We start from the raw sequence: 47,510 nt of genomic DNA on the forward strand, positions 1-47,510 counted from the left end.
CCGCCGCCGCGCGGCCTTGCTCGCGAACCTCGCCCACCGTCATGTGCCATTTGCCGCCATAGCCCGGCTCGCGCCGGACATCGAAACCCGATTCCTGCAAGGCTTGCCGCAGCGCGCCGGTGCAGGCCCAAGTCGCCACTGTCGCCCCCGGCGCCGCAAGACCGGCCAACGTACGCAACAGCGGTTCAGCCCAGATATCCGGATTGCGGTCAGGGGCAAACCCGTCCAGGAAAAAGGCATCGACCCGTGCGCTCAAGCGCGGCGCCAGCACCTGTGCCCGCCCAAAACAAAGCGTCAACGTGACGGCGCCGTTCTCGAATTCCAGACGATGCAGCCCCGGCAGCAACACGGGCCACTGTGCGGCCAGGCGCTGCGCCAGCATCGCAAACGGCTCCGGTGCGTAGCGCACCAACAAGGCGGACAGATCTTCTTGCGTGAATGGATGGGCTTCCATCGAGATCACGTGCAGCGTGGCGGACCGTTGCGGATCATCGCGCCACGCCTTCCAGAGCGCCAGGAAATTCAGCCCCAGGCCGAAACCCGTCTCGCATACGGTGAACCCCTTGCGGCCCCGCCAGCGGCCGGGCAGCCCGTTGCCGCGCAAAAACACGTGCTCCGCCTGCCCCAACGCACCCGATGGCGAGTGATAGACATCGCCATACACGGGGCTATACAGCTTGCCGTCAGCGTCGATATCGACCACTGCGGGCGTCAAGGGAACATAGGGCGCAGACATGGGATCCCGGGAAAACAATCAAGGTTGAGACAACGGCGAATTATCGAGCGTCTGGCGCGCAGGCGTTGGATGGACACCACGCCGACGCCCGTGTTTCAGGCCTTTGCCTCAGATTTGACGCATACATGGGCTTACACTGGTTTACATGGATACCTATGATCAGCCCCGTTCGCAGGCTTCGCCCATAGACCTGTGCGCCGCCATCGACGCGGCCGTCACTGCGGCTCATGGCGGTGCGGCCATCCTGCAATCCTACGCGCATCACCGCGCCGATCTCGTGATCGACCGCAAGGCGCGCAATGATCTCGTCTCCCAGGCGGACCGCGAGGCAGAGGCCGTCATTATCCAGGAGCTGCAGACCCGCACGCCCAAGTTCGGCATCGTGGCCGAAGAGACCGGCGGCAAGCCCAAGGGCATCGCCACGTGGTACATCGATCCGCTCGACGGCACCACCAATTTCCTGCATGACATCCCGCACTACGCCGTGTCGATCGCGTTGATCGCCCACGCAGGCACCGCGGTATCAGCCACCGAAACCCTGGCGGAAGACACGCCCGTGATCGGCGTGGTGTACGACCCCAACCGCGAAGAGCTGTTCACCGCGGTGTATGGCATCGGCGCCTGGCTCAACGGCCGCCGCATCAAATGTTCGCGCACGCAGACGATCGAAGACTCCGTGCTGGCCACGGGCTTCCCGTTCCGGGACTTCTCTTTCGCCGGGCAATACATGCCCATGCTGGACGACGCCATCAAGCGCGCTCGCGGCGTGCGCCGCATGGGCGCAGCGGCGCTGGACCTGGCATGGACGGCTTGCGGCCGCTACGACGGCTATTGGGAAATGGGCCTGGCGCCCTGGGACGTGGCCGCCGGCACGCTGATCCTGCGCGAAGCGGGCGGCACCTGCACAGACATGCACAAGCTGGACCCCTGGCCGATCGGCGGACGCGTCGTGGCGGGCAACCCCGCCATCGAACGCGCCCTGCATGACATGATCGCGCCCCACCTCGCCAAGCCCGGCTGAAGCCGGGCTTCAGGCCGTCGCTTTGCCCGCGGGCGCGGCGGCCGGCGCATCGGGCCGCAGCTCGCGGCGCAGAATCTTGCCCACATTGCTCTTGGGCAGTTCATCGCGGAATTCCACGAAGCGCGGGCGCTTGTAGCCCGTCAGCTTTTCGCGGCACCAGTCCTGCACCTGGGCCTCGGTCAACGACGGATCGCTCTTGACCACGAACACCTTCACGGCTTCGCCCGAGTGCTCGTCCGGCACGCCGATCGCCGCGCATTCCAGCACGCCCGGCAGTTGCGCCACCACGGCCTCGACCTCGTTCGGATAGACCTTGAAGCCGGACACCGCGATCATGTCCTTCTTGCGGTCCACGATGCGCGTGTAGCCCTGCTCGTCCATGATGCCGATATCACCCGTGCGGAAGAATCCGTCGGCCGTCATGGACTGCCGCGTTTCCTCGGGCTTCTGCCAGTACCCCAGCATGACTTGCGGCCCGCGAATGCCCACTTCCCCGCGTTCGCCCAGCGGCACTTCGTGGCCGGCGTCATCGAGGATGGCCACGTCGGTGGACGGCAACGGCAAGCCGATGGAACCCGAATAGGCCGTGGCGTTGGTCGGGTTCACCGTCGCCACCGGCGAGGTCTCGGACAAGCCATAACCTTCGATCAGCGGCCTGCCGGTGATCTTCAGCCAGCGTTCGGCCACCGATTGCTGCACGGCCATGCCACCACCCAGCGTCAAGCGCAACGCCGAAAAATCCAGCTTCGCGAAATCCGGGTTGTGCGCCAACGCGTTGAACAGCGTATTGACGCCGGGGAACAGATTCACCGGCACCTTGCGCCACGCATTGATCAGCGACGGCTGGTCGCGCGGATTGATGATGAGCACGTTGCGCATGCCCGCGTGCAGGCCATACAGGCCGCACACCGTCATGGCGAACACGTGATAGAGCGGCAGCGCGCTGATGATGGTCAGCTGGCTATTCGCCAGGTCATGCACGACGGGCTGCGCCACGGCTTCCGTCTGCAGCACGTTGGCCGTCAGGTTGCGATGCGACAGCATGGCGCCCTTGGGCACGCCGGTGGTGCCACCGGTGTATTGCAGCACCGCCACGTCGTCCATCGTCAGCACGGGCGGCGTGAACGGCAGGCCCGCGCCGTCGTCCAGCACCTTGGGCAGCATGCGCGCGCCGTCGATCCGCCAGGCCGGCACGATCTTCTTGATATGGCGCGCGGCGAAGTTGACGATCGGCGCCTTCAGGCCGCCCAGCAGGTCGCCCGGCCCGGTCACGACCACGTGCTTGAGCTGCGCACGGTTCTTCACGGCCTGCAACGTGTGCGCGAAGTTTTCCAGGATCAGGATGACGGACGCGCCGCTGTCCTGCAACTGGCGTTCAAGTTCGTCGGCCGTGTAGAGCGGGTTGACGTTCACCACGACGAGCCCGGCGCGCAGCGTGCCCAGCATGCCGACCAGATATGCCGGCACGTTCGGCATCATCAGCGCAACGCGGGCGCCCTTGGGCAGCCCCAGGCTTTGCAGCCAACCGGAGAACGCGCGCGCATGCCGGTCCAGTTGCGCATAGGTGATGTCGCTGCCCATCGCCGTGCAGGCGATGCGCGAAGCGTATTGCTTGCAGGCCCGGTCCAGCAGGTCGGCCAGTGAGGAATAACCCTCAGTGGAGATCTCTGCCGGAACCCCCTGCGGGTAATGGGCAAGCCACGGACGCGTCATGGTAGTTGTCTCCATTAAATAGATTTTTGATTGATGATAACCTTGTTGCGTTCCCTTATTCCGCCTGACTTCCCCCATGAAACTGCTCGAACCTATCGTCGCCTGGCATCACGATATCTCCAAGATCCGCCGCGACATCCACGCGCATCCTGAATTGGCCTTCGAAGAATTCCGCACCGCCGACGTGGTGGCGGCCAAGCTCGAAGAATGGGGCATCGAAGTCGACCGCGGCCTGGGTGGCACGGGCGTCGTCGGCATCATCCGCGGCAACCAGCCCGGCGACCGCGCCGTGGGCCTGCGCGCCGACATGGATGCGCTGCCCATGCAAGAGGTCAACACCTTTGCCCACGCCAGCAAGAACGAAGGCAAGATGCACGCGTGCGGCCATGACGGCCACACCGCCATGCTGCTGGCCGCGGCGCAATACCTGTCGCAGCACCGCGATTACGCGGGCATCGTGTACGTGATCTTCCAGCCCGCCGAAGAAGGCGGCGGCGGCGCCAAGCGCATGATCGACGACGGCCTGTTCAAGCGTTTCCCGATGGAAGCGGTGTTCGGCATGCACAACTGGCCCGGCATGAAGCCCGGCCAGTTCGGCCTGACGCCCGGCCCCATCATGGCCTCCAGCAACGAATTCTCGATCGTGGTCAAGGGCAAGGGCACGCACGCCGGCATGCCCAACCTGGGCATCGATCCGGTCATGGCCGCGGTGCAACTGGCGCAGTCGCTGCAGACCATCATCACGCGCAACCGCAACCCGCTGGACGCGGCGGTGCTCAGCATCACGCAGATCCATGCCGGCAGCGCCGACAACGTCGTGCCGAACCACGCCGAATTGCGCGGCACGGTGCGCACCTTCACGCTGGACGTGCTGGACCTGATCGAACGCCGTATGGAAGAGATCACGCGCCACACCTGCGCGGCCATGGACTGCGAAGTGGAATTCACGTTCCAGCGCAACTACCCGCCCACGATCAACCACGCCGAAGAAGCTGCGTTCTGTGCCGACGTGCTGCGCGACATCGTCGGCGAGGCCAACGTCAACGACCACGTGCAACCCACGATGGGCGCGGAAGACTTCGCCTTCATGCTGCAGGAACTGCCGGGCTGCTACGTCTGGATCGGCAACGGCACGGGCGACCACCGCGACAGCGGCCACGGCCTGGGCCCCTGCATGCTGCACAACGGCAGCTATGACTTCAACGACGAACTGCTGCCCCTGGGCGGCACGTACTGGGTTCAACTGGCCCTGAAGCGTCTGGCCAAGGCCTGACCCTACCCGCCGTCCGCCGCCCCGACCGCCAGGCACATTGCCAAAAAGCGGCCGGTGGCGCGGGCGGCGGCGTCCGCATGCGGCACCAGGATGCTGAGCGTGCGGGTCAGCGGCTTGGGCAACAGGCGCAATGCCGCCAATGCCCCGTCCTCATGCCGCATCGACATGACGGACACGAACCCCACCCCCAGCCCCGCGCGCACCGCCTGCTTCACGCCTTCGACGCCGGCCAGCTCCAACCCCACCGACGGCGCCAGCCCCGCATCCGCGAACGCGCGCTCGACCAGCCGCCGTACGCCCGAGCCGGGTTCGCGCATCACAAGCGGCGACGCGGCCAGATCGCGCAACGTCACCGCGCCCTTGCCCGCCAGCGCGTGATCGGCCCGCACGATCGCCACGACTTCGTCCTGCCGCCAGGCATGCACCGCAGTATCCGCCGGCAAGCCGGTGGGCACATCGCCTTCAATAAAAGCCAGGTCCAGCGCGGGCAAGCGTTCGACGATTTCCCGCGTGTTGCCGTCGGACAGGTGCAGGCTGACCGCGGGAAAGGCGTGGCGGAAATCCGCCACCAGGCGCGGCAATAGATAGCTGGCGGGGGTGGTGCTGGCGCCCAGGCGCAGCGCGCCGGTTTCCAGCCCGCGCCACGTTTCGCGCACGGCCTGCGCCTGGCGATACACCTGGCGCAACTGCCGGGCCTGCTCGGCCAGGCGTTCGCCGGCTTCCGTCAGCGCGATGCCGTGCCCGCTGCGGCGGTACAGCGGTTCGCCGAACCATTCCTGCAGCATGCGCAGCTGGCCCGAGACCGCGGGTTGGGACAAATGCAGCACCTGGGCGGCGCGGCTGATGTTGCCGGTATCGGCCACACAAGCGAAGGTCAGCAACTGGTCCGGAGTCATGGCAGCCTAATTATCAGAATTTCTGATATTACATATTCAAAATAAAGATTTTTCAAATAGTAGGCCGGGATCTAATATTTCGTGAAGTTATTTAGATATGCCCAAAGGGCCAGTCATGAGCACCTCTTCCAGCACCACCGCCCCCCTTCCGGCCACTGCGGCCGCGACCGCAGCCGCAGCGGCTGCCGCAGCACCGGCTGCCGCAGCCACCACCACGCCGTGGCGGGACAAGCTCAACGGGGTGCTGTTCGTCGGCCTGATGGCGGGTGCAGTGATGCAGCTGGCCGACCTGCCCGCCATTCGCCAACTGGGTTTTTCCCCGCTGGTCGTGGGCATCGTCTGCGGCATGCTGTACGGCAACTTCCTGCGCGGCACGATGCCGGCCGATTGGGGCGTGGGCGTGAACTTCACCGCGCGGCGCCTCTTGCGCATCGCCGTGGCCTTTTATGGCTTGAACATCAGCATCCAGCAAATCGCGGCGGTGGGCCTGCCGGGGCTGGCCGTCTCGGTCGCCGTCGTGCTGGGCACCTTGCTGATCGGCACCGTCGTGGGGCAGCGCATGCTGGGCCTGGACCGCGACACGGCCATGCTGACGGCCGCCGGCAGCGCAATCTGCGGCGCTGCCGCCGTGCTGGCCTTCGAACCCACGCTGCGGGCCGCCCCGCACAAGAGCGCCGTCGCGGTCGCCACCGTGGTGCTGTTCGGCACCCTGTCCATGTTCCTGTACCCCATCCTGTACCACGCGGGCTGGCTTGATTTCGACACCCAGGCGCTTGGCATCTACATCGGCGGCACCATCCATGAGGTGGCGCAGGTCGTCGGCGCCGCCAGCAATATCGACCCCGCCACCACCGAAGTCGCCACCATCGTCAAGATGACCCGCGTGGCGCTCCTGGTGCCGGTGCTGCTGGTCCTGGGCATGTACTTGCGCAGTGCCGCCAGCCAGGCCGGCGGCCAGGCCAAGGGCGCCAAGCTGCCGATTCCCTGGTTCGCGGTCGGCTTCCTGGTGCTGGCCATCATCAACTCGCTCAATATCATCCCCCCCGACGCCATCGCCGCCGTCCGCCGCCTGGACGTCTTCGCCCTGACCATGGCCATGACGGCGCTCGGCATCGAAACCCGCTTCGCCCAGATCAAGAAAGCCGGCCCCCGCGTGATGGCGCTGGGTCTGATCCTGTACGCCTGGCTGTTGGTTGGCGGCTACGGTATCGTGAAGTTGGCGACCTGATCGCCGGGCCGCCGCGGCAAAGCGCCGCGGCGGCCCTTGCCGCACACGCCGCGGTCTCGTTTTTCCTGCATAATCGGCTGGTTCCCTTGCTTTGGAGTCGGCCGCATGACCTCCAGCACCAAAACCCCGTTTACGACTCTGCCTGCCAATCGCGACCCGGTATTGCGCGTCATGCCGATGCCCGCTGACGCGAATATCCACGGGGACGTCTTCGGCGGCTGGATCATGGCCCAGGTCGACATCGCCGGGTCGATCCCCGCCGCGCGCCGCGCCGCCGGCCGCGTGGCCACCGTCGCGGTCAATGCCTTCCAGTTCAAAGAGCCCGTGTTCGTGGGCGACCTCCTCAGCTTTTACGCATCCATCGCCAAGACCGGCACGACGTCGGTCACGGTGTCGGTCGAGGTCTATGCCGAACGCCAGCGCCTGGACGCCGAAGTCGTCAAGGTCACCGAGGCCACGCTCACCTACGTCGCCACCGACGAAGCGCGGCGCAGCCGCCCCCTACCCACTCTTTGAGCCGTAACGCATGACGCAGTCCGCCGCCGCGCAGAAACCGCCCGCGACGCCCCGCCGCCTCGACCCGGAAGACGCCCAGACCGCCTTGGCCGAAGTGCAGGAACGCCTGCGCCGCCAGCAATTGGTTGCCGACCTGGTGCATCGCCAGGAAGAAGGCGACGCCAAGGCCACGCTGGTCGAAGATCTGGTGCACCGCCAGCACGAGGCTGAACTCAAGACGCTGCTGGACGGCCTGCACCCGGCAGACATCGCCTTCATCCTGGAATCGCTGCCCAAGGACGAACGCCAGGCCATCTGGAAGCTGGTCAGCCCCGAGCACGACGCGGACGTGCTGCTGGAAGTCGAAGACTGGGTGCGGGAATCGCTGATCGAAGCGATGGACCGCCAGGACCTGGTTGCCGCCACCGGCAACATGGACGCCGACGAACTGGCCGACCTGGCGCCCGACCTGCCGCCCGACGTGGTGGCCGAAGTGCAGAAGGGCCTGACCGAAGAAGAACGCGCGCAGTTGCTGGAAGCCATGGGCTATCCGGAAGACAGCGTGGGCGCGATCATGGACTTCGAAATGGTCCGGGTGCGCGAGGACGTCACGCTGGAAGTGGTGTTGCGCTACCTGCGCCGCCTGCACGAGCTGCCCGACCACACCGACCAGATCTTCGTAGTGGACCGCCAGGACAAGCTGCAGGGCATCCTGCCCTTGTCGCGCCTGTTGGTCAGCGAGCCCGAAACCGAAGTGCGCGCCGTCATGAATGCGGATTTCCTGGCGCTGAACCCGCTGGATTCCGACGCCGACGCCGCCGGCGCATTCGAACGCTATGACCTCGTGTCCGCCCCCGTGATGGACGACCAGGGCCGCCTGATCGGCCGCGTCACCATCGCCGACGTCGTGGACGTGATGCGCGAAGACTCGCAGGAACAGGCGCTGTCACGCGCCGGTCTGCAAGAAGAAGACATCTTCGCGCCCGTCAGCACCGCCTTGCGCAACCGCGCGCCCTGGCTGCTGCTCAACCTCTGTACCGCGGCCACTGCCTCATTCGTGGCCTCCCAGTTCGAAGGCACCGTCAGCCAGATCGTCATCCTGGCGTTCCTGATGTCCATCGTGGCCGGCATCGGCGGCAATTCGGGCAACCAGACCATGACGCTCATCATCCGGGCGCTGGCCATGGGCCGGATCACCGGGCGCAACCTGTGGCAACTGGTCAAGCGCGAGCTGTTCGTGACCCTGCTGGTCGGGCTATGCGGCAGCCTGGTGGCCGCCCTCTTCGCTTGGGTGATCTCGCATTCGCTCTCGATTGCCGTGGTCATGATGGCCGCGATGGTCTGCAACATGCTGGTCGGCGCCTCGGTCGGCGTGCTGGTGCCGATGGTGCGTGCCCGCTTCGGCAAAGACCCCGCGATGGGGTCGTCGGTGCTGCTCACCTTCGCCACCGACTCGCTGGGCTTCTTCATCTTCCTGGGCCTGGCCACCTTCTTCCTGCTGTAGCCCCACTGCAACAACCACGCTTCGCCTGGTTTGCCTGCCCCGCTTGTGGGCGTGGGCAGGCCGGCGAACGTCGCCTCGTGACAGCGAAGTGACAGGGAAAACACCGCAGCTCCATGTAAAGTCATGAAACTGTCATCTTTTCCCTCGAATACCTGCAATGATCGCCAAACTCCGGGCGGCCCTCTTTTTCGTGCTGCTCTCGACTTTCGCCGCCACCGCCCAAGCCTGTGAAAACCTGCCCTCCTGGGCGCAGTCGGCCTGCAACCGCCTGGACCAGATCTGGACCGAGGGCGGCAACGACCTCTACGTGAGCGGCTACGCGTGGCACAACCGCGCGATGTACAGCCGCGAAAAGATCAACAGCTTCAACGAACTGGCCTGGGGCGGCGGCTACGGCCGCAGCATCTACGATGAAGACGGGGATTGGCAGGGCCTGTACGCCATGGCGTTCCTGGATTCGCACAGCAAGGTCGAACCCATCGCGGGCTACGGCTTTCTGAAGATCGGGCAGGTCAGCGAGAACTTCCGCCTGGGCGCGGGCTACACCGTCTTCCTGACCGCGCGCCACGACATCATGAGCTACGTGCCATTCCCGGGGATCCTGCCGCTGGTGGGCGCCGGCTACAAGGACGCCATGCTGTATGCGACCTACATTCCTGGGGCATCCGGCGCGGGCAACGTGTTGTTCGTCTTCGGCCGCTGGCACTTCTGACGCGCGCGGCCGCTGCCTAGAAGGCCTGGCCCAATTTCCGGACCAGGTCCCCCAGCCGCCAATCATCGATGCCGTGGGCGCGCAGCGCGCGCTCGGTTTCCACCACATAGTCCAGGCAAGGGCCGGATTGCCCCACGGCATTGCGCACGGAGGCCAGCAGGCGGTCATCGCTGATATCGGCCGCATACTCGTCGCAGGCGCGGTTCAGCAGGAAGACCAGACCCGGCACGGGAGCGGCGTCGGTATGGCAGGTCAGCCAGCGCGGGGTATAGGCGCCGGTCACCATCTCGCGGCGCCACAGCGCCTGGAACACCGTGGGCACATCGCTGGCCGCGATCTGGTAGGCCACGCCGCGGCAGCATCCGCCGCGATTCAGCCCGAACACCAGGCCGGGGTTGTCCGGCGACCCGCGGTGGTCGTGCGACCACAGGCAGAGCGACCGGTGATAACCGCGCACGGTCGCCAGGCGGCGTTCGCGCCACGCGAAACCGGGATGCCAGATCAGGGATCCATAGGCGAACACCCACAGATCGTCCACGCCGTTCCATCCGGCCAGCAGATCGTCCACCGACAGTGCTTGCCGCGTTTTTGCCAGACCGGCACAGCCGGCGGGTACTGCCAACGACATAGGGTCCTCTGATATCCCGATTCATTCCCTAGCAGGAATGAGCGATATCCTACGCCGAGGGCCGCGCAAAAGAATTGCGAGATGGGGCCTTCGCAACACGCCGAAAGAAATTTGCATCCGCCACGACCCGCGTGCGCGGAAAAAAATTGCGCGTCCGCTGCTAGACCGCGTCCAGGGGCAATTCCGTGGTGCTTTTGATGATTTCCATCGAGAAGCTGGCGCTGACGTCCAGCAGGTCGACCGCGCCGATCAGCCGGCGGTAGAAGCGGTCATAGGCGGCCATGTCCTCGACCACGACTTTCAGCAGGTAATCGATGTCGCCCGCCATGCGGTGGAACTCCACCACATTGGGCAGCGCCATGACGGCGTTGATCAGGCTCTGGGTCCATTTCTCGTTGTGCTGGCTGGTCTTGATCGACACGAAGACCGTCAGGTTCAGGCCCAGGGCGCGGGGGTCCAGCAGGATGGCATTGCGGGCGATGACGCCGTCATCCTTCAGCTTCTGGATACGGCGCCAGCACGGCGTGACCGACAGGTTCACCTGCTCGGCGATTTCGGCGACCGAACAGGTGGCGTCCTTCTGCAGCAACGCCAGTATCTTGATGTCGGTCTGGTCCATGGTTTCCTCAGCGCGGTGGGTGCCAATCTTGCCTGTTACGGCTGCCCGCGTCCAGCCACGCGCAGCACGCTGCCGGCCAAACCGCGCCTAGTAGGTGCCCGGGTAGCCGCCACCGTCGATCAGGATGCTTTGCGCGGTCATGTAGCCGGAATGCGCGGAACACAGATAGGCGCACAGCGCCCCGACCTCTTCCGGCTGCCCGTAACGGCCGGCCGGGTTCGCGCGCCCGCGCTCTTCCCAGAGCTGGTCGAACGTCTTGCCGGACTGCTCCAGCATGCCCTGGATATGCCTGACCTGCGCGTCGGTGGCGAACGCGCCCGGCAGCAGGTTGTTGATGGTGACGTTGTGCCGCACGGTCTGGCGCGCCAGGCCGCCCACAAAGCCGATCAGGCCCGACCGGGCGCCGTTGGACAAGCCCAGTTCGGCATGCGGGGCCTTCACGCTGCGCGACACGATGTTCACGATGCGGCCGAAGCGCCGCTCGATCATGCCGTCGACCACGCGCCGGATCATGTCGATCGGACCCAGCATCATGGCGTCCAGCGATGCGATCCAGTCCTCGCGCGTCCAGTCCCGGAAGTCGCCGGGCAAGGGGCCGTCGGCGTTGTTGATGAGGATGTCGGGGTGCGGGCAGGCGGCGATCGCCGCGTCCCGACCGTGCGGCTGGGTCAGGTCAGCCGACACCCAGCCCACGCCGTTGCCGGTTTCTCGGGAGATCTCGGCGGCGGCCTGCTCCAGCGTCTGCGGGTTGCGGGCCGCGATGGTCACCGCCACCCCCTCGCGCGCCAATTGCAGCGCGCAAGCCCGGCCCATGCCGCGGCTGCCGCCAAAGACCAATGCCGTTTTGCCGCTGATGCCCAGATCCATGCTGTCGCTCCCGTTGCGTGTCGCGCCACCGACCTGGGCCGCTGCGCCGAAGCGCACCAGTATAGGAGCGCCCGCCGCGCTTCGGAATGGAATTTTTTGCGGCGCTGCCGCTCAACCCCTCCTACGACACGGCAGCAGCGCCCCCTGGCGGGATCACCCCATCCACTGGCTGACCGGTGCCGCCGCGTCCTGCAAGGGCTGCGCGACCACATCGATCAACGCCGGGCCGTCATGCTCCATGGCGGCTTTGATCGCGGCATCCAGCTTGGACGGATCCTCCACGCGCCAGGCCTTCACGCCGTAGGCTTCGGCGATGCGGGCATGGTCGGTGCGGTTGAAGTCCACGCTGTAGTAGCGCTGGTCGTAGCCCGCTTTCTGGCTGGCCTTGATCCAGCCGTAGACCGAATTCGAAAACACGATCATCAGCAGCGGCGCCTTGTGGCGCACGATGGTTTCCAGTTCGCCCACCGTGAAGCCGAAGCTGCCGTCGCCCATCACCGACACGCACTTCGATTGCGGGCGGCCGACCCACGCCCCGAGCGCCGCCGACATCGAAAAGCCCAATGCGCCGTGCGCGCGGTTGGTAATGAAATGCCGGCCGGGGCGCGACACGTCGTAGTAGGCCGAGAAGTACGGGCAAGGCGTGCCGGGGTCCGCGCACACGACCGCGTCATCCGGCAGCAGGCGGTTCAGCGACTGCACGACGCGCTCGGGGCGAATCGGTGCATCCAGGCTGTTGGCCAACGGTTCCAGCTGCGCCAGGCGGGCGGCCTTGGCGCGGCCGGCCAGCACCGCGCCGTCCACGGCGTCGGAATTCCGGTGCGCCAGGCGGGCCTGCACCTCGGCGCCCAGCGCTTCCAGCGCCAGCTTGGCGTCGCCCACCAGGCCGACTTCGGTCAGGTAGTTGGCCCCGATCACCATAGGATCGATATCGATGTGCAGGATGGGCACGTCGCGGTTCGGAAAGCGCCAGTGCTCGGTCGACGTCGACCCGGCGCGGCAGCCCACGAACAGCACCACGTCGGCCGCGGCCACCACATCACGCGTGGCCATCACGCCACCATTGGAGCCCACCACGCCAGCGTTCAGCGGATGCGTGTCGGCCAGGCTGCCCTGCCCGCTGACCGTCACGCAAACCGCCGCCTTCAGCGTTTCGGCCAGCGTCTGCAAGGCATCGCTGGCGCCGGCGATGACCACACCGCCGCCGCAGATGATCACTGGGGCGCGGGCGCCAACCAGGCGCTGCGCGGCGCGTGCCACGTCCGCGGGGTCCGGCGCGAAGCGCATCGACGGGAACTGGCCGTGCTCGGGCTGCGCCCAGACATCGGACGCGTCCACTTGCTGCTTCATCACGTCATACGGAAAGCACAGGTGCGCCGCGCCGGGCTTGCCGGTAGTCATGGCGCGGAATGCCGCGCGCACCATGCCGGGAATCTGGTCGGCCCGATCGATCGTGCGGTTCCATTTCGTCAGCGGACGGTACAGCGCTTCCTGGTCCAGCTCCGTCAGCGGATACTTGCCGCGCGAGCCCACCGCCACGTCGGAGGTGATGCCCAGGACGGGAATCGACGACTCGTTGGCTTCAACGAGACCCGGCAGCAAATAGGTCGCGCCGCCGCCGCTAGGGCCTTCGCAAACGCCGACCTTACCGGTCACGCGGGCGTAGGCGTCGGCCATGTAGCCAGCGCTGCGCTCATCGCGCGTCAGGATGTGCTGCATGCCGTGGTCCAGGCGGTACAGCGCATCGTAGAACGGCAAGCTGGTGTCGCCGCACAGGCCAAATATATGTTTGACGCCGTTGTGCTGCAGCATCCGCACCATGGCTTCGGCGCCGGTCAGGTTTTCCATGTCATCTCCACGTGTTTCGTGGACGGAACCGGGCGGCGCACCGCCCGGCGGTCCGCCACTCAGTTATCCAGATTGATGTTGCTGCTCTTGATGAACGCGCTCCAGCGGTCGTATTCCGACTTCACGTAGGCATCCAGCGCAGGGCCGTCGGATGCCACGATCTCGAAGCCCGCTTCCGTGACCTTCTTCTTGATTTCCGGGTCGGCCAGCACCGCCTTGAAGTCCGCAGTCAGCTTCTTCACCGTGGCCTCGGGCGTGCCCTTAGGCGCGAACATGCCGCTCCACGAATAGGCGACAAAACCCGGGAACCCGGACTCGGCCACCGTCGGCACATTCGGCAGTTCTGGCAGGCGCTTTTCGCCCGCCACGGCCAGCGGCTTGATCTTGCCGGCCTGGATCTGGCCGCGCAGCGCCGCAAAGCTCAGCCACGTCATGTTGGCCTGCCCGCCCACCACCGCCTGGATGGCCGGCCCGCCGCCGCCATACGGTACGTGCAGCAGCTCCACTTTCGACAGCCGCTTGAGTTCTTCGGGTGCCAGGTGGTTCAGCGAACCGACGCCTGTCGACGCATAGTTGAATTTGTTCGGCGACTCTTTGGCGGCGGCCGCCAGGAAGGCTTTCAGGTTATCCCCAGGCACGCCTGGGTTCGCGCCGATCACCAGCGGAAAGCGCACGGTCTGCGAGATCGCCACGAAATCCTTGAACGTGTCGTACGGCAGCTTGGACTTCACGGCAGGATTGATGCCGTGGTTGTCGAAGCTGACCAGCAGCGTATTGCCATCCGGTTCGGCGCGGGCCACAAAGGCCGTCGCGATCTGGCTGGCCGCGCCCGGGCGGTTTTCCACCACTACCGCGCGTCCGCCCAATTGCTGCGACAGGCGCGGCTGCAGGATGCGCGCCAGGATGTCCGTGCTGCCGCCCGGCGGATACGGCACCACCAGGATCAGTGGCCGTTCTTCGGCTGCGGCCGGCGCGGCGATCATGGCGCCCCCGGCCGCGGCTGTCGCGCATAGCGCCGCGAGTACCCGCTTCATCGTGTGAGTCATTTTTTTTCCCCTGCTGTCATGGTGTTGGCCGGCGCTGCCGTGGCGGGTTCGGCCTGGTCCCGCATGTAAATCGTTGAAAAACCCGTGCGTATCACGTCCGTGATCTGATCCAGCCGGCGTCCGATATGCGTGTTCATCAAGCCCGGCAAGGCGTCCATGTCGCGTTGCTCCAGCGCCTGCACGATGCGCAGGTGCTCGCCCTGGGTATGGCTGCGCCGGCCCTGCTGCATGTCGATCCAGCGCACAAAATGGATGCGGGCATTGACGCTTTCCAGCGCGCGCACAAATTCTTCGTTGCGCGACAGGCGGGCCAGTTGCAGGTGGAAGGCTTCATCCAGTTCCAGCAGGCGCGTCGCGTCGCTGTCTTCCGGCACGTCCCGGGAACGCTCGACGAATTGCCGCAACCCGGCCAGTTCTTCGTCGCTGGCGCGCTCGCAGGCGGCGCGCACGATGCCGGCCTCCAGTACCGCGCGGTATTCGTACAGGCTGTGGATCTGCTTGGCGTCCAGCAAGCGGGCGATAAAGCCCCGGTTGACCGAGCGAGTCAGAAAGCCCTCGACCATCAACTGGTTCAGCACCTCGCGCAGCGGCGTGCGACTGACATTCAGGCGCCGCGCCAGCTCGACTTCATTGATGCGTTCGCCCGGCTTGAAATCAAAGCGCACCGCCATCGCCTTGACGGCGCCATACAGCTCGGCCTGGCCGGCGGAAGTGCGGGCGGCGGGTCGGATGGCGGAAGGGGTTTGCGGCATACCGGGTCGAAAACGGGAAGGTTTCCAGGGGAATGAAGTGCATACTAAAGTGCATACACTTTGGCCGACAACCCGGGTTTGCCCGGACGCGGGCAGGCGAACGCCCGCCGCCAACGCGGCGAACGTCAAGCAGAACCGGAAATGAAAACGGGCCCGACGGGCCCGTACGAATGCTGGCGAAACGAAGGAATTACAGGCCGGTATCCAGCGTGTAGTGCGCGCCGTCGCGGTTTTCCAGCGTCAGCGTGGTCAGCGTGGGGGTCGCGGCTGCGGCATCCTGCTGCACGTGGATACGCAGATTGGCCAACGGCACATCCCAGCCGCCGGTAGCGGCTTCGGCGCTGACGTCCGCCACCAGCGCCAGCCGTTCGGCCACCGCCCGTGCATCCGCCGCGCGGGCGTCGATGCGCAGCAGGCTACGCGCGCCGTTGGGGTGCGCCATCAATTCAGGCGACCAGACGCACTCGGGCGTCAGATGGCGGCAAAAATACATGCGGATGCCGGGCAAGGGCTGCTCGGCAAAACGCACGGTGTGAAAACGCGCCTGCACTTCCTGGCCGTCCAGCATCGCGGGACGGGTCAGCTCCTGCACGGGATTCACGGCAAAACCCGCCGCCTTCAGCCGCTCGTACGTGGCCTCGGCATCATAGGTGCGGAACACCAGCGCCTCCAGCCCGAACGGCGAATCGGCGATTTCACGGCGCACCGGCGGCGCCCCCGCCGGCCAGCCCAGCAGTTCGACATACGTGCTTTCCAGCACGATCAACCGATTGCACGACCCCAGGTTATGCACCGCCTTGTCGCTCAGGTGAAAGCCCTGACGCTCGAAGTGCGGCGCCAGCGCATCCAGCCGGTCGCGCACCATGACGACGGCATGGTCGAATTCGGTACGGCCGACGGAATGCAGCATGGCGTGTTATCCCTGGATCAGACGAGCTTGCCGTGGCACTGCTTGTACTTCTTGCCGCTGCCGCACGGGCACGGGTCATTGCGGCCGACCTTCGGCAACGCGTTGCGCACCGGCTGTGCACCATCGTCCGATTCCGACTGGGCCAGGGCTTCGTCGTAGTCCGAGTGATGGTATTGCACGTTCTGCACATGCGGCTGGGCGGCTTCGGCTTCGGCCTGTTCGACCTGTTCCGACGACTGCACGCGCACCGTCATCAGCACGCGGACGACGTCGTCGCGGATGCGGTCCAGCATGCCCGAGAACAGTTCGAAGGCTTCGCGCTTGTATTCCTGCTTGGGATTCTTCTGCGCATAGCCGCGCAGATGGATGCCCTGACGCAGGTAATCCAGCGCCGACAGGTGTTCGCGCCAGTGCGTGTCGATCGCTTGCAGCATGATCGAACGCTCGAACTGCGACCACGATTCCGTCCCCACCTGATCGACCTTGGCTTGGTAGGCGTCGCGGGCAGCAGCCAGCACGCGCTCGCGCAGGTCTTCGTCGGTCAGGCTGGTTTCTTTCTCCAGCATCTCGGTCAGCGGCAGATGCAGCTGCCAGTCGGCTTCCAGCGCCTTCTGCAGCGCCGGCACGTCCCACTGCTCTTCCACCGATTCCGGCGGCACGTACGTGTTGAACAGATCGGTCACGGCGGCGTCACGCAGGTTCTGCACGGTGGCGCCCACGCTGGCGGCTTCCAGCACGTCATTGCGCTGGGAATACAGCACCTTGCGCTGGTCGTTGGCCACGTCGTCGTATTCCAGCAATTGCTTGCGGATGTCGAAGTTGCGGCCTTCCACCTTGCGCTGCGCGGTTTCGATCGAACGCGTCACCATGCCCGCCTCGATGGGCTCGCCTTCCGGCAGCTTCAGGCGTTCCATGATGGCGCGCACGCGGTCGCCCGCGAAAATGCGCATCAGCGAATCTTCCAGCGACAGGTAGAAACGGGACGAGCCCGGATCGCCCTGGCGGCCGGCACGGCCACGCAGCTGGTTGTCGATACGGCGCGATTCGTGGCGCTCGGTGCCGATGATGCGCAGGCCGCCGGCGGCCTTGACCTGCTCGTTCAGCGGCTTCCACTCGGCACGCACCTTTTCGATGCGCGCGGCCTTTTCGGCTTCCGACAGCGATTCGTCGGCGCGGATCAGGTCGACCTGCTTGTCGACGCTGCCGCCCAGCACGATGTCGGTGCCGCGGCCCGCCATGTTGGTGGCGATGGTGATGTGGCCCGGCTTGCCGGCTTCGGCAACGATCTCGGCTTCGCGGGCGTGCTGCTTGGCGTTCAGCACTTCGTGCGGCAGCTTGGCCTTCTTCAGGAGGCCCGAAAGCAGCTCGGAGTTTTCGATGCTGGTGGTGCCCACCAGCACGGGCTGGCCGCGCTCGTGGCAATCACGGATGTCTTCAAGGATCGCGTTGTACTTTTCCGGATCGGTCTTGAAGACCTGATCGTTCTGGTCCTTGCGGATCATGGGCTTGTTGGTCGGGATGATGACCGTTTCAAGCCCGTAGATTTCCTGGAATTCGTACGCTTCCGTATCGGCCGTACCGGTCATGCCGGACAGCTTTTCGTACATGCGGAAGTAGTTCTGGAACGTGATGGACGCCAGCGTCTGGTTCTCGTGCTGGATCTTCACGCCTTCCTTGGCCTCGACGGCCTGGTGCAGGCCATCGGACCAGCGGCGGCCCACCATCAGGCGGCCCGTGAATTCGTCGACGATCACCACCTCGCCGTCCTGCACGACGTACTGCTGGTCGCGGAAGAACAGGTTGTTGGCGCGCAGAGCCACCATCAGGTGGTGCATCAGCGCGATGTGGCGGGGGTCGTACAGCGACTCGCCTTCCGGCAGGATGCCCAGGCGGGCCAGGATGGCTTCGGCGTTTTCATGCCCGGCTTCGGACAGGTAGACCTGCTGGCTCTTTTCGTCGACCCAGTAGTCGCCTTCGGGTTCCGGCTCCTGCGGCTTGGGCTCGCTGGCCATGCGCTTGAGCAGCGGCGGCACCGCGTTCATGCGGATGTAGAGCTCGGTATGGTCTTCAGCCTGGCCGGAGATGATCAGCGGCGTGCGGGCTTCGTCGATCAGGATCGAGTCCACTTCGTCGACGATGGCGTAGAACAGCACGCGTTGGCGGCGGTCCTCAACACGGTATTCCATGTTGTCGCGCAGGTAATCGAAGCCGAATTCGTTATTGGTGCCGTACGTGATGTCGGCGGCGTAGGCGGCCTTCTTCTCGTCGTTGGGCTGCTGCGGCACCACCACACCCGTGGTCATGCCCAGGAAGTGGTACAGGCGCCCCATCCATTCAGCGTCGCGGCGGGCCAGGTAATCGTTCACCGTCACCACGTGCACGCCCTTGCCGGCGACCGCGTTCAGGTAGACGGGCAACGTGGCCATCAGCGTTTTGCCTTCCCCCGTGCGCATTTCGGCGATCTTGCCGCTGTGCAGCGCGATGCCGCCCAACAGCTGGGAGTCGAAGTGGCGCATACCGAACACCCGCTTGCCGGCTTCGCGCACAACGGCGAACGCTTCGGGCAGCAGGTCGTCCAGCGTGGTGCCCTGGGCGTATCGGGATCGGAATTCGTCAGTCTTGGCCGCCAGCTCCGCATCGGAAAGCGCGGAAATCTTGGGCTCCTGCCCATTGATCTGGGTTACCAGCTTGCGATACTGCTTAAGCAGCCGGTCGTTGCGGCTACCTATGAGTTTTTTGAGCAGAGAAACCATGCGTATGTCGGCCGCACGTGCCACGCCGCGCCTGCAAAGGGCCAGGGCAGCGTCACCCGTGACTTTGATGTTATTGGTTGAGCGGGGGTCCGCTGGGAAACGAACCAGTTTAACGCACCTGGAGCGTAATAGCCTGGATCTATGGCCAGGGTGCTGTCATTGTCCTGTTGGACCGGTCAGCGCGCCGCAGGTTCAGTCGCCGTCGCCTGCGCCACGGCAGGCGGGGCATGCTGCTGCGATCCCAGGAACAATCTGGGGTCCAGCGGCTGTCCGGCAAGGCGGACTTCAAAGTGCAGATGGGGGCCGGTCGATCGGCCCGAGCTGCCTACGCGCGCCACTTGCTGGCCGCGGTCAACCAATTGCCCCTGCTTGACCATCAAGGACGAAGCATGGGCGTAGCGGGTGATCAGGCCATCGCCGTGATCGATCTCAACCATATTGCCGAAACCCGGTTGAAACTTGGCTTCCAGCACCACCCCGCCCGAGGCCGCCAGGATAGGCGTGCCCGACGGCGCGGCGAAATCCAGCCCTTCGTGCATGGCCGTGCGCCCCGTAACCGGGTTACGGCGCCAGCCGTACGAAGAACTCAGATAGGGATAATCGGTGATCGGCATGGCGGTCGGCATGCGCGCCTGGTCCGCCGAGCGCTTGGTCAACGCCGCGTCCAGCAGTTTCAGGTTGTCCGACTGCTGCGCCAGCCGCGCCTGGATTTCATCCAGTTGGCGGCCCAGCGCTTCGGCCGAGGCCGCGCTGGGCGGCGGATGATCGGTGAACAGGTCGTCCATGACCTGGGTGGCTTCCGGCTGGGTCAGCGCTTCGGGCTGCGCCACGGCCAACTGCTTGGCCAGTTCCGGGTCGGTGTAGGCCACGCCTGCCACCTTGGCCACGCGCTGGCCCAATCCGTCGATGCTGACCAGCTTGGCCTGCAGCGCACCCACCTTGGCGGCCAGCAAGTTCATGTTTCCACGCAGGAAATCGGTGTCGCGCCCCGGCTGCCCGCCCAATGGCCAGCCCACGGTCTGGACGGTGGGCAGTATCGGAGTAAGGTATCGTTGTAGTGCGGCGCCGAAGATGGCTGCCGTGACGAGCGCGGCCCCGAGAAACAACGCCAACCGCGCGCCTCCCAGGGTGAAATGCCCGTCCCGCCCGTCGCGGGCGTGCATAATCACGATTTTCAAGGTTGCTTCCTAATTCTTTAAAGCCGGGATGAATAGACCTACTTCAACCCGTCAACGTTCCGGTTCCAGCCGGCGGAAAGAAAATACCGCACTGGGATGGCTGGGTCATGACATGCGGGGCGCCGGGGTACTGGCGACTGCCCGCAAGCACTTGCAAATTCAGTATGCGGTGGCGGCGGTTCTGCCCACCCCGCTGGGTGCTGTCTGCCAGGTGGGCAAACTGGAAAACCAGTGCCTGCACCTGGTGGTGCCCAGTGCTGCCCATGCCGCCAAGATGCGTCAATTGGCGCCGCGCATCGCGCGTACCTTGGCAGACCAAGGCTGGAACCTTAACGAAATTGCCGTGAAGGTACAAGCGGGGTTACCGAAGCCCGGTGCCCGTCAGCCGCGCCCTCCCAAAGAGGCGCAACCGCTTGGGGACAAGGCCCTGGGCGCGTTCGAGTCGCTGCACGACAGCCTGCGGCCCGGCCCGTTGGCCGACGCGGTCGCCAAGCTTTTAAGGCATCACAAGCGTAGCTGAATCAATACGGCCCTGTCCGGCGCCAGAGGCGCCCGGAAACGAAGCGAAACCAAGTTTTCGAGCGATTAGCCCGATGGTTTGCGACCGGATGGCGACTTTTGCTCAGGAGGATGGCAACCTGCGCCATCCTTAAGCGGGAACCTGATGGGATCCGGGGACAGGCCCCGGCATTCAGGTCCAGATGGGAAGCCTGGCGTCAGGCCAGCTTCCACTCGTGGCGAAACGCCTGCGGCGCCGCTGCCTGCGATTCATAGGTGACCAGTTCCCAGGCATCTTGCTGGGCCAGCAACGCACGGGCCAACTGGTTGTTCAGGCCGTGGCCCGATTTGCACGCCACATAGCGCGCCACCAGGGGCTTGCCCAACAGATACAGGTCGCCGATGGCGTCCAGGATCTTGTGCTTCACGAATTCGTCGTCGTAACGCAGTCCGTCGCTGTTCAGCACGCGGTATTCGTCCATGACGATGGCGTTGTCCAGGCTGCCGCCGCGCGCCAGACCCATCGAGCGCAGGGCTTCCACTTCGTTCACGAAACCGAAGGTGCGCGCACGGGCGATCTCGCGCACATACGAGTGCGTCGCGAAATCGATCTCGGCGAAATTGGCCGTGGAGTCGATGGCGGGGTGGCGGAAGTCGATCGAGAACGCCAGTGCGTAGCCTTCATGGGGCTCCAGCCGGGCCCATTTCTCGTTGCGGCCGTCGCCTTCGCGCACTTCCACCGTCTTTTTGACGCGGATGAACTGCTTGGGCGCGTTCTGCTCGACGATGCCCGCCGAGCGCAACAGATAAACAAACGTTGCCGCACTGCCGTCCATGATGGGGACTTCTTCGGCAGTGAGGTCGATATGCAGGTTGTCGATTCCCAGGCCGGCCAGCGCCGACATGAGGTGTTCCACCGTGGAGACGCGGACATTGCCCTGTTGCAGGACGGACGCCATGCGCGTATCGCCCACGCCAGTGGCTTGCGCGGGCAGGTCAACGACCTGCGGCAGGTCCACGCGGTGAAAGACAATGCCAGTATTGGGTTGCGCCGGACGCAGGGTGAGTTCTACCCGCCGCCCGGAGTGGACGCCGACGCCTGTCGTGCGGACTAGATTCTGAATGCTGCGTTGTCGGAACATGAGACTTGGGGTGTTAGAGCCAGAAAGCCGGCACGAAGAGGACAGATTGCCGGCGTAACTGACGTATTGTAACGCTGTCCGACCCTTGACGCCATCAGCGCGCGGGATCGACCGATACCTCCGTCCCTTATTAGAACCGTGCAAGGGAAACACGGACCGCTCCGCCTCCGGCTTGCCCGCGGGGACAGGCAAGCCGGAGATGAGGGAGTGCGTTTAGAGCCTGTGGCCGGCTCTTTGGTTCAATCCGCCTGCTTGCGCAGGAACGCCGGGATGTCGAAGTGATCCATGCCCGAGCTTTCCAGCGCGCGGACCTGGGCAGACGCCTGGCTGCGCGGATTGCGCATGACCGACGGCATGTCCAGATTGCGGTAATCGCCACCTTGGCCGGCCGGCATCGTGCCCATGGGCATGTTGTCGGTACCGGTGCGGAGCACTTCAGCGGTGTTCTGAACCAGTTGCGGACGCGCTTGCGCACGGCCCAGGCCGGTTGCAACCACGGTCACACGCAGGTTTTCACCCATCGTTTCGTCGTAGGCGGTGCCGAAGATCACGGTCGCGTCGTCCGAAGCGTAGCTGCGGATCGTTTCCATGATTTCGCGCGTTTCGCGCATCTTCAGCGAGCGGCTGGCGGTGATGTTGACCAGCACGCCGCGAGCGCCGTTCAGGTCCACGCCTTCCAGCAGCGGGCAAGCGATGGCGTGCTCGGCGGCGACGCGAGCGCGGTCAGCGCCCGATGCCGATGCCGTGCCCATCATGGCCTGGCCTTGCTCACCCATGATCGTCTTGACGTCTTCAAAGTCGACGTTGACGTTGCCTTCGACGTTGATGATTTCGGCGATGCCCGCGCACGCGTTGTGCAGGATATCGTCGGCCGAACGGAAGCAGTCTTCCTGCGTCGCGTCCTCGTCCATCAGTTCATACAGGTTCTCGTTGAGCACCACGATGAGCGAATGCACGTGCTTGGCCAATTCCGAGATACCGTCCTCGGCCATCTTCAGGCGCTTGTTGCCTTCAAAGGTGAAGGGCTTGGTGACCACGCCTACGGTCAGAATGCCCAGTTCCTTCGCCACCTCGGCCACGACCGGACCTGCGCCGGTGCCGGTGCCACCGCCCATGCCGGCGGTGATGAAGACCATGTGCGCGCCATTCAGCGCGGCACGGATCTCCTCGCGCGCGGTTTCAGCCGACGCACGTCCCTGCTCGGGCTTGGCGCCCGCACCCAGGCCGGTACGGCCCAGACGAATCTGCACCGGGGCATTGGTTGCCGCCAGCGCTTGCGCATCGGTGTTTGCGCAGATGAAATCCACGCCATGCACGCCGTTGCGAATCATGTGCGCGACGGCATTGCCGCCCGCACCACCCACACCAACGACCTTGATTACGGTCCCTTTGGTGTTGTTCTCAAGCATCTCAAAGTTCATCATGATGACTCCCTCACAAGTCCGATTTTGCAAATCACAAAAATTCCCCAACAGCCTATCTTTTGTGAATCGCCTCAAAGCCGATGCCGACTACATAGGTCCGCCACGGGTTTGAGACGCCTCCTCTTTCTGGCGCACCCCGCAATACCGCCGCGAGTCACGCCAAGGAGCAGGCCCCAACCTGCACCCTTTAATTCATAAACCATTCCTTCATGCGCGCCAGCAGGCTCTTGAAATTGCCTGTCTGCGCCGCGACCTTGCGGCCACGCACGCGCTGCATGCGCGCTTCCTGCAACAAGCCCATCACCGTCGAGAAGCGCGGATTGCGCATCACGTCGGCCAGGCTGCCTTCGTATTCGGGAACCGCCACGCGCACCGGCTTGAGGAACACGTCCTCGGCCAGTTCGATCATGCCGGGCAACTGCGCCGACCCGCCGGTCAGGACCACGCCCGAGGCCAGCAGATCTTCGTAGCCGGAATCGCGCACGACCTGCTGCACCAGCGTGAACAGTTCTTCCACGCGCGGCTCGATCACGGCGCCGAGCGCCTGGCGCTTGACCTGACGCGGGCCGCGATCGCCCAGGCCCGGCACTTCCACGGACTCGTCCGGGCTGGCCAGCACCTGCTTGGCCACGCCGTAGCGCAGCTTGATTTCTTCGGCATCCGGCGTCGGCGTGCGCAGCATGGCTGCGATGTCGTTGGTGATCTGGTCGCCGGCGATCGGCAGCACCGCCGTGTGGCGGATCGCGCCCCCGGTGAAGATGGCGACATCGGTCGTGCCACCGCCGATGTCGACCAGCACGACGCCGAGTTCTTTCTCGTCGGCAGTCAGCACGGCCAGACTGGAGGCCAGCGGCTGCAGGATCAGGTCCTGCACTTCCAGGCCGCAGCGGCGTACGCACTTGACGATGTTCTGCGCGGCGCTGACCGCGCCCGTCACGATGTGCACGCGCACTTCCAGGCGCAGGCCGCTCATGCCGATGGGTTCGCGGATGTCTTCCTGACCGTCGACGATGAATTCCTGGGTCAGCACATGCAGCACTTGCTGATCCGTCGGGATGTTCACCGCCTTGGCGGTCTCGATGACGCGGGCAACGTCGGTGGCGGTGACTTCCTTGTCCTTCACAGCGACCATGCCGCTGGAGTTGAAGCTGCGGATATGGCTGCCGGCAATGCCGGTATAGACGTCGCGAATCTTGCAATCTGCCATCAGCTCGGCTTCTTCAAGCGCGCGCTGAATCGAATTCACAGTGGTCTCGATGTTGACGACCACGCCCTTGCGCATGCCGCGCGATTCATGCTGGCCAAGGCCAAGCACTTCGAATCGCCCTTCGGGCAAAATTTCAGCCACCACAGCCACCACCTTGCTGGTGCCGATATCGAGGGCGACGATAAGGTCCTTGATGTCACGGGTCATGGCGTTAGCGTTTCTTGGGAGGTTTCGGTGTGGATTTGGATTTGGCTTCCGACGCGGGCAACGGGGCCAGCGCCAGGGCGAAACCATTGGGATAGCGCAGGTCGGCCTGCGTGATGGTGCGCCCTTCCAGGCGCCCCGACACGGCGGGCCACGCCTGCACAAAGCGTTGAATGCGAGCCGCGAACGGCAGTGCGCCGGGCAAGCCGTGCGGATCCGGCGCATCGGCGCCCGGATCGCGGCCCAGGTCCAGCATCATGCCGTTGGACAGCACCACGCGCCAGGCGTAGCGCGGGCTCAGTTCCAACTGTTTGACATGCATGTCCAGCGGCGCGAACCAGCGCGCCAGCTCGGCGTAGCGCTGCACGACCAGCGACTCGGTGCCCTCGGGCCCGGAGAACTGCGGCAGCACGGTTTCGTCGTCCACCTCGCCCGTGTTCGCCGTGAACGCTTCGCCCCAGGTGTTGATCATCTGGTTCTCGTTCCACAGCGCCAACGGCTGCTGTTCCTCGATCTGCACGCGCAGCACGTTGGGCCAGATCCGGCGCACGGTCGCATGGCGCACCCACGGCACCGACTCGAAGAGCTCGCGCGCATCGTCCAGGTCCACCGTGAAGAAGTTGCCCTTGAAGCGGCCGGCGATCGCCGATCGCACCGCCCCCGGCGACACGTAATGCAGCTCGGTGTCCGGCATGGACTCCAGCTCGATCGCCGACAGCGTGAAGAACGGGCGTTGCACCACCCACACCACGCCCGCCAGGAGCATGGCGCAAACCGCCAGCACGGCTAGCGTGTTGGCGATCAGGTTGGTAGTGCGAGCGTCGTTCCACACGGATTATCCAGGTCAAGCGTTACGGGAGACGCCGTGCACTTTGCACGAGGCCTCGGACAGAATCGCCACGCACAGGTCGGCGTAGCTGATCCCCATGGCCTTCGCAGCCATGGGCACCAAAGAGTGGCTGGTCATGCCAGGCGAGGTATTCAGTTCAAGCAGCCAGGGACGGTTGTCGCGATCCAGCATGAAGTCGGCGCGGCCCCAGCCTTCGCAGCCCAGCGCCCGATAGGCCTTGACCGCGATGGCCGACACGTCTTCGGCCACGTCGGGCGGCAGGTTGGCCGGGCAGAAATACTGCGTGTCGTCCGAGAAATACTTGTGTTCGTAGTCGTAGTTGCCGCCCGGCGCCGCGATCTCGATCACCGGCAGCGCGCGCGCGCCCTTGCCGGAGCCCAGCACCGCCACGGTCAATTCGCGGCCGGTGATGAACTGCTCGGCCAGCACTTCGCTGTCGTAGCGGGCGGCCGCGGCGTAGGCTTCCTTCATGTCCGAATAGCCCACCACCTTGGTGATGCCAACGGTCGAACCTTCATGCGGCGGCTTGATGATCAGCGGCAGGCTCAGGCGGTCGGGGACCAGGCGCAGTTCCGTGTCGGCATCCAGCACTTCGAAGTCAGGCGTAGGCAGGCCATGCTGCAGCAACACGCGCTTGGTCATGGTCTTGTCCATGGCCAGCGCCGAGGCCATCGGGCCGCTGCCGGTGTAAGGGATGCCCAGCAGTTCCAGGGCGCCCTGGATCGTGCCGTCTTCGCCATAGCGCCCATGCAGGGCGATGAACACCCGGTCGAAGCCTTCGGCGGCCAGCTCGGCCAGGCTGCGTTCGCCCGTGTCGAACAGGTGCGCGTCCACGCCGGTGCTGGCCAGCGCCTGCTGCACGCCCTTGCCGGACATCAGCGACACTTCGCGCTCGGCGGATCGGCCGCCGTACAACACACCCACTTTGCCGAATTGCGTGCTCATGCCAGTTCTCCCACTTGGGCCGGGACTTTGCTGATCGACCCCGCTCCCATCACAATCACCACGTCGCCGTTGCGCACGAAGTCCACCACGGCCTGCGGCAGTTCAGCCACGTCTTCGACGAAGACCGGTTCGACCTTGCCGGCCACGCGCAAGGCGCGCGACAAGGCGCGGCCGTCGGCCGCCACCAGGGGCGGTTCGCCGGCGGCATAGACCTCGGTCAGCAGCACGGCGTCGGCCGTGCCCAGCACCCGTACGAAATCTTCAAAGCAATCCCGCGTCCGCGTGTAGCGGTGCGGCTGGAACGCCAGCACGATGCGGCGGTCGGGCCACGCGCCGCGCGCGGCAGCCAGCGTCGCGGCCATTTCGACCGGGTGATGGCCGTAGTCGTCGATCACGGTGAACGTGCCGCCGCCATGGTTGGCCGGCACGGGGAATTCGCCCGTTTGCGTGAAGCGGCGGCCCACGCCCTTGAACGCGGACAAGGCGTCGCAGATCGCCTCGTCGGACACGCCCAGTTCAGTCGCCACGGCAATCGCGGCCAGCGCGTTGCGGACGTTGTGCAGGCCCGGCAGATTCAGTTCCACCTGCAGCGGCGGCAGCAGCGTTTCGCGGTGCGTGCGCTGCACGTTGAAACGCATGCGCGTGCCTTCCGGCTGCACTTCATAGGCGCGCACCTGCGCGTCTTCGTTCAAACCGTAGGTCGTGATGGGACGCGACACGAACGGCATGATCTCGCGCACGTTGGCGTCGTCCGAACACAGCACGGCGCTGCCGTAGAACGGCAGCCGCTGCGTGAATTCGATGAACGCGCTCTTCAAGCGCGCCACATCGTGCCCGTAGGTGTCCATGTGGTCGGCGTCGATGTTGGTCACGATGGCCATCACCGGAAGCAGGTTCAGGAACGACGCATCCGACTCATCGGCTTCCACCACGATGTAGTCGCCCTGCCCCAACCGCGCGTTCGCGCCGGCCGAATTCAGGCGGCCGCCGATCACGAAGGTGGGGTCCAGATCACCGGCGGCCAGCACGCTGGCCACCAGGCTGGTCGTCGTCGTCTTGCCATGCGTGCCGGCTACGGCGATGCCGCGCTTCAGGCGCATCAGTTCGGCCAGCATGATGGCGCGCGGCACCACCGGAATACGCGAGGCGCGCGCCGCGATCACTTCGGGGTTGTCGCCGGCCACGGCCGTGGACGTCACGATGGCGCCCGCCCCCGTGACATTGCTGGCCACGTGGCCGATCGCGATCTTCACGCCCAGGCTTGCCAGGCGACGCGTCACGGCCGACTCGTTCAGGTCGGAACCGCTGATCGTGTAGCCCAGGTTGAGCAGCACTTCGGCAATGCCGCTCATGCCCGAGCCGCCGATGCCTACGAAATGGATATGTTGAATTCTGTGTTTCATGATGAACGCCCCGCTGCTTGTTCACAGACGTCGGCGATATGAGCCGCCGCTTCCGGGTGCGCATGGGCGCGGGCCCGGATGGCAACGGCTTCCAGTTCTTGTCGGGAACGCTGGGCGAGCCAGTCCGCCAGCCACTCGGGCGTCAAGGCGGACTGCGGCTGCAGCCAAGCGGCCTGCGCGTCGCTCAAAAAGCGCGCGTTGGCAGTCTGATGGTCATCGATGGCATGCGGGAACGGCACGAACAGCGCCGCGACACCCGCCGCGGCCACTTCGGACACCGTCATGGCGCCGGCGCGGCAGATCAGCAGATCCGCATCACCCATGGCGCCCGCCATGTCATCGATGAATGCGCGGCAGTCGGCCTGCACGCCCGCTTGGGCGTAGGCCTGCTGCAGCGCGGGCAAATGTTGTTCGCCGGCCTGGTGAATGACCACCGGGCGGCTGTCTTGCGGCAGGCGCGCCAGCGCCTGCGGAACCGTCGTGTTCAAGGCTTGCGCGCCCAGGCTGCCGCCCACGACCAGCACGCGCAGCGGGCCGGTGCGGCCGGCATAGCGCACGGCCGGGTCCGGCAAGTCGCACAGGTCAGCGCGCACGGGATTGCCCATGGCTTCGCCCTTGGGCAGCACGCCGGGGAATCCGCTCAGCACGCGGCGCGACATCTTGGCCAGGCACTTGTTCGCGGTGCCGGCCACGGCATTTTGTTCGTGCACGACCAGCGGCGTGCCACGCAGCGCGGCGATCACGCCGCCCGGGAAGGCTACGTAGCCGCCCATGCCCAGCACGACGTCCGGACGCACGTCCGACAAGCGCGACCAGGCTTGCGCGAAGGCGCGCAGCAGCAAGAACGGCAGCTTCAGCAGCGCTGAGGCGCCTTTGCCGCGCACGCCCTGGAACCGCAGCGGCACCAGCTCGATGCCGCGCGGCGGCACCAGCTTGCCTTCCATCTTGTCCGGGTTGCCCAGCCACAACACGCGCCAGCCACGCTCGCGCAGCACATCGGCCACGGCCAGGCCGGGCATGATGTGCCCGCCGGTCCCGCCGGCCATGATCAGGATGGTGCGGGCGGCGGTCATACCCGTCCCCCACGCATCATCACGCGGTTTTCCACATCGACCCGAATCAGCATGGCCAGGGCGCACAGATTCATCACCACGCCGGAACCGCCGTAGCTCATCAGCGGCAGGGTCAGACCCTTGGTGGGCAGCAGGCCAAGGCACACGCCCATGTTGATGAAGGACTGCACGCCGAACCACATCGCCACGCCATGCGCCACCAGCCCCGCGAACGTGCGTTCCATGGCGATGGCCTGACGGCCGATATCAAAACCGCGATAGATGATGATGGCGAACAACGTAATCACCGCCATCACGCCCACAAAGCCCAGTTCTTCGCCCACCACCGCCATCAGGAAGTCGGTGTGCGCTTCAGGCAGGTAATGCAGCTTTTCAACGCTGGCGCCCAGGCCCACGCCGAACCATTCACCACGGCCCAAGGCAATCAGCGAGTGCGACAACTGATAGGCGCTGCCGTAGGCGTTGTCTTCGTTCCAGGGATCCAGATAGGCGAACAGGCGCGCCCGACGCCACGGCGATAGCCAGATCAGCATCAGGAAGGTGCCGACCAGCACGGCCAGCAGGCTGCTGAAGTACTTGCCGTTGATGCCGCCCAGGAACAGGATACCGATGGCGATCGCCACGATCACCATGAAGGCGCCCAAGTCGGGCTCCAGCAGCAGCAGCATGCCCACGCCGGCCAGCGCGAAAGCCATCGGCAGGAAGCCCCGGGCGAACGCCTGCATGTGTTCCTGCTTGCGCACGGTGTAGTCGGCGGCGTAGAGCAGCGCGGCCAGCTTCATCAATTCGGACGGCTGGAAGTTCAAGGGACCCAGCGGAATCCAGCGGTGGGCGCCGTTGACCTCGCGGCCGATGCCGGGGATCAGCACCGCGACCAGCAGGATCATCGCCACCACGAACAGCGGTACGGCCATGCGCTGCCAGACGCGGATCGGGATCGCCAGCACCACGGCCCCGGCAAGCAGCCCGGCGCTGACGAACAGGCCGTGGCGGATCACGAAGTAGTAGCGCCCGTAGGACGCGTAACGCGGGCCGTCGGCCAGCGCGATCGACGCCGAATACACCATCAGCAAGCCAAGCAGCAACAACGTCGACGCCGCGATGACCAGCGGCAGATCGAAGTTGCGCATTTTGGTACGGCCGGGCCGTACGGCATTGACGCTGGCGGTGAGATCGGCGATCAGGCTCATGCCACCTCTCCACGGTCGCGGGCCAGGTCTTCGACCTCTTCCACGAATACCTGCCCGCGGTGCGGGTAGTTGCGGAACATGTCCAGGCTGGCGCAGGCGGGCGACAGCAGCACGGCGTCGCCGGGCTGCGCCAGTTCCGCCGCGCCGCGCACGGCATCATGCAGCGAATCGACGGTGATGCAGTTGACGCCGGTCGGTGCCAGCACGCGGCCGATCTCGGGCCCGTCCACGCCGATCAGCATCACGGCGCGCGCGTGGCGCGACACCACCGGAATCAACGGCGAGAAGTCCTGGCCCTTGCCCTGACCGCCGGCGATCAGCACCACGGGTTGGCCCAGGCCTTCCAGCGCGGCGACGGTGGCGCCCACGTTGGTGCCCTTGCTGTCATTGATGTAGTCGACGCCGCCGATCTGGCGCACGAACGCCGCGCGATGCGGTTCGCCGGCGTATTCGCGCAGCGTGCGCAGCATGGCGCCCCAACCCAGATCCAGGCAGCGCGCCAGTTGCAACGCGGCCAGCGCATTCAAGGCGTTGTGGATGCCGCGGATGCGCAAGGCGTCCACGGGCATCAGGCGGCTCATGCGGCCGTTGGCGCGCACCGGTTCGGGCGCGTCCTTCTTCCTGCGCACGGGCGGCGCGGGCTCATCGAAATCGACGGGTTCAGCGGCGACCAGCCAGGCCACGCCCTGCCCCAGTTCCAGCCCCATGTCACCAACCAGTTCCGGCATGTCGCGGCCGAAGCTGCGCACGTTCAGGGCATTCACGGTCTGCACCATGCGCACGGTCAGCGGGTCGTCGCGGTTGACGATGGCGACACGCGCCATCTTCAAGAGGCGCGCCTTGGCCTCGGCATACGCCTCCATGCCGCCATGCCAGTCCAGATGGTCCTGCGTGACGTTCAACACCACGGCCGCATCCGCCATCAGCGAGCGCGTCGTTTCCAGCTGGAAGCTGGACAACTCCAACACCCAGACCTGCGGCAGCGCGTCGTTGTCCAGCGCGTCGATCAGCGCCGTCAACGCGGCGGGGCTGATATTGCCGGCCGCCACGACCGACAGGCCGCTGGCGTCGATCAGGTCGCGCGTCAGCGCGGTCACGGTGGTCTTGCCGTTGGTGCCCGTCACCGCCAGCAGGCGGGGACGGTACTCGCGCGTCTCGGCCAGGTCGGCCAGCGCGCGTGCAAACAATTCGATTTCGCCGACCACTTCGATGCCGCGGGCCTCGGCCTCACGCAGCAGGTCGGCGGCAGGCGGCAGCGTCGGCGCCAGGCCGGGGCTCAGCACAACCTGGTTCACGCCATCCAGCAGCGCCGTATCGAAGGACACGTCGCAACCCAGGCGGTATTCCACATCGCTTTGCGCCAGCGCATCGCGCAGCGCCGCCAGTCCGCCCGGCTCGGCGCGCGTGTCGGCCACGCGCAAGCGGGCGCCCAGGCGGGCGCACCAGCGAGCGGCGGCGACACCCGTCTCGCCCAATCCGAGGATCAGGACGAGCGGCGCGTCAGCGCGGGAGGTTTCCATCGTATTCATCGCAACTTCAGCGTAGAGAGGCCAATCAGCACCAGCATCATGCTGATGATCCAGAAACGCACGACCACCTGGGTTTCTTTCCAGCCACCCACTTCAAAGTGATGATGCAACGGCGCCATGCGGAATATGCGTCTACCTGTGCCATAACGTCGCTTCGTGTACTTGAACCAGGTCACCTGGATCATCACCGACAGCGTTTCCACCACGAACACGCCGCCCATGATGAACAGCACGATTTCCTGGCGCACGATCACTGCGATGGTGCCCAGCGCGCCGCCGAGCGCCAGCGCACCGACGTCGCCCATGAACACCTGGGCCGGATACGCGTTGAACCATAAAAAGGCCAGTCCCGCGCCCCCGATCGCCGCGCAAAGCACCATCAATTCCGAGGCGCCGGGAATATAGGGGAACAGCAGGTACTTGGAATAGTCCACGCGGCCGACCACGTAGGCGAAGATGCCCAGCGCGCTGCCCACCATCACGGTGGGCATGATCGCCAGGCCGTCGAGGCCGTCGGTCAGGTTCACGGCGTTGCTGGTGCCCACGATCACGGCCCAGGTCAGCGCCACGAAGCCCAGCACGCCCAACGGATAGCTCACCGATTTGAAGAACGGCACGATCAAGTCGGCGCGCGTCGGCAACGCCATCGTGAAGCCGCTGCCGACCCAGGCCTTGAAGAGCGGCCACAGTTCGGTGTTGGCCGGCGCCGACACGGCGAACGCCAGGTACACGGCTGCGATCATGCCGATGGTGGCCTGCCAGAAGAATTTCTGACGCGCGGGCATGCCTTCCGGATCGCGATAGACGACCTTGCGGTAATCGTCGCGCCAGCCGATCCAGCCGAAGCCGAACGTCACCAGCAGCACCACCCACACGAAGCGGTTGGTCCAGTCCGCCCACAGCAAGGTGCTGATGGCGATGGAAATCAGGATCAGCACGCCGCCCATCGTGGGGGTGCCAGTCTTGACCAGATGCGATTCCGGGCCGTACGAACGCACGGCCTGGCCGATCTTCATCTCGGTCAACTTGCGGATCACACGCGGACCGGCGACGAGACCGATCAGCAACGCCGTCGCGCACGCCAGCACGGCGCGCAAAGTGATGTACTCGAACACGCCCAGCGCGCGCACATCATCGGAAAGCAGACGGGCGATCTCAAGCAGCATGGTGCTCTCCCTGCCCCTTGGCCGCCTGTCCGTCATTCAAAGAAAAAGCCGTCACAACCCGCTCCATGCGCATAAAACGCGATCCCTTTACCAATACGCAGGACGCGCGCAAACCGCGCAAGGCGGCAACCACTTCGTCTACCGATGCGCAGGCGTGCGCGCCAGCTCCGAACGCGGCCGCGGCCGCCCGGCTGGCTTCGCCTAGCGTGATCAACGCGTCAAGCCCTTGCTCGCGCGCGTAAATGCCCGCCTCGGCATGCAAGGCGGGACCGTTGTCCCCGATTTCACCCATGTCGCCCAACACCAGGACACGCTTGCCGGCCATGCGGCCCAGCACGTCGATGGCCACACGAACCGAATCGGGGTTGGCATTGTAGGTGTCATCGATGAGCAACGTTCCGTCACTCATTTGCTTGTGCTGCATGCGACCCGCGACGGGGACAAAGCCCGCCAGGGCGCGCACCGCGCTGTCCAGCGGCACGCCGGCCGCGATGGCGCTGGCGATCGCGGCCAACGCATTGCGCAGGTTGTGTAAACCGGGCACCGGCAGCACCAGATCCGCGGATCCGACGGGCGTCACGACGCGGCAGCGCGTGGCGCTCACGTCCGCAAGAATGTGTTCCGCGTAGACGTCCAGGCCAGGCTGCAAACCAAAGCGCAGGACGCGGCGCGGCTCGGCCAGCGCGTCCCAGATCGCGCAATACGGTTCGTCGCCCGGATACACGGCAATGCCGTCGTCCGGCAGCGCCGCAATCGCGGCGCCGTTCTCGTGCGCCACCGCTTCGACGGTGTGCATGAATTCCTGATGCTCGCGCTGGGCGTTGGTCACCAGCGTGACGGTCGGCGCGGCCATGGCGGCCAGTTGCGCGATCTCGCCCGGGTGATTCATCCCCAATTCGAAAACCGCCGCGCGATGCTCGGGGCGCAGACGCAGCAGGGTCAACGGCACGCCGATATCGTTGTTCAGATTGCCGGCGGTGGCCAGCCGGCCTGCTTCGCCGCGCCACTCGGCCAGCATGGCCGAGATCATTTCCTTCGTGGTCGTCTTGCCGTTGCTGCCGGTCACTGCCACAACGGGCAATGAAAACTGCGAACGCCACGCCGCGCCGATGCGCATCAGCGCGACGCGGGTGTCGCCCAGCACCAGCTGCGGCAGCTTGGCGTCGCTAACGGGATGCGCGACCACAGCCGCGCAAGCGCCACGGCCTTCGGCCTGGTCCAGATAGTTGTGCGCGTCGAAGTTTTCACCGACCAGCGCCACGAACAGTTCGCCCGTATCGATGCGGCGGGTGTCGGTGGACACGCCCTTGACCTGCGGCAGCAGCATCGCCAGACGCGCCCATTCACGGTCGTCGAAAGGCAGCTTTTCGCCTCCGACATCCTGATAGGTCTCGTGCCCCTTGCCGGCCAGCAGCACCACGTCTTCGGGCAACGCGGCCCAGATGGTCTGCATGATGGCGCGTGCGCGGTCGACCTGCACGTCGGCATGCGCCGCTTCCGGAATACCGGCCAGAATCTGTTGAACGATCGCTTCGGGCGATTCCGTGCGCGGATTGTCGCTGGACACCACCACGTGATCGGCCAGTTCCGCAGCAATTCGGCCCATTTCGGGGCGCTTGCCCGGATCGCGTTCGCCGCCGCAGCCAAACAGGCAGATCAGGCGGCCCGAGCGGGCAACGGCCACGGCGCGCAGTGCGGTCAAGGCGCGCGACAAGGCATCCGGCGTGTGCGCGTAATCCACAACCACCAACGGGCTGCGGCCGGCATGGGCCTGCGTCGTAACCGGCACCGATTCGACGGTCTGCAAGCGGCCGTCCACAGGGTCGGTCGCGGCCAATTCCCGCGCGATCTGCGCAAACGGCAGACCCAGCTTGTACAGCACGCCAGCCACGAGCAGCAGGTTCGACACGTTGTGCGCCCCCAGCAGACGCGTCACGATCTGGGCTTCGCCATGCGGCGACACCAGCGTGAAGATCTGGCCTTGGGACGTGGCTTGAAGATCGCGCGCACGCATCGCGGCGGGGATCTCGGGCGAATCGCTCAGGCTGTAGCCCATCGCGCCCGTGCCCGCAGGCAGGCTGGCGATCAGGCGGCGCCCGGCGGCGTCATCGGCATTGACGATGGCGGCCGTCAGGCCCGGCCAGCGGAACAGGCGGGCCTTGGCGGCCTCGTAGTGTTCCATCGTGCCGTGGTAATCCAGATGATCGCGCGTCAGGTTCGTGAAGGCGGCCAGCGCGATGCGCACGCCGTCCAGACGACCTTGCTCGATGCCGATCGACGACGCTTCCATGGCCACGGCTTTGGCGCCGGCGTCGCGCATGGCGGCCAGCGTGCGGTGCACGGTCAGGACGTCGGGCGTCGTCAGGTCGCCGCCCAGCGTGCGGCCGTCGGGCAGCACGGCGCCCAGGGTGCCGATGGTGCCGCAAGGCTTGTCATTGCGGCTCAGCGCATGCGCAATCCATTGCACCGACGAGGTCTTGCCGTTGGTGCCGGTCACCGCCACCACCGCCAACGCGGCGGACGGGCGGCCGTACCAGGTGTCGGCCAGCTCGCCCAGCAAGGCGCGCAGACCGGTCACCGGCAACATGGGCGTGTCGGCCGCCGCGGCCAGGACGGAATCGCTGGCGGGCGCTTCGAACAACACGGCGCTGGCGCCCAGCGCCAACGCCTTATCTATATAGAGACGTCCGTCGCTGGACAGGCCCGGGCAGGCGACGAACACGTCACCCGGCTCGATATCGCGGGAGTCCAACTTCAGGTGCGCCGTCAACGAGACGCGCGCATGCAACCACGCCACGGTTTCGGCAACCGTGGCGACAGGGGAGGAGAGGAAGCCTTTGGCGCTCATCTGCCTGGCTCCTTGAGACCAGCAACAATCGTGGATTCAAAAGGCGCGTCCGGCCGCACCCCCATCAGCCTCAGGCTCCCCCCCACGATATGGGAGAACACGGGCGCGGCGATCGCGCCGCCGTAGTAGCCGCCGACCGTCGGCTCGTCGATGGACACGGCCACCACGATCTTCGGATCGGACACCGGAGCGAAGCCCACGTAGGAGCTCCGATAACGCTGCATGCTGTATTTGCCGTCGACGATCTTGCGCGCGGTACCGCTCTTGCCAGCCACACGGTAGCCCTGCACCTGAGCGGCCTTCGTGCCCTCGGGGCCGGCGGCGGCCTCAAGCATCGCGCGCACCATGGCGGTCGTCTTCGGCGTGTAGATCTTGACGCTGGTGGGGTCGCTGTCGCGCTTGACCAGGGTCAGCGACACCATGTCGCCATTGCGGGCGAAGACGGTGTAGGCGCGCGCCACTTGCAGCAGCGAGACCGACAGGCCGTAGCCGTAGGCCATCGTCGCCTTTTCGATCAGGCGCCAGCGGTCCCACGGGCGCAGGCGGCCCGGCGCAGCGCCGGGAAATCCCACCTGAGGCGCCTGGCCCAGGCCCAATTCGGTGAAGCGGTCCCACATTTCGCGGGATTCCAGCTTCTCGGAGATCATCGTCATGCCGATGTTGCTGGACTTGCGCAGCACGCCGGCCACGTCCAGCGTGCCGTTGCGGCTCACGTCGCTGATCGTGCTGCCCTGATACTGGAAACGGCCATTGCCGGTTTCGAACAGCGTCGACGTCGTGATGCGGCCCAGGTCCAGCGCCAGCGCGGCGGTGAACGGCTTCATGATCGAGCCCGGCTCGAAGGTATCGGTAATGGCCTGGTTGCGCAGCTTGGACCCGTGGAAGCTCTCGCGCTTGTTCGGGTCGAAGGTCGGCACGTTGGCCAACGCCAGGATTTCGCCCGTCTGCACGTCCACGACCACGGCGGTGGCGCCCTTGGCCTGGTGCTTGTCCATGGCGTCCTTCAATTCCTTGAACACCAGGTACTGCAAACGGGTATCGATCGACAGGCGCAAGTCGCGGCCGTCGACCGGCAAGGTCACGGCCTGCACGTCTTCAATGACGCGGCCCAGCCGGTCCTTGATGACGCGGCGGCTGCCGGGCCGGCCCGACAACTGCTGGTTGAACGTCAGTTCGACGCCTTCCTGGCCCTGATCTTCGACGCTGTTGAAACCCACCACGTGGGCCATCACGTCGCCGTCGGGGTAGTAGCGGCGCGTCTCGGGCTGCTGGTGCACGCCCGGCATGCCCAACTGTTTGATCTTGTCGGCCACGTCCATCGAGACCTGGCGCTTCAGGTAGACGAAGTTCTTGTCTTCGTCGACCAGGCGGTGGCGCAAGTCGGCCACCGGCGTTTCCAGCAGCTTGGCCAGCGCATCCATCTGCGCGGGCGTGCCCTGCTTGGCGTCTTCGGGAATGGCCCAGATGGCGCGCGCCGGCACACTGGAGGCCAGCACCGCGCCATTGCGGTCCGTGATCTTGCCGCGCGTGGCCGCCAGGGTCAGCGTGCGTTCATAGCGGCGTTCGCCCTGCTGTTGCAGGAACTCCGTCGACAACCCTTGCAGGAACAGCGCGCGGCCAGCCAGCACCGTGAACCCGCCAAACAGCAGGATCAGCACCAGACGCGCGCGCCAGGTGGGCAATTGCCCCCGCAGCACCGGGTTGTCGAAGAAGGGGACGCGTTTCATTTGGCGCCCCCAGCCGTGGAGACGGGCGCTTGATTCAGATACAGCGTGCGGTCCGGAACGATGGGAATCATCTTCAGGCCGTCGCGCGCAATCACATCGACCCGCGCGTTGCGGGCCAGTTCTGCGCGGTCAAGCTGCAGGCGGCGCCAGTTGGTTTCCAGGTCGCGTTCCTGGGCCTGATCACGTCCCAGCTCGACAAAGAGCTGGCGCGACTGATACCGGCTGGTGACCAGGGAAATGGCCGACAGCATCAGTAAAGCCGCAATGATCAGGTTGACACGACCCATTAGCGCCGCCCCCCCTTGCCGCCGCGGCGAGGCGGCGGAGCCAGGTCGCTGCCGGGCAGCGAGCCGATCTTCACGAACGCAAAGCCGCCCTCGGCGGGCAGCGGTGTTTCGGTGCGTTCGGCAACGCGCAGGACAGCGGAGCGGGCGCGGGCATTGGCCGAGACCTCATCGTCTTCAGCCAGGACACGGCCCAGGGAACGCAGGATGGGTTGCGGCATCTCGCTTTCGCGCAACGGCAGGCGTGCATGCGCGGCGGCCGGACGCGCCGCCGCCGCGATGCACTGCTTGACCATGCGGTCTTCAAGCGAATGAAAGCTGATCACCGCCAACCTCCCCCCCGGGGCAAGCAGGTCTAGAGCTGCCGCGAGGGTGCGCGCGAGCTCTTCGAGTTCCCGATTGATGTAAATCCGTAAAGCTTGAAAGGTGCGTGTGGCCGGATGCTGCCCCTTTTCGCGCGTGCGGACGGCGCTGGCGACGCACTCGGCAAGCTCGAGCGTGGTGCGCAGCGGCCTTGTTGCGCGGCGAGCAGCAATCGCCTTTGCAACCTGAAAAGCAAACCGTTCTTCGCCATAATCCGCTATGACCTCCCGCATCTCATCCACACTGGCTTGCGCCAGCCAATCCGCCACCGTGGGACCACGAGTGGTGTCCATCCGCATATCGAGCGGGCCGTCTCGCATGAACGAGAAACCGCGCTCGGCGTCATCGATCTGAGGCGACGACACGCCCAGATCCAGCATCACGCCATCGACCTTGCCGATGCCGCGCTGCTCCAATTCTTCAGCCATGGTGGCAAAGCCGCCATGGATAACCGTGACCCGAGAGTCCGCCGCCGCCAACGCATTGGCTACCGCGATCGCCTCGGGGTCCTTGTCGAACACCACCAGCCGGGCATCCTTGCCCAAGCGGCCCAGCAGCTCGCGACTGTGCCCGCCGCGGCCAAAAGTGCCGTCGACAAACACGCCGCGTTCCGCCCGCGTAGCCGTATCCGGCTCGGTCTGCGTGTGCGACCGTGTCGCGCCCTTGCCGCCGAAGTCGGGCAGCAATAGTGCGTCCACCGTCGGCTCCAGCAGAACGGGCCGATGTTCGAATTCCATAGATTTTTCAGAACGAAAACTGATTCAACACATCCGGCATACCCTTGGCCAGATCCTCAGCCTCTCGGCTGGCCAGGGTAGCGGCGTCCCACAGCTCGAAGTGCGCGCCCAGACCGAGCAGCATCACATCGCGCGTCATACCGGAAGCGTTGCGCAGTTCAGGCGCGATCAGGACCCGGCCGGAGCCATCCAGTTCCACATCCTGAGCGTTGCCCAGCAACAGCCGCTGCAATGCACGAGCCGTCATGGGAAAAGCGGCGATCTGTTCGCGCTTCTTTTCCCACTCCGGCCGCGGATACACCAGCAAGCAGCCGTCGGGGTGGCGGGTCAGGGTCAGCCGGCCATCGGCCTGCGACATCAGCGCGTCACGATGCCGGGTCGGAATCGAGATCCGTCCCTTGGCATCCAGCGTGAGCGCGCTGCTTCCCTGAAACACCACTTTTACCCCACTTAATTGCACAATTTCCTACTATTTCCCACTCTACGGTATGGCACAGGGGCGGTCAAGCGCGTGGTTGCAATTTTTTCAATCACAACAAGGACTTAGACCAATATGTAAAACCGCAAAAAGAAAAACCCCCTAATAAATCAGGAGGTTGCGGCGCACTCTACAAGTCCTTCTTCAGAAGTAGCGCCTAAGGATGACTTTGCATTGTTTTACGAAGGGCCGTTTCGCCCGAACTGACGAGGCTTCCCGCCGGGCTTCCCGCCATGCGCGGCCAAAAAAATTGCGCGTCGGACTTCAGGCGCGACCACGCGCGGCCAGGCTTGGGGCCTGGCCAACTCGCGTGTGGGAAATTAGATGCAGGACGGGTCTATAGGCCGGATTCTGTACACCAGGTTTCCCTGGCGGACGATCATTCCTCTGCGCGGATCATTGCTGAGCCGCTCTAGCCACCTACCCGCATGCTTGGACGGAGCCGCCCTTCGCGACCCGAGGGCCGCACGCATGCCTATTTGATGTTGCTCCGGGTAGAGGTTGCCGCGTTTCACCCTGCGATGCCGCCCTTCGTTGCCGAATGGCGCGATGCGGAGATGGCCGTACCTGTGCGTGCAAGCACGCCCGCTTCGCAGTCTCGTCTCTGTGGCCCTATTCCTCAACCGCGCCCGAAGACGCGGCCGGACGGCCGTTAGCCGTTACCCTGCCCTATGGAGTCCGGACCTTCCTCGATGGATTCGCATCCACCGCGATCGCCCGACCCGCCCTGCGGTCCGTATTCTATTACAGGTCACGGCTCCGTCCCCGAAGCGCGTCCCAAGGCACTTCCCCGCCCGCCCCAAACGAGCTTGCGGGGTTCCTGCGACAATACGCGCTGATCCGCTTAGACGCCGCAAAAACGACTCCCTACATGGCCCTCGCTACTCTCATCACTCTTACCGACATCCAGCTGGCCTACGGCCACCACCCGCTGCTGGACCACGCCGACTTCGCCATTCAGGCCGGCGAGCGCATCGGCCTCATCGGCCGCAACGGCGCCGGCAAGTCGTCGCTGCTGAGGTTGCTCGACGGCAGGACGCTGCCTGACGACGGCGATATCGCCCGCAACTCGGGCCTGCGCGTCGCCACGGTCGAACAGGAACCCGAGCTGGACGAGAACGCCACCGTGTTCGATGTCGTCTGCAATGTGGAAGGCGACCACGAAGACTGGCAACGCCCCTCGCGCGTGCGCGCCATGCTGGAAAAGCTGGGGCTGCCCGCCGATGCGCAGATCGCGGGCCTGTCCGGGGGCACCCGCAAGCGGGTCGCGCTGGCGCGCGCCCTGGTCGAAGAGCCCGATCTGCTGCTGCTGGACGAACCCACCAACCATCTGGACTTCGACGGCATCGCCTGGCTGGAAGAGATGCTGCGCAGCTGGCGCGGCGCCGCGGTCATCATCACCCACGATCGCCGCTTCCTGGACGCCGTCACCACCCGCATCGTCGAACTCGACCGCGGACGCCTGCTCAGCTTCCCCGGCAATTTCTCCCAATGGCAAGAGCGCAAAGCCCAGTGGCTGGAATCCGAACGCCTGGAACAAGCCCGTTTCGACAAGCTGCTGGCGCAAGAGGAAGTCTGGATCCGCAAGGGCGTCGAAGCCCGCCGCACGCGCAATGAAGGCCGGGTCCGTCGCCTGGAAAGCCTGCGCGTCCAGCGCGCCGAACGCCGCGAGCGCATCGGCGACGTATCGCTGGCGCTGGCGGAAGGGCAGCGTTCGGGCAAGCTCGTGGCCGAACTCGAACACGTCGGCAAGACCTTCGGCGACAAGGTCGTGGTGGATGACTACTCCACGACGATCCTGCGCGGCGACCGCATCGGCATCATCGGCCCCAACGGCGCCGGCAAGACCACCTTGCTCAAGCTGATCCTGGGCGAAATGCAGCCCGACACCGGTTCCACGCGCATGGGCACGAACGTGGCGGTGGCGTACTTCGACCAGATGCGCGCACAACTGGATGAAAACGCTTCGCTCGTCGACATCATCAGCCCGGGCAGCGAATGGGTCGAAATCGGCGGCACGCGCAAGCACGTCATGACGTACCTGGGCGACTTCCTGTTCTCGCCCGCCCGGGCCGGCTCTCCGGTGCGCAGCCTGTCCGGCGGCGAGCGGGCCCGCCTGCTGCTGGCGCGCCTGTTCGCGCGCCCCGCCAACGTGCTGGTGCTGGACGAACCCACCAACGACCTGGACATCGAAACGCTGGAACTGCTGGAAGAGCTGCTTCAGGAATACGCCGGCACCGTGCTGCTCGTCAGCCATGACCGCGCCTTCCTGAACAACGTCGTCACCCAGACCATTGCCTACGAAGGCGACGGCCACTGGCGCGACTACGTCGGCGGCTACGACGAATGGGTCGCCCAGCGCCCCGCGCCATCCGCCCCGGCAGCCGATGCGGACAGCGCCGCCAAGCCCGTCGACGAAAGCGCCGCGCGCGCCAAGGTCGCCAAGCCCAAACCGGCCAAGGCCACCAAGATGAACGCGTGGGACTTGCGCGAGCTTGAAGGCCTGCCGGACGCCATCGCCGCACTGGAAGCGCAGCAGGCCGAACTCGCCGGCAAGCTGGCCGACGGCAGCCTGTACCGCGATGCGCCCGCCGAGGTTGATCGCATCAACGGCGAACTCGCCAAACTGGAAAGCGAACTCGAAGAACGATTCGCCCGCTGGGAACTGCTGGAAGCACGCCGCGACGGCACGCTCTGACGTCCCTATCTATATATATAGATAGCCGTCATCCAAACGGCAAACAAAACGGGGGAGTGGCGCACAGCCGCTCCCCCGTTTCTCATTCGTCGCCGCGCGCCCAATCAGGGCCCGCGCCCGCTGCTCAGACCTTCGCGCGCCAGGCCAGGGCTTCACCTGCCGCCAGCGGCACCAGCGTCGTATTGCCGAACTCCAGCTCGTCGGGAACCTGATACGTCTCGCGCACCAGCGTCAGGGTGCCGGTGTTGCGCGGCAGGCCATAGAAGTCGGGGCCGTGGAAGCTGGCAAAACCTTCCAGCTTGTCCAGCTTGCCCGCGGCCTCAAAGGCCGTGGCGTACAGCTCCATTGCGTGCAGCGCGGTGTAGCAGCCGGCACAGCCGCAAGCGTGTTCCTTCAAGCCCCGCGCGTGCGGCGCGCTATCCGTGCCCAGGAAGAAACGCGGGCTGCCGCTAGTGGCAGCCTCGACCAGGGCCAGACGATGCGTCTCGCGCTTCAAGATCGGCAAGCAGTACAGATGCGGCCGCACGCCGCCCTGGAAGATCGCGTTGCGGTTGTACAGCATGTGTTGCGGCGTGATCGTCGCGGCGATCGGCCCTTCGGCGTCCCGCACATACTCGGCGCCTTCCTTCGTCGTGATGTGTTCGAACACCACCTTCAGGGCCGGAAACGCGCGGCGCAACGGCTTCATCACGCGCTCGACGAAAATCGCCTCGCGGTCGAACACGTCAATCGCCGGGTCGGTCACTTCGCCGTGCACCAGCAGCGGCATGCCGCATTTTTCCAGCGCTTCCAGCGCCTTCGCGCACTTGCCCAGCAAATCGGTCACGCCCGCATCCGAGTTGGTCGTGGCGCCCGCCGGGTACAGCTTCACGGCATAGACCTGGCCCGACTCGTGCGCGCGAAAGATCTCTTCCGCCGACGTGTTGTCGGTCAGATAGAGCGTCATCAGCGGCGTGAACGCTTCCGGATTTCCGCCGGCCTTGCGCAGCGCCTCCAGGATGCGGCCGCGATAGGCCAGCGCCTGTTCGGTGGTGGTCACCGGCGGCTTCAGGTTCGGCATGATGATGGCGCGCGCGAACTGGCGCGCGGTATCGGCCACCACGGCTTCCAGCGCCGCGCCATCGCGCAGGTGCAGGTGCCAGTCGTCGGGGCGGGTGATGGTGAGCTGATTCGTGTTTGGAGTAGACATGGAAGGCTTCTTAATCTGCCAGCGGCATGCCCCGTTCAGCCAGCGCGCAGAACATCGCGCTGCCCAGGGGAATGACGGCATCGTTGAAATCAAAATGCGAGTTATGCAGCACGCAGCCCGACTCGGCGCCGCCTTGGCCCAGCCGGAAGTACGCGCCGGGCTTGCTCTGCAACATGAAGGAAAAATCCTCGGAACCCATCGACGGTACCAGATCGCGCACCACGTTTTCCTTGCCGATCATCTCGGTCGCGATGTCGGCCACCAGGTTGGCGTGCTGCGGCGTGTTCAGGGTTGCTGGATAGATGCGCTCGTAGATCAGTTCGGCCGTGCCGCCGAATGCGCTGGCGATCGCGGTGACCAGTTCGCGCATGCGCGTCTCGACCATTTCCTGGACCGATTTGCGGAACGTGCGCACCGTGCCCACCAGCTTGGCTTCGCGCGGGATCACGCTCATGGCGCCCGGATGCCCCGCCTGCATGGACCCGATCGACACGACCGCGGAATCCAGCGGGTTCACGTTGCGCGACACGATGGTCTGCAATGCCGTGATGATCTGCCCTGCGATCGTCACTGGATCAATCGTCTGGTAAGGGTGCGCGCCATGGCCCCCGCGGCCCGTGATCTGGATCTCGAAGCGGTCCGCCGCCGCCATCATCGGCCCGGGGTTGATGCCGATCGTGCCGGGCCGCAGGCCCGGCCAGTTATGCAGCGCGTAGATCGCGTCGCACGGAAACGTGTCGAACAAGCCGTCCTCAAGCATGGCGCGCGCACCGCCCCGGCCCTCTTCGGCCGGCTGAAAAATCAGCACGGCCGTGCCGTCGAAATTGCGCGTTTGCGCCAGGTACTTCGCCGCCCCGATCAACACCGCGGTGTGGCCGTCATGGCCGCAACCATGCATCAGGCCCGGCTTGGTGGACTTGTGGCCGAAGTCGTTGTCTTCGGTCATGGGCAAGGCGTCCATGTCGGCGCGCAGCCCGATCATGCGTCCGCTGTCGCAGCGCTTGCCGCGAATCACGCCCACCACGCCGGTCTTGCCGATGCCGCGATGCACCTCGATGCCCAGCGCCTCAAGCGCGCCGGCCACAATCCCGGAGGTTCGGACTTCCTCGAAGCCCAATTCAGGATGCGCATGCAAATCGCGCCGCAGCGCCGTCAATTCGTCATGAAATAGGCGAATTGATTCCAAAGGAGATCGTGCGTACATAGGAGGTTACAGAATGACGTGGTAGGGGGGACAGTCTGTGCATTTTAGTTGCTACAGAGGATAAATGCCTTTGTCTTTACGAGAGAGACACGTTATGCTCCGGCCGCAGGACAATTTTTCCAACAGCCAGAGAAGGAGCGCCGCATTATGGCCACAACCTCCAAACCCGCGACCGCGCGCAAGCCGAACGCTGCATTCATGAAGCCCCTGACCCCCAGCGCCGAATTGGCCGCTGTCATCGGCTCGGAAGCCGTGCCGCGTACCGAGGTCACCAAGAAGATCTGGGAATACATCAAGAAGCACAACCTGCAAGATGCCAGCAACAAGCGCAACATCAACGCCGATGCCAAGCTGCGTCCGATCTTTGGCAAAGATCAGGTCACGATGTTCGAACTGACCAAACTGGTCAACGCACATCTGAAGTAAGCAGGCAAAGGGCGTACCCCGTACGTCCCTGCCTCTTGGATTGTCGCGACGCCCTGGCTCACGCCGGGCTAGCACACCCTCCTCTCGCGCAAGTTCCATTTCCCGCGCGACACCCTGCTCCACATTCTGTGGACACGGCACACTCCCTCACTTGTTCCTGTCGATCCCATTTCGCTGATCGCTAGGCTTGGCGCGCCTCTTCGAGCAACCAGCTTCGAAACGCAGCCACCTCCGGACGTTGCGCGGACGAGCGCGCATACACGATCCAATAGCTGTAATCGTTCGGTAAAGCATGCTCGAACAGTCGCACCAGACGCCCCTTTCGCAAGTCGTCCGCAGCCAGCATCAGGCGCCCCAACGCGACGCCTTGTCCCTCGATCGCAGCCTGCAATACCAACGCCGCATCGTTGAAGACAAGACCCTGCGAAAGGTCCAATGCGACGTCGGTATGTTGGCACCACTGCTGCCACGCCGCGCGCGGCTGATCATGCAGTAGCGCCACGCGCTTCAGATCCTCCGGCCGCTTAAGCGCCGGCGGCCCGGCAGCCAACGCAGGGCTGCAGACCGGGCTCAAGAACTCGCGTGCAATCAGGTCGGCCTTGAGGCCAGGCCAACGCCCCAATCCCGAACGGATGCCGATGTCGAACGCGTCATCGCCGCTCCACAGCTGCACCGAGCTCGTCACCCTCAATTCCACGTCGGGATGCCTGGCACGAAAAGCCGGCAAGCGCGGCAACAACCATCTCGACGCAAAGGAAGGCAGCACCGAGATCCGCAAGGGCCCCTCGTGCTTGTCGCGCACGCGCTCGGTCGCCGCCGCCATCTGATCAAACACTTGCGACAGTTCGGCCAGATAGGCCGTGCCCTTTTGCGTGAGGGCCAATGCATGGCCTCGGCGCGTGAACATGGGATGACCCAGCCAGTGCTCCAGCTGCCGCACCTGATGGCTGATCGCCGCCTGCGTGACGCAGAGCTCAGCCGCGGCCAGCGTAAAGCTCATATGCCGCGCAGCGGCCTCAAAGGCGCGCAACGCGCCCAACGGTGGCAGACGGCGCATGTTCTCGATTAGTTCAGTTTATCGAAGGGATGAGAATAGATCGTTTGGCGCCGCCCCGGAAGCGCTATCTACTACGACCTCGCCCGCTCACGGAAACCCCCGGGGGACTGGCGGCAACCACATTCGAAGGAAGCGGTAATGATCGGGTGGGAAAGTTGGATCGTTTTCCTGGGGTACGCCATTCCCATGATCATCAGCCCGGGGCCGGGCAACACACTCTTGGCCACCGCCGGCGGCCGCTACGGGATCAAGGGCTCGGTGCCGTTCTGGATCGGCTTCGAAGCCGGCAACCTGGTGCTCTGCGCGCTCTACGGGTTTGGCTTGGGCGGCACGCTGCACGAGTACCCGCAACTCCACACCGTCCTGAAATGGGCGGGGGCCGCCTACCTGCTTTATCTCGCCTGGGGCTTCTTCCGCGCATCCGTGGCGCCCGATCATGCAACGCGGCCGCAGAAAGCAATGGACTTTCGGGACGGTTTCATCTGCGTCGCGCTAAACCCCAAAATCCACTCAATGATCGTGGTCATGTTCGCGCAATTCCTCACGCCTGGCGCCAGCCTCGCCATCCAGGTGACGCAGTTAAGCGCCGCCTTCGTTGTCCTGGGCCTGTTCTGCCATTTCCCCTGGATCTATGGCGGCCAGGTTATCCTTGGACGGTTCAATACGCCACGTGCGGTACGCATCCAGGCCGCGGTCTTCGGCGTCTCGATGCTTGCTGTCGCCGCCTATGTCGTCCTGTCCTAAGTACCTGTCCTTGGCACTGCAGCAAACGCCCATGAAAAAGGCCGGCGATCTCGCCGGCCTTTCTTGTTGCTGTTGCCCGAATTGCTTTCAGGTCACGCGTAGGTGGTGGGCGCCGCCCCTTCCAGCAACGCCAGCCAGCCCTTGATCAGGCGATACAGCACCCACACAACGGTTGCGATCAGGCCGATCCAGCCAATGAAGATGTAGACGGCGATACCGCTGATGGCCAACCACAACATGGCCCACCAGAACGTGCGCAGCATCCAGTCGAAGTGGGCAGCGTAAACCGTGCCGGCCGCATCCGAGCGCTTCAGATACATCAGCACAACGGCGGCTAATGTCGCGATGCCCAGAATTCCACTCGTCAGAAAGCCCAAGGCAAACAAGCCGTAAGCCACGTGGGTCAACGTGCGCAGGTCCAACTTCGTACCGGGCACGGGGGTCTGGGTATCACTCACGATAACGCTCCAACGAATTGACTCGGTCAATCTTACCGCACAAAGCCCCCCCGCCCACGGGCGTTGTTATTTGTGCACATTCAGCATTGGCGCGGCTTGCAGCCTGATTGACGACCCGCAAAGCGCTTCGATTTGAAGGAGTTGTCGCCAGCCATTCAGGCCGCCCTCGCCCAAAGACAAAGCCCCGCCGGGAACCGGCGGGGCTTTGAGGGATAAGAGCTTGACGATGACCTACTTTCACAGACGTCCGTCCACTATCATCGGCGCGAAGGCGTTTCACTGTCCTGTTCGGGATGGGAAGGAGTGGTACCACCTTGCTATGGTCGTCAAGCGTAACTGCTTGAGCGGCTGCCTGAAACTTCAACCGCTCGAATCTTGGCGTACTTCTTGGGTCTTGCTGGGTCTTGCCCAGGTACTGCAGCGGATCCCGCTCTACGCCTGTGGCCGCAAACAATGCCGCCTTCAATACGCAGGGGTTCTCACTCTA

41 protein-coding genes, 1 rRNA gene and 1 other RNA gene are annotated in these 47,510 nt (G+C 65.2%); 10 read left to right on the forward strand and 33 right to left on the reverse strand.

Annotated features, from left to right (window positions below; genetic code table 11):
• A partial coding sequence (mnmC2, locus tag AC27VE_RS25395) for a tRNA (5-methylaminomethyl-2-thiouridine)(34)-methyltransferase MnmC2 (RefSeq protein ID WP_488705338.1) occupies positions 1-736 on the reverse strand: 736 nt, incomplete at its 3' end.
• Between the two features lie 145 nt (positions 737-881).
• On the opposite strand from mnmC2, the gene AC27VE_RS25400 reads away from it, so the two are divergent.
• Complete coding sequence (locus tag AC27VE_RS25400) at positions 882-1,757, forward strand: inositol monophosphatase family protein (RefSeq protein ID WP_427959089.1); 876 nt, start codon at positions 882-884, stop codon at positions 1,755-1,757.
• A 9-nt stretch (positions 1,758-1,766) separates the two neighbouring features.
• Here the strand turns inward: AC27VE_RS25400 and AC27VE_RS25405 are convergent, their stop codons facing one another.
• Positions 1,767-3,470 (reverse strand): AMP-binding protein, encoded by a 1,704-nt coding sequence (locus tag AC27VE_RS25405; RefSeq protein ID WP_488705339.1) that lies wholly within the window; start codon positions 3,468-3,470, stop codon positions 1,767-1,769.
• Between the two features lie 76 nt (positions 3,471-3,546).
• Between AC27VE_RS25405 and AC27VE_RS25410 the strand changes: the two genes are divergently transcribed.
• Positions 3,547-4,743 carry a M20 aminoacylase family protein gene (locus AC27VE_RS25410; RefSeq protein ID WP_006226285.1) on the forward strand — a complete coding sequence of 399 codons (1,197 nt, stop codon included), beginning with the start codon at positions 3,547-3,549 and terminating at the stop codon, positions 4,741-4,743.
• Between the two features lie 2 nt (positions 4,744-4,745).
• On the opposite strand, the gene AC27VE_RS25415 is transcribed toward AC27VE_RS25410, so the two are convergent.
• Positions 4,746-5,639: a LysR family transcriptional regulator gene (locus tag AC27VE_RS25415; protein ID WP_088587632.1), complete on the reverse strand. Its 894-nt coding sequence runs from the start codon at positions 5,637-5,639 to the stop codon at positions 4,746-4,748.
• Positions 5,640-5,754: 115 nt separating this feature from the next.
• Here AC27VE_RS25415 and AC27VE_RS25420 point away from each other — a divergent pair, with 115 nt between their 5' ends.
• The 4 genes from AC27VE_RS25420 to pagP all read left to right on the forward strand — a co-directional run bounded on the left by AC27VE_RS25420 (position 5,755) and on the right by pagP (position 9,578).
• Complete coding sequence (locus tag AC27VE_RS25420) at positions 5,755-6,867, forward strand: YeiH family protein (RefSeq protein WP_488705340.1); 1,113 nt, start codon at positions 5,755-5,757, stop codon at positions 6,865-6,867.
• A 105-nt stretch (positions 6,868-6,972) separates the two neighbouring features.
• Positions 6,973-7,383, forward strand: coding sequence for an acyl-CoA thioesterase (locus tag AC27VE_RS25425; RefSeq protein ID WP_006226282.1), 411 nt, complete (start codon positions 6,973-6,975; stop codon positions 7,381-7,383).
• 10 nt (positions 7,384-7,393) lie between these two features.
• Complete coding sequence (gene mgtE / locus AC27VE_RS25430; RefSeq protein ID WP_315138046.1) at positions 7,394-8,866, forward strand: magnesium transporter; 1,473 nt, start codon at positions 7,394-7,396, stop codon at positions 8,864-8,866.
• Between the two features lie 157 nt (positions 8,867-9,023).
• Positions 9,024-9,578, forward strand: coding sequence for a lipid IV(A) palmitoyltransferase PagP (gene pagP / locus AC27VE_RS25435; protein WP_427959077.1), 555 nt, complete (start codon positions 9,024-9,026; stop codon positions 9,576-9,578).
• Between the two features lie 16 nt (positions 9,579-9,594).
• Here pagP and AC27VE_RS25440 read toward each other — a convergent pair whose 3' ends face one another.
• The 9 genes from AC27VE_RS25440 to AC27VE_RS25480 all read right to left on the reverse strand — a co-directional run bounded on the left by AC27VE_RS25440 (position 9,595) and on the right by AC27VE_RS25480 (position 20,164).
• Entirely contained in the window at positions 9,595-10,206 is a 612-nt protein-coding gene (locus AC27VE_RS25440) for a gamma-glutamylcyclotransferase (protein ID WP_488705341.1), read from the reverse strand.
• A 160-nt stretch (positions 10,207-10,366) separates the two neighbouring features.
• The gene (locus tag AC27VE_RS25445) at positions 10,367-10,825 is read right to left on the reverse strand and encodes an Lrp/AsnC family transcriptional regulator (RefSeq protein ID WP_006226278.1); all 459 of its coding nucleotides are present in this window, start codon (positions 10,823-10,825) and stop codon (positions 10,367-10,369) included.
• 87 nt (positions 10,826-10,912) lie between these two features.
• On the reverse strand, positions 10,913-11,692 hold the full coding sequence (locus tag AC27VE_RS25450; RefSeq protein WP_006226277.1) for an SDR family oxidoreductase: 780 nt from the start codon (positions 11,690-11,692) through the stop codon (positions 10,913-10,915).
• Positions 11,693-11,845: 153 nt separating this feature from the next.
• Positions 11,846-13,540 (reverse strand): thiamine pyrophosphate-binding protein, encoded by a 1,695-nt coding sequence (locus tag AC27VE_RS25455; protein ID WP_488705342.1) that lies wholly within the window; start codon positions 13,538-13,540, stop codon positions 11,846-11,848.
• Positions 13,541-13,599: 59 nt separating this feature from the next.
• Positions 13,600-14,586 (reverse strand): tripartite tricarboxylate transporter substrate binding protein, encoded by a 987-nt coding sequence (locus tag AC27VE_RS25460; RefSeq protein ID WP_035213767.1) that lies wholly within the window; start codon positions 14,584-14,586, stop codon positions 13,600-13,602.
• Positions 14,583-15,338 carry a GntR family transcriptional regulator gene (locus AC27VE_RS25465; protein ID WP_006226274.1) on the reverse strand — a complete coding sequence of 252 codons (756 nt, stop codon included), beginning with the start codon at positions 15,336-15,338 and terminating at the stop codon, positions 14,583-14,585. Before AC27VE_RS25465 ends, AC27VE_RS25460 begins: the two co-directional genes overlap by 4 nt.
• Before the next feature lie 190 nt (positions 15,339-15,528).
• Positions 15,529-16,248, reverse strand: a complete 720-nt coding sequence (locus AC27VE_RS25470; RefSeq protein ID WP_280029038.1) for a VOC family protein — start codon at positions 16,246-16,248, stop codon at positions 15,529-15,531.
• Between the two features lie 17 nt (positions 16,249-16,265).
• On the reverse strand, positions 16,266-19,001 hold the full coding sequence (gene secA / locus AC27VE_RS25475) for a preprotein translocase subunit SecA (protein ID WP_006226272.1): 2,736 nt from the start codon (positions 18,999-19,001) through the stop codon (positions 16,266-16,268).
• A 176-nt stretch (positions 19,002-19,177) separates the two neighbouring features.
• A complete protein-coding gene (locus AC27VE_RS25480) occupies positions 19,178-20,164 on the reverse strand; it encodes a M23 family metallopeptidase (RefSeq protein WP_006226271.1) in 987 nt (328 codons plus the stop codon).
• A 127-nt stretch (positions 20,165-20,291) separates the two neighbouring features.
• Here AC27VE_RS25480 and AC27VE_RS25485 point away from each other — a divergent pair, with 127 nt between their 5' ends.
• Positions 20,292-20,699 carry a DciA family protein gene (locus AC27VE_RS25485; protein WP_006226270.1) on the forward strand — a complete coding sequence of 136 codons (408 nt, stop codon included), beginning with the start codon at positions 20,292-20,294 and terminating at the stop codon, positions 20,697-20,699.
• A 196-nt stretch (positions 20,700-20,895) separates the two neighbouring features.
• Here the strand turns inward: AC27VE_RS25485 and lpxC are convergent, their stop codons facing one another.
• The 16 genes from lpxC to rnpB all read right to left on the reverse strand — a co-directional run bounded on the left by lpxC (position 20,896) and on the right by rnpB (position 39,976).
• Positions 20,896-21,819, reverse strand: coding sequence for a UDP-3-O-acyl-N-acetylglucosamine deacetylase (gene lpxC / locus AC27VE_RS25490; RefSeq protein WP_488705343.1), 924 nt, complete (start codon positions 21,817-21,819; stop codon positions 20,896-20,898).
• A gap of 239 nt (positions 21,820-22,058) precedes the next feature.
• Entirely contained in the window at positions 22,059-23,243 is a 1,185-nt protein-coding gene (gene ftsZ, locus AC27VE_RS25495) for a cell division protein FtsZ (protein ID WP_035213763.1), read from the reverse strand.
• 187 nt (positions 23,244-23,430) lie between these two features.
• Positions 23,431-24,657, reverse strand: coding sequence for a cell division protein FtsA (gene ftsA / locus AC27VE_RS25500; protein ID WP_006217473.1), 1,227 nt, complete (start codon positions 24,655-24,657; stop codon positions 23,431-23,433).
• Between the two features lie 4 nt (positions 24,658-24,661).
• The gene (locus AC27VE_RS25505; protein ID WP_006226267.1) at positions 24,662-25,486 is read right to left on the reverse strand and encodes a cell division protein FtsQ/DivIB; all 825 of its coding nucleotides are present in this window, start codon (positions 25,484-25,486) and stop codon (positions 24,662-24,664) included.
• A 12-nt stretch (positions 25,487-25,498) separates the two neighbouring features.
• Complete coding sequence (locus AC27VE_RS25510; protein ID WP_488705344.1) at positions 25,499-26,449, reverse strand: D-alanine--D-alanine ligase; 951 nt, start codon at positions 26,447-26,449, stop codon at positions 25,499-25,501.
• Positions 26,446-27,852 carry a UDP-N-acetylmuramate--L-alanine ligase gene (murC, locus tag AC27VE_RS25515; RefSeq protein ID WP_006226265.1) on the reverse strand — a complete coding sequence of 469 codons (1,407 nt, stop codon included), beginning with the start codon at positions 27,850-27,852 and terminating at the stop codon, positions 26,446-26,448. Before murC ends, AC27VE_RS25510 begins: the two co-directional genes overlap by 4 nt.
• Positions 27,849-28,925, reverse strand: a complete 1,077-nt coding sequence (gene murG, locus AC27VE_RS25520) for an undecaprenyldiphospho-muramoylpentapeptide beta-N-acetylglucosaminyltransferase (protein WP_427959064.1) — start codon at positions 28,923-28,925, stop codon at positions 27,849-27,851. Before murG ends, murC begins: the two co-directional genes overlap by 4 nt.
• On the reverse strand, positions 28,922-30,115 hold the full coding sequence (ftsW, locus tag AC27VE_RS25525; RefSeq protein ID WP_424624514.1) for a putative lipid II flippase FtsW: 1,194 nt from the start codon (positions 30,113-30,115) through the stop codon (positions 28,922-28,924). The genes murG and ftsW overlap by 4 nt, the downstream gene beginning before the upstream one ends.
• The gene (gene murD, locus AC27VE_RS25530) at positions 30,112-31,644 is read right to left on the reverse strand and encodes a UDP-N-acetylmuramoyl-L-alanine--D-glutamate ligase (protein ID WP_280029043.1); all 1,533 of its coding nucleotides are present in this window, start codon (positions 31,642-31,644) and stop codon (positions 30,112-30,114) included. The genes ftsW and murD overlap by 4 nt, the downstream gene beginning before the upstream one ends.
• Complete coding sequence (mraY, locus tag AC27VE_RS25535; RefSeq protein WP_006226261.1) at positions 31,641-32,810, reverse strand: phospho-N-acetylmuramoyl-pentapeptide-transferase; 1,170 nt, start codon at positions 32,808-32,810, stop codon at positions 31,641-31,643. The genes murD and mraY overlap by 4 nt, the downstream gene beginning before the upstream one ends.
• Positions 32,800-35,658 (reverse strand): bifunctional UDP-N-acetylmuramoyl-L-alanyl-D-glutamate--2,6-diaminopimelate ligase MurE/UDP-N-acetylmuramoyl-tripeptide--D-alanyl-D-alanine ligase MurF, encoded by a 2,859-nt coding sequence (gene murF / locus AC27VE_RS25540; RefSeq protein WP_488705345.1) that lies wholly within the window; start codon positions 35,656-35,658, stop codon positions 32,800-32,802. The genes mraY and murF overlap by 11 nt, the downstream gene beginning before the upstream one ends.
• Positions 35,655-37,385: a peptidoglycan D,D-transpeptidase FtsI family protein gene (locus tag AC27VE_RS25545; protein WP_006226259.1), complete on the reverse strand. Its 1,731-nt coding sequence runs from the start codon at positions 37,383-37,385 to the stop codon at positions 35,655-35,657. Before AC27VE_RS25545 ends, murF begins: the two co-directional genes overlap by 4 nt.
• Positions 37,382-37,672, reverse strand: coding sequence for a cell division protein FtsL (gene ftsL, locus AC27VE_RS25550; protein ID WP_006226258.1), 291 nt, complete (start codon positions 37,670-37,672; stop codon positions 37,382-37,384). The genes AC27VE_RS25545 and ftsL overlap by 4 nt, the downstream gene beginning before the upstream one ends.
• Entirely contained in the window at positions 37,672-38,769 is a 1,098-nt protein-coding gene (gene rsmH, locus AC27VE_RS25555; RefSeq protein WP_488705346.1) for a 16S rRNA (cytosine(1402)-N(4))-methyltransferase RsmH, read from the reverse strand. Before rsmH ends, ftsL begins: the two co-directional genes overlap by 1 nt.
• Positions 38,770-38,776: 7 nt before the next feature.
• Entirely contained in the window at positions 38,777-39,205 is a 429-nt protein-coding gene (gene mraZ / locus AC27VE_RS25560) for a division/cell wall cluster transcriptional repressor MraZ (RefSeq protein WP_006226256.1), read from the reverse strand.
• A 366-nt stretch (positions 39,206-39,571) separates the two neighbouring features.
• Positions 39,572-39,976: RNase P RNA component class A (gene rnpB, locus AC27VE_RS25565), an RNA gene on the reverse strand.
• Positions 39,977-40,118: 142 nt separating this feature from the next.
• On the opposite strand from rnpB, the gene AC27VE_RS25570 reads away from it, so the two are divergent.
• Positions 40,119-41,945 (forward strand): ATP-binding cassette domain-containing protein, encoded by a 1,827-nt coding sequence (locus AC27VE_RS25570; protein ID WP_315138003.1) that lies wholly within the window; start codon positions 40,119-40,121, stop codon positions 41,943-41,945.
• A gap of 124 nt (positions 41,946-42,069) precedes the next feature.
• On the opposite strand, the gene pyrC is transcribed toward AC27VE_RS25570, so the two are convergent.
• Both pyrC and AC27VE_RS25580 read right to left on the reverse strand, forming a co-directional pair.
• Positions 42,070-43,149, reverse strand: a complete 1,080-nt coding sequence (gene pyrC, locus AC27VE_RS25575) for a dihydroorotase (protein WP_488705349.1) — start codon at positions 43,147-43,149, stop codon at positions 42,070-42,072.
• On the reverse strand, positions 43,145-44,338 hold the full coding sequence (locus AC27VE_RS25580; protein WP_006226253.1) for a M20 aminoacylase family protein: 1,194 nt from the start codon (positions 44,336-44,338) through the stop codon (positions 43,145-43,147). The genes pyrC and AC27VE_RS25580 overlap by 5 nt, the downstream gene beginning before the upstream one ends.
• Before the next feature lie 147 nt (positions 44,339-44,485).
• Here AC27VE_RS25580 and AC27VE_RS25585 point away from each other — a divergent pair, with 147 nt between their 5' ends.
• Positions 44,486-44,764 carry an SWIB/MDM2 domain-containing protein gene (locus tag AC27VE_RS25585; protein ID WP_006217453.1) on the forward strand — a complete coding sequence of 93 codons (279 nt, stop codon included), beginning with the start codon at positions 44,486-44,488 and terminating at the stop codon, positions 44,762-44,764.
• Positions 44,765-44,945: 181 nt separating this feature from the next.
• Here the strand turns inward: AC27VE_RS25585 and gcvA are convergent, their stop codons facing one another.
• Positions 44,946-45,821, reverse strand: coding sequence for a transcriptional regulator GcvA (gcvA, locus tag AC27VE_RS25590; protein ID WP_488705347.1), 876 nt, complete (start codon positions 45,819-45,821; stop codon positions 44,946-44,948).
• A gap of 186 nt (positions 45,822-46,007) precedes the next feature.
• Here gcvA and AC27VE_RS25595 point away from each other — a divergent pair, with 186 nt between their 5' ends.
• Positions 46,008-46,565, forward strand: coding sequence for a LysE family translocator (locus AC27VE_RS25595; protein ID WP_488705348.1), 558 nt, complete (start codon positions 46,008-46,010; stop codon positions 46,563-46,565).
• 92 nt (positions 46,566-46,657) lie between these two features.
• Here AC27VE_RS25595 and AC27VE_RS25600 read toward each other — a convergent pair whose 3' ends face one another.
• On the reverse strand, positions 46,658-47,023 hold the full coding sequence (locus AC27VE_RS25600; RefSeq protein WP_006226250.1) for a DUF4870 family protein: 366 nt from the start codon (positions 47,021-47,023) through the stop codon (positions 46,658-46,660).
• Positions 47,024-47,241: 218 nt separating this feature from the next.
• Positions 47,242-47,354 (reverse strand): 5S ribosomal RNA (rrf, locus tag AC27VE_RS25605).
• Positions 47,355-47,510 lie beyond the last annotated feature (156 nt).

The sequence above is a fragment of the Achromobacter sp. 18P8.1.1 genome, from assembly GCF_057799415.1.

Coding starts and splice junctions, on each gene's coding strand:
- AC27VE_RS25570 (WP_315138003.1), top strand. CDS start 40,119: ATGGCCCTCGCTACTCTCATCACTCTTACCGACATCCAGCTGGCCTAC.
- AC27VE_RS25470 (WP_280029038.1), bottom strand. CDS start 16,248: ATGCTGCATTCCGTCGGCCGTACCGAATTCGACCATGCCGTCGTCATG.
- AC27VE_RS25465 (WP_006226274.1), bottom strand. CDS start 15,338: ATGCCGCAAACCCCTTCCGCCATCCGACCCGCCGCCCGCACTTCCGCC.
- gcvA (WP_488705347.1), bottom strand. CDS start 45,821: ATGCGCCGTCTGCCACCGTTGGGCGCGTTGCGCGCCTTTGAGGCCGCT.
- murD (WP_280029043.1), bottom strand. CDS start 31,644: ATGAATACGATGGAAACCTCCCGCGCTGACGCGCCGCTCGTCCTGATC.
- AC27VE_RS25415 (WP_088587632.1), bottom strand. CDS start 5,639: ATGACTCCGGACCAGTTGCTGACCTTCGCTTGTGTGGCCGATACCGGC.
- AC27VE_RS25400 (WP_427959089.1), top strand. CDS start 882: ATGGATACCTATGATCAGCCCCGTTCGCAGGCTTCGCCCATAGACCTG.
- AC27VE_RS25460 (WP_035213767.1), bottom strand. CDS start 14,586: ATGACTCACACGATGAAGCGGGTACTCGCGGCGCTATGCGCGACAGCC.
- ftsL (WP_006226258.1), bottom strand. CDS start 37,672: ATGGGTCGTGTCAACCTGATCATTGCGGCTTTACTGATGCTGTCGGCC.
- AC27VE_RS25440 (WP_488705341.1), bottom strand. CDS start 10,206: ATGTCGTTGGCAGTACCCGCCGGCTGTGCCGGTCTGGCAAAAACGCGG.
- AC27VE_RS25485 (WP_006226270.1), top strand. CDS start 20,292: ATGCGGGGCGCCGGGGTACTGGCGACTGCCCGCAAGCACTTGCAAATT.
- murF (WP_488705345.1), bottom strand. CDS start 35,658: ATGAGCGCCAAAGGCTTCCTCTCCTCCCCTGTCGCCACGGTTGCCGAA.
- rsmH (WP_488705346.1), bottom strand. CDS start 38,769: ATGGAATTCGAACATCGGCCCGTTCTGCTGGAGCCGACGGTGGACGCA.
- ftsW (WP_424624514.1), bottom strand. CDS start 30,115: ATGAGCCTGATCGCCGATCTCACCGCCAGCGTCAATGCCGTACGGCCC.
- AC27VE_RS25405 (WP_488705339.1), bottom strand. CDS start 3,470: ATGACGCGTCCGTGGCTTGCCCATTACCCGCAGGGGGTTCCGGCAGAG.
- ftsA (WP_006217473.1), bottom strand. CDS start 24,657: ATGACCCGTGACATCAAGGACCTTATCGTCGCCCTCGATATCGGCACC.
- lpxC (WP_488705343.1), bottom strand. CDS start 21,819: ATGTTCCGACAACGCAGCATTCAGAATCTAGTCCGCACGACAGGCGTC.
- AC27VE_RS25545 (WP_006226259.1), bottom strand. CDS start 37,385: ATGAAACGCGTCCCCTTCTTCGACAACCCGGTGCTGCGGGGGCAATTG.
- murC (WP_006226265.1), bottom strand. CDS start 27,852: ATGAAACACAGAATTCAACATATCCATTTCGTAGGCATCGGCGGCTCG.
- secA (WP_006226272.1), bottom strand. CDS start 19,001: ATGGTTTCTCTGCTCAAAAAACTCATAGGTAGCCGCAACGACCGGCTG.
- mgtE (WP_315138046.1), top strand. CDS start 7,394: ATGACGCAGTCCGCCGCCGCGCAGAAACCGCCCGCGACGCCCCGCCGC.
- AC27VE_RS25585 (WP_006217453.1), top strand. CDS start 44,486: ATGGCCACAACCTCCAAACCCGCGACCGCGCGCAAGCCGAACGCTGCA.
- AC27VE_RS25425 (WP_006226282.1), top strand. CDS start 6,973: ATGACCTCCAGCACCAAAACCCCGTTTACGACTCTGCCTGCCAATCGC.
- AC27VE_RS25410 (WP_006226285.1), top strand. CDS start 3,547: ATGAAACTGCTCGAACCTATCGTCGCCTGGCATCACGATATCTCCAAG.
- AC27VE_RS25595 (WP_488705348.1), top strand. CDS start 46,008: ATGATCATCAGCCCGGGGCCGGGCAACACACTCTTGGCCACCGCCGGC.
- pagP (WP_427959077.1), top strand. CDS start 9,024: ATGATCGCCAAACTCCGGGCGGCCCTCTTTTTCGTGCTGCTCTCGACT.
- AC27VE_RS25480 (WP_006226271.1), bottom strand. CDS start 20,164: ATGCACGCCCGCGACGGGCGGGACGGGCATTTCACCCTGGGAGGCGCG.
- AC27VE_RS25450 (WP_006226277.1), bottom strand. CDS start 11,692: ATGGATCTGGGCATCAGCGGCAAAACGGCATTGGTCTTTGGCGGCAGC.
- AC27VE_RS25510 (WP_488705344.1), bottom strand. CDS start 26,449: ATGAGCACGCAATTCGGCAAAGTGGGTGTGTTGTACGGCGGCCGATCC.
- AC27VE_RS25580 (WP_006226253.1), bottom strand. CDS start 44,338: ATGTACGCACGATCTCCTTTGGAATCAATTCGCCTATTTCATGACGAA.
- AC27VE_RS25455 (WP_488705342.1), bottom strand. CDS start 13,540: ATGGAAAACCTGACCGGCGCCGAAGCCATGGTGCGGATGCTGCAGCAC.
- mraY (WP_006226261.1), bottom strand. CDS start 32,810: ATGCTGCTTGAGATCGCCCGTCTGCTTTCCGATGATGTGCGCGCGCTG.
- ftsZ (WP_035213763.1), bottom strand. CDS start 23,243: ATGATGAACTTTGAGATGCTTGAGAACAACACCAAAGGGACCGTAATC.
- AC27VE_RS25420 (WP_488705340.1), top strand. CDS start 5,755: ATGAGCACCTCTTCCAGCACCACCGCCCCCCTTCCGGCCACTGCGGCC.
- AC27VE_RS25445 (WP_006226278.1), bottom strand. CDS start 10,825: ATGGACCAGACCGACATCAAGATACTGGCGTTGCTGCAGAAGGACGCC.
- murG (WP_427959064.1), bottom strand. CDS start 28,925: ATGACCGCCGCCCGCACCATCCTGATCATGGCCGGCGGGACCGGCGGG.